Genomic DNA, 51,435 nt, shown 5'->3' on the forward strand with positions numbered 1-51,435 from the left:
GATGGCGCCGCCGGTGAAGGCGAGGCCAGCGGCGGTCAGGGCGGTCTTGCGGATCAGATCGGTACGCATGATGGCGTGCTCCTCTGCATCGGGGGTGTGCCCGCGCGGCACTCAACGGGGGTCAGTGCGACAGTGCGGGGAAGTTCGAGGGGTTGTTCTTGCCCGGTGACCCGCGGAGGGGGTCGGCGTCGGGACAGGCTCCAACCGTTCGCGGTGGCACATCATTCCGCCTACCGGGGGTCGGCCGTTGTCGTGCTCGGCCGTTCGGGGGTGTAACCGGGGCGGCCTGGCGGGTGTTCCCGGCGGCTGTCTCCGGCCGGAGGATCTGGCGGCGTTCCCGGCGGGGCCCGCACACCACGACCCCGACTGTTGCGGTGGTCTGCCAGGTATAACGACCCGGCCCGGCCCACGATTCCGCCGCCGGGGTGGCTCTGACCACCCGACGTGTCGCCACGAACCGGACAAAACACCCACCCGGCTCGGTCCAGTATCCGGACACGGCGGCCGAAGCGGGCTGATCGACTCGGGTTCCTGAAAGTCGCGGTGTCCGGGTGTCGGGGATACCCCGACTTCATGAAAGCCGAGTGGATCACGCCGCCGCGTGGCAGGTGGCGGTGCCTGCGCGGCAGCACGCGCGGTAGCTGCGGCGGTGAAGTGGTCCCGACGTGCCGGTGGGACAGCCCGAACTCGGCGGACTGCCCCGCCCGGACTGCCCCACCAGATACTCAGAAGCCGAGGACGCTCCGCCCGCCGACCACCGGAAGTCGCAGCTCACTGTCGTTCGGCGCGACCCGCAGCGTGGTGCCGCCCAGCGGCAGCAGTGTGTACTCCTGGTCGCTGGAGAAGACGACCACGCCGATCCGGTGCCCGGCGGGAAAGACGTAGTCCTTCGGTTCCATGGTCCACCGGTAGTCGTACAGCTTGCCCTGCCTGACCGGCTCGGTGCGGGCGGCGCTCTTGCGGTTCTGGGGGTCCATCCAGCCCCGGGTCACCACGGTCGGGGCGGCGGTCGACCCGGCCGGGCCGTAGTCGACCAGGTACGCGGTGAGGTTCGCGTCCGGCCGGTTGTCGATCGCCATCCGCAGTCGCATCTCCGGACGGCCGGAGATGCGCACGTCGCGCGTCAGCTCGGGGGAGCGGTAGGCGAGTCGGTTGGCGCTCGCCGCGTCCGGGTTGGCGACCAGCGTGTCCGGGTGGATCGTCCGGCCCTCGTCGACGAAGCTCTGCTCGACAGTGGCCTTCGGCGGCTTGCCGGTGGTGAGCGCGCCGGGTGCGGTGACGTCGTTGGCCGCGAAGCGCAGGCCGACCTCGCGTGCGGCCGGGTCGGGCCAGTTGGCGTACGTGGTGTAGGCCCGGTCCTCGCGCTGGAGCACCGCCGTCGGCTCGTCCATGATGCCGTTGCGCACGTTCCACAGCCAGAAGTCGAACCAGCGGTTCTCGGTCTGCTTGTAGGTCCACGTCTGGCCGCTCGGCAGGGTCACCGACGCGCTGCTGCCCGGGCCGCCGTGGCCGCCCTGGTGCAGCCAGATCTTGCGCGGCACGTCGCGCCTGGCGAGTTGGTCCCACCAGCCGGCGAAGTGCTCGGTCTTCACGTTCCAGTCGTTGAGGCCGTGCACGACGAACACGCTGGCCTTGACGTTCCGGGCGTCGAGGTAGTCGCGGTCGCGCCAGAAGTCCGAGTAGTCGCCGGTGACCCGGTCCTGCTTACGGGTGATCGTCGCGAGTTCGTCGGCGCAGGGCCCCTCGGCCCGTGCCTGCCCGGCGGTGTACTGGGCCAGGATGTCGAGGTCCTCGCCCTGGAACGTGCCGGGGGCGACCACCAGGCCATTGGCCCGGTAGTAGTCGTACCAGCTGCTGATCGCGGAGACCGGCACGATGGTCTTGAGCCCCTTGACCCCGGTGGTGGCCACCTGGTTGGGCAGCGTCCCGTTGTAGGAGACACCTGTCATGCCGACCGCACCGGTGGTCCAGCCGGCGGTGATCGGGGCGCCGTTCGCGTCGTATCCCTTCGCCCGGCCGTTGAGCCAGTCGATGACCGCCTTGGTGCCGAGCGTCTCGGCCTGGTCGCCGCTGGTCGGGCAGCCGTCCGAGTCGCCGGTGCCGACGCTCTGGCCGAGCACCACCGCGTACCCGCGGGGCACGTAGTAGTCGTCGAGTGAGCCGGGCAGGTTGGCCTTCGCCCGGGCGCGCTGGGCGCCCGCGTCGAGACCCAGACGCCCGGCCCGGTCGGTCCGGCCGTTCTGCGGCAGGTCGTCGACCAGGACGCTCGGGTACGGGACGTCACCCCAGGTGCCCTTGCGGTACGGGCTGTGCTCGAAGATGACAGGCACCTTGAAGCCCTGCGTGGCGGTCTCCCGGGGGCGGGAGATGTCGATCGCCACCCGGTCGGGTCGACCGTCGTGATCGGTGTCGACAGGGGTCTGCACGAACACCCGTTCCTCGATCGCGTCGGCGAGCGAGAACACCGGTTGGGTCATGCCGTCACTGACCACGATGCCGGTGGGCGTCGTGGGCGGGGCCGCGGTCGCCGTCGGGGCTGCGGTCAGGACCAGGGCGCCGGACACACCGACGCTCAGTAGTGCCAGATGGCGGGGTCGACGCACGCGCGTCTCCCTTCGGTTGGGCTGGTCGCCGGGTCTCGGCAGGGGCCAATCTCGAAGATCCATTCGTGGCCATGCTAGGTCCGGGCTCGGGTGCCGTCGATGCCTTCGGGCAGGGATGTGCCCTTTATTCACAATGTGCTGTTCTGGAGGAGGTGGACGGCAATCGAAACGTCATCGAACCGGGCCGGGCGGTGACACGCCGCGGAAATCCGGGCCACAGCAGCGGAAAAACCCGTCGTCGAACACCTCCGAAGAGCACACGATCATGCATATGATCTTGCGGGAAGCGCCCGAAGAGGCGCTTTCGTCCACATAAGACGAGGAGCACCATGCTCAGGAAAACACGGTGGTTGTTGGCCGTCGCCGTCACGGCCACGACACTGACCGCCCTACCGGGCGGCACCGCCACCGCTGGATCCAGCGGCATCGGCCGGACCGGCGCACCCGCCACCTCGGCCGACGGCAAGACGCACACCGTCACCCTGCTGACCGGTGACGTGGTGACCGTTCGCGGCACCGGCCCGGGATGCCCGCAGGCCACGGTCCGGCCGGCCGACGAGAACGCGATGATCCGCCAGACCTGCGGCCCCGACGGGCACCTGCACGTCATCCCCGCCCGCGTCGCGTCCCAGATCGGCTCGGTCCTCGACCCCGACCTCTTCGACGTCACCACGCTGATCGCCGACGGGTACGACGACGACAACTCCGCCGAGCTGCCGCTCATCGTGCAGCCCGCCACCGCCTCCGCCCGGGTCGCCGCGCTCGGTGCCGTCCTGCCGTTGCCCAGCATCGGCGCGGTGGCCGGCCGCGTACCCAAGAAGAGCCCGGCCACCGCGAAGCTGGCGACCAACTCGCTGACCGCCGGCGCGAAGAGGGTCTGGCTCGACCGCAGGGTCCGCGCCACCGCGCTGACCGGCGGCGCACCGCGCGGCGACCTCGACCGCAACCTCAGCCAGATCGCCGCACCGCAGGCCTGGAAGTCCGGCTACACCGGCGCCGGCGTCCGGGTCGCGGTGCTCGACACCGGTGCCGACTTCACCCACCCGGACCTGGCCGGCCGGGTCGCCGACCGGTCCGACTTCACCGCCGAGGGCGGTGACGCCGTCGACCACAACGGCCACGGTACGCACGTCGCCTCGACCATCGCCGGCACCGGCGCTGCCGCACACGGCCAGCGTCGCGGTGTCGCACCCGATGCGAAGCTGGTGATCGGCAAGGTTCTCGACGACCACGGCTCCGGCGCGGACTCCGGGATCATCGCCGGCATGGAGTGGGCCGCCGCCCGAGCCGATGTCATCAACATGAGCCTCGGCGGCAGCGAGGCCGACGACGGCACCGACCCGCTGTCGCTCGCCGTCGACGCGCTGAGCAAGTCCACAGGTGTCCTCTTCATCGTCGCCGCCGGCAACAACGGCGGGGCCATCTCCTCACCAGCCTCCGCCGCCAGCGCGCTGACCGTCGGCGCCGTGGACCGCGACGACCGGCTCGCCGACTTCTCCAGCCGTGGACCGCTTGTCACCAGCCACGTGGCCAAGCCCGAGCTTGTCGCACCCGGTGTCGACATCGTCGCCGCGCGGGCCGCCGGCACGAACCTCCAGGACCCGATCGACAGGTACTACGAGGCCATCAGCGGCACCTCGATGGCCAGCCCGCACGTGGCGGGCGCCGCCGCGCTGCTCGCCCAGCGGCACCCGGACTGGACCGGTACGCAGCTCAAGGCGGCCCTGGTCGGCGCCGCCGACCCGCTGACCGGCATCGACGCGTACGCCGTCGGTGCCGGCCGGCTCAACGCGGCCCGGGCCCTCGGCGGCCCGACCAGCAACCAGCCGGTGGTCAACCTCGGCACGTTCGCGTACCCGCAGTCCGGCACCAGCGAGACGAAGCTGAGCTGGACCGGCGCGGCCACCCCGGCGACGACGGTCCTCGACCTCGACGTGGCGATCGTCAACCACGACGGTCAGCGGGTGCCGCGCGGCGCGGCGTCGCTGTCGACGAACCGGGTGACTGTCAGGCGCGGCAGCACCGCCGAAGCGACAGTGCGGATCAACCGCGCGGCGCTGGCCGCCCGGCCCGGCTTCTACCTGGCCACCGTCACCGCCCGCACCGCCGGCCGCAAGCTCGTCTCGACGACCCCGGTGAGCTTCTACGTCGAGCAGCCCAGCTACGACCTGACGATCCACACGAAGCCGCTGCCCGGCCTCAGGGACGGCGCGGAGAGCTGGCTCAACCTCATGGTCACCAACCTCACCGACCCGGTGATCTACTACGGTGGCGCGGGCGGCACGCCCGGAGACACGTTCACGCTGCGCGTTCCGGCGGGCCGGTACTCGGTGCTCGGCGCCGCGATCGCCTACTACGTCGACAGCGACGTGCTGGAGACGACGCTCAACGGCGAGGCCGACCTGGACGTGCGCGGTCCGCGGAGCCTGACGTTCGACCCGGCGCGCGCCAAGCCGGTGACGGCCACTGTCGACGGAGTCGCCACCACACCCACCCGGACCGACCTCACCAACGTGCAGACCGCGGCGAACGGCCTGTCCTGGTGGCACCAGACCAGCGGGTACGGGACCGCGACCACCGTCCGCGCCACCGCGCTGGCGAAGCCGGGCGTCGGCTCCCGGCGCACCTGGGCGGCCGTCAACCTGAACTCGCCGGCCGGCACCGCCAAGCCGTACCGCTACAACCTGGTGCACGAGTACCCGAACGGCGTGGTGACCGACCCCGCCTTCCGGGTGACCAGGGCCGAGCAGGCCAAGCTGGCCCGGATCGACGAGCGCTTCCACCAGACGGATTCGCCGGAGATGTTCACCCAGCTGGTCCGTACCGGCATGACCCGCGACGGGGTGGCGGTGACCCAGACCCACGAGGGAAACCTGCCCCCGCAACGGACCGACTACCTCTCGCCCGACATCCTCTGGGCCGACCAGGGCGTCTACGGCGGGCTGGCGGCGGACGAGGCACCCCGCAGCTACCAGCCGGGCAGTCAGCAGACCAAGATCTGGGCCCGTCAGCCCCTGCACTCCGGCTGGTACGACGACCCGGCCGGCACCGGCTGGAGCTGCGCCACCCCGCCGTCGCGGACCCGGGGCAACCTGCACATCGATTTGGTGTCGCTGACCGACAAGCACCAGCGGGCCGACTGCCTGTACGGCGAGGCGATCGGCGTGAAGCGCAAACTGTCGCTGTACCGCGACGGCAGGCTCGTCGATGAGCGGTCCGGCCCGTTCGGCGACTTCAGCGTCCCGCAGTCGATGGCCGACTACCGGGTGACCCTCGACATCGACACGAGCCTGATCCTGCCGATCTCGACAAGGGTCAACACCTCGTGGACGTTCCGGTCCGCCGGCCCGGACGGGACCGGGAGCGTGGCGTTGCCGCTGCTCGCTGTCGACTACGCCCTGCCGATGGACCACAACAACCACCCGGTCGACGGCACCGCCGAGTTGACAGTTCGGCAGGCGCACGGTGTCAAGCCGCAGAGGGTGACGTCGTTCCAGGTCTGGACCTCGACGAATGACGGTGCCACCTGGGCGTCGGCCCGGGTCACCGCCAGCGGCGACGGCTACCGGGTCGCCCTGCCGAAGGCCACCGCCGGGCAGGCCGTCTCGCTGCGGGTGAAGGCCGCCGCGAACGGCGGTAGCGGCATCGACCAGACCATCATCCGGGCGTACAACGCCGGCTGACGGTCGACGCGGTGGTGCGGCCCGGCCCCGGTCGGACCGCACCACCGTTCTGTGTCGCGGTGTCCTGGCGAGTACGCGACGAGGGGCCCTGAGGGGTCACTGACCCTCCCAGACCGCCTTCGCGCCGGAGTCGCCGGTGCGGACCACGTAATAGACGACGATGCCGGCGGCCACCACCGACAGCACCCGCAACGCCACCGTCAGCGCCCGACCCGGTCGCCCGTCGTCGGTGGCGCTCGTCTCGGCGGCGCGCGGCGGGACGATCCGGACCAGTGCCAGCGCCACGACCGCCAACCCGACGGTCGCCCAGAACGTGATGTCGCCGAACTCCTGGTGCGCCTCGATCTTCGGGAGGAACTCGGGGGTTATCCGGTTGGCGGCACGCATGCGCTCGAAGAAGGCGTCCCCGGAGAGCTTCGCCAGCAGGGCGGCGACCGGCGCACCCACGGCGAGCAGCCCCAACACCCAGCGGGTGTGTGGCCGGATCGGCGCGACGAGCGCGTAGCCGACCGTCAGGAGGGCCAGCAGCGGAACGAACACCACGGCGGCGTGCAGCACCAGAGGGTGGGCGGGGAGGCCCATGAACTCCTCGAACATCGGCGTCTCCTCCGGAGGCATCGGGTGGACGTCGATCGTCCAGAGATGGACGGTAGCGGTTCAGCGGTCGCAGCGCAGGACGGCCAGGTCGACGGCGTCGGCCATCGCCCGCATGCCCCGGTCGTTCGGGTGGAGGTGATCCCCGCTGTCGAAGAGCGGCAGGAGCGCCCGCGGGTCGTCCGGGTTGCGGGTGACAGTGTCGAAGTCGACAACGGCGTCGAACACGCCGCTGTGCCTGATCCAGTCGTTGACGCCCTGGCGCACGGCCTCACCGGCGGCGTCGTACTCGGGCCAGCCCCGGTAGGGCATGACCGTGGAGCCGACGACGCACCGGCCCGCCGCGTGCGCCCGGTCGACCAACTGCCGGTAGCCGTCGGTCAGGGCGTCCACAGTGACGCCGGTGTGGGCCTTGATGTCGTTGATGCCCTCGTGCACGAAGACCGTGTCGACCCCGGGGTGGGAGAGCACGTCACTGTCGAACCGGCGCAGCGCGGCCGGCCCGGCCCCGCCGGCGAGCACCTTGTTGCCGGAGATGCCCTCGTTGGCCACCCCCTTCACCGGGCTGTCGGGGGCGGCCTGGAGTCGCCGGGACAGGTGGTCGGGCCACCGCCCGTTCGTGTCCGTGCGGAGGGCGAACCCGTCGGTGATGGAGTCGCCGAGGGTGACCACCGAGCTGATCGCCGTGGACGTCCGCACGCTGACGGCGTCCAACCAGTACCAGGACTTCAGCGTGTCGGTCCAGTTGGTCGCCGCCTCCTCGGCGGCGTGATCACCCGCTGCCGCGTACGAGGTCTGCAGGGCCAGGGGATGCCCACTCCTCATGCCCACCGCGCCGGTGACGTGGAGGCTGACGACGAGATCGCTCTCGGCGGCCAACTCGCCAGGCAGCGGGTCGCTGAGGATCATCTCGCCGGCCGGCACGGTGACCGAGGCCTGCCCGCCGAACGTCAGTGGGCGGTTGCTGCCCTGGACCAGCTCCGCACCCTGCCGCTGCAACCCCGCGTAGGCGCTGGTGAAGGTGACCGGGTGCTCCCCGAAGGCGTTGGTCAGCCGGATCCGCAGGGCGTCCCCACCGACGCTGGTACGGACGACGAGCCGGTAACTGCGCTCGACCGGCCCGGCGCCCAGCCGGTCGGCGCTCGCGGTCCAGGTGACCGCGAAGTGCCGTGGATCCGCGCTCACCGCCGGGGCCGGGTCGTGCGGCGTCGGCACCCGCGCCAGGGCCGCGGCCGGGTCGTGCCGCGCCCGCGCCATCTGCACCACCAGGGGTACGCAGAGCGCCGTGAGTAGCGCCGCGACGCTGGACGCAGTCACCCGACGCACGGACCAGGCCCCCATCAGAAATCTCGCACAGCTGACCCGACCACGGACGAGATTATGTCGTAGTCGGGCCGGCGCCGATGACCCCACCGGGCCCAACGCGTCGTCAGCGGCTATCGGGAGCGCGGCAGACAGTCCTTCTTGTACTTCAGGCCCGAGCCGCACCAGCAGGCGTCGTTGCGCTCCGGGGGCCAGGGGATCCGCGCGCTGGGTCGCGCCGACACCTCGGCCGCGTAGCCCGCCCGCACCGTCGCGTCGGTGGGGTCGCCGTCGGATCGACCGGCGAACGCGGTCAACCCGTCCACCGTGGCGCGGAACACGCCCAGCCCGGCCTGACCGGCACCCCGGAGCCGGACCAACTCCGTCTCCAGCCGGCCCCGGTGCGCGTCCCAGTCCGGCCCGTACACCTCGGCCAGGGTCAGGGCGTCCCCGGCGTCGTCCGGATCCTCCAGCCGGCCCCGCTCCGCCGCCTGGGCGAGATCGGCGGCGACACCGAGCGGGTCGGCCGTCCCGAGCGCCGAGCGGCGAAGTTCGGCCAGGTCAGCCTTGGTGAGTACGTCTCTGGTCGGCACGATCTCACGGTACGTCGGGGTGCTCGGAGTATGCGGGCAGATCACCTGTTACGCCGCTCGCGTTCCCGCGGCTACGACCAGGCTCCGGCCGCCGCGGCCCGGGCGGCGTAGGTGCCGAAGTCGAGCGGGTCCCGTCCGAGAACCCGACGAACCCCGTCGGCCGGCTCGGCGAGATGCCCCGCCCGCATCCCGGCGAACAGGGTGTTCAGCGCCGTGGCGGCCTCCTCCGGATACCCCTCGGCGAGCAGTTCGGCCCGGTACTGCTCCGGGGTGAGTTCCACGTAGCGCATCGAACGCCCGGACGCCGCCGCGATCGTCGCCACCGCCTCGGCGAAGGTGAGCGCGCGCGGACCGGACAGGTCGTACACCTGTTCGTGGTGACCGGGTGAGGTCAGCAGCGTCGCGGCCACGTCGGCGATGTCCTGGGCGTCGACGAACGGTTCCGGGGTGTCGCCCATCGGCAGGGCCAGCCGACCGTCGAGCAGTGGTTGGTGAAACAGGTCCTCGCTGAAGTTCTGACTGAAGTTGTTCGGCCGGATGATCGTCCACGTGACGCCGGACTTCCGCACCGCCTCCTCCGCGGCGACCATGCCGGGGGAGAAGTCACCGACCCGGTCGATCCCGCGACCGGACAGCGCCACGAAACGGCCGACACCCGCGTCGACCGCCTGCGCCACGAAGCCGGCGGCCAGCCCGGGGTCCTCCGGAGCCAGCAGGTAGACCGCCGACACCCCCGCCAGGGCCGGGCCCCAGGTGGCCTGCCGCGACCAGTCGAACCGCACCTCACCGGAGCGGGAGGCGGCCCGGACCCGCTGACCCGCCGCCCGCAGCGTCCGCACCAGCCGACGACCGGTCTTACCGGTCCCGGCCAGCACGAGGATCGAACCCGCGTCTGTCGTCATGACCACGAGTCAACTCGGCCGGTCGCGGACGGTACATGTGCCGTCGTACACCGCGCATGTCCGATCGTCCGCGCCCGTCCATCGGCGATCTATCGTCGATGTCATGGACCCGTTCGACAGTCTGCTGCGGGGCGTGCACGCCGACGGTGCGGCCTTCGGTCGGTCGGTGCTGACGCCGCCGTCGGCGCTGCGGTTCACCGACGGCGCCCCACTGACGCTCTGCGTCCCCATGCGCGGCGAGGGGTGGATCTCCCACCCCGACAGCGACAAACCCCGCCTGGTCCGGGTCGGGGAGGCCGCGACGGTACGCGGCCCGGCGCCGTTCGTCTTCTCCGCCGAGCCGCGGTCGAGCTTCGAGCCCGGGGAGTTGCGCGACGTTCGGCGCGGCCACACCGGCACGCCCGACCCGGCGGGCGGGGATCAGGCTGATCGCCTGGTGCTCCTGGTCGGGGTGTACCACGTGCGGGGCCTGGTGCCCCAGCGGCTGCTGAGCGCGCTACCGCCGGTGCTCGTCGTCCCGGACGACCAGGACTGCACCCCGCTCCGCGACTACCTGGACGCACAACTCGACGCGGGGCGGCCCGGCCGGCAGGTCGTACTGGACCGTCTCCTGGACTGGTTGTTGGTGTGCACGGTGCGGGACTGGTTCGACAGGCCGGAGGCCGAGGCTCCCGGCTGGTACCGCGCGTTGGGCGACGACACGGTCGGCCCGGCACTGCGCGCCATGCACGACGCGCCGGGCCGGCCGTGGACCCTGGCCAGCCTGGCCGCGCAGGCGGGAGTATCCCGATCCACACTGGCCAAACGGTTCACCGCGCTGGTCGGTGAACCGCCGCTGACCTACCTGACCGACTGGCGCATGACCCTGGCCGCCGACATGCTTGCCGAATCCACGGCGACGGTCGCCGCCGTGGCGCGACACCTGGGGTACGCGGACGCCTTCGGCTTCAGCGCGGCCTTCAAACGGGTGCACGGGATGAGCCCGAGCGCGGCCCGCCGCCGGTCGTCGAGTGGTCGCAAAACCAACTAACTACGGCCATCTGCCGTCAACCCATCGCCGATAGCGTCCGGTCGCCAGTTACCTGAACAAAGGCAGACGATGGGGGAGTCATGGGCACGGTGGATCGACGTACCTTCCTCAAGGCGATGGGCGTTCCCGCGATCGGCGCGGCGCTCCCGCTGGACCTCAGCAAGGCGCTCGCCATCCCGGCGAACAACCGGACCGGCTCGATCAAGGACGTCGAGCACGTCATCATCCTGATGCAGGAGAACCGCTCCTTCGACCACTACTTCGGCACCATGCGCGGCGTACGCGGCTTCGGCGACCCCCATCCGGCGACACTGCCGTCCGGCAGGGACGTGTGGCACCAGCCCAACGGGGCCGACGAGCTGCTGCCCTTCCGCCCCGAGGTGCAGGATCTCGGCCAGACCTTCCTGCCGGACCCGCCGCACGGCTGGAACGACGGGCACGCCGCCTGGAACGACGGCCGGTTCGACAGGTGGGTGCCGAACAAGGGCGTCACCGCGATGACCTACCACACCCGGCAGGACCTGCCCTACCACTACGCGCTCGCCGACGCGTTCACCGTCTGCGACAGCTACCACTGCTCGCTGATGGGGCCGACCGACCCGAACCGCTATCACATGTGGAGCGGCTGGGTCGGCAACGACGGCCGGGGCGGCGGCCCGGTCATCACCAACGCGGAGGCCGGCTACGACTGGTCCACCTACCCGGAGCGGCTGGAGCGCAACGGCATCTCCTGGAAGATCTACCAGGACGTCGGCACCGGCCTCACCGCCGCCGGCTCCTGGGGGTGGACGAACGACCCGTACATCGGCAACTACGGCGACAACTCGCTGCTGTACTTCCACAAGTACCAGAACGCGCAGCCCGGAACGCCCCTCGCGGATCGCGCCAAGACCGGCACCGAGATCCGCACCCAGGGTCGCGACCCGGAGGCGCTGCTTGCCGACTTCCGCGCCGACGTCGAGGCGGGACGCCTGCCGGAGGTCTCCTGGATCACCGCGCCCGAGGCGTACACCGAGCACCCGAACTGGGGTCCGGCGTTCGGCGCCTGGTACATCTCGCAGGTCATCGACATCCTCGCGGCCAACCCCGAGGTGTGGAGCAAGATGGCGCTGTTCATCACGTACGACGAGGAGGGTGGCTTCTTCGACCACGTGGTCCCGCCGACGCCCCCGCAGACCCGCGAGCACGGGCAGTCGACAGTCCCCACCACCAACGAGATCTTCCCCGGCGACGCCGACCACCCGGCCGGGCCGTACGGCCTCGGCATCCGGGTGCCGATGGTCATCGTCTCGCCGTGGACGCGCGGCGGCTACGTCAACTCGCAGGTCTTCGACCACACCTCACTGATCAAGTTCCTGGAGGCCCGGTTCGGGCACGGCCGGCCGGACCTGATCGAGCAGAACATCACCCCGTGGCGACGCGCCGTCGTCGGCGACCTGACCACGGCCTTCGACTTCCGGCACCCGAACCGGTCGCGCGAGGTCAGGTTGCCCGACACCGACGACTTCAAGCCCGAGGACCTCATCCGGCACCCCGACGAGGTTCCGGTGCCGCCGGCGGACCAGCGGCTGCCGAAGCAGGAGCACGGGGTACGCCCGGCGCGGCCGATCCCGTACAGCCTGCACGCCGACGGGCGCCTCGGCGACGGCGCGTACCGGATCGACTTCCGCAACTCCGGCGGAGTCGCCGCGGTCTTCCAGGTCCGCCAGGCCGGCAGCGCGGACGCCCCGCGCAGCTACACCGTCGAGCCGGGCAAGCACCTGACCGACACCTGGCCGGTCACCTCCGGGTACGACCTGTCGGTGCGCGGACCCAACGGGTTCTTCCGCCGGTTCACCGCCGGTCGCTCGCACCTCGACGTCACCCCCTCCTCCGACGGGCGCGACTACCAGCTCAGCCTCACGGTCAAGAACCGCGGGTCGAGGCGGGTCGAGGTGACAGTCCGGGACGCGTACAACTCCCGCCCGGTGAAGCTGTCCCTGCGCCCCGGCGAGACCGAGCGCGCGACGTGGGCGCTCACCCGCACCCACGGCTGGTACGACCTGACGGTGCACGTCACGGGCGACACCGACTTCGCGTACCGCTGCGCTGGTCATGTCGAGAACGGCAGGGACAGCATCAGCGACCCGGCCCTCGGCGGGCTCGTCTGAGCGTTCGTCCCGCCGACGTCCGAGAGCCGCGGATCAGCCCGGCGATGTGGTGATGAGCGTGATGACGCACAGGCATCTTGATGCCGCACAGTCATCATGCTCACCACCGCGTCCGATCCCTCAGACGTCACGTACCGTGGTCCTGACCGAGCATGGTCGAGGCGATCAGAACTCCTCGTACACCGCCGGGTCCTGGTCCGCGAGCCGCCCGTCCGGGCGGCCCAGCGCGGTGATGGCCTCGACCTGGGCGTCGGTGAGCGTGATGCCGAAGACGTCCAGGTTCTCGACCTGCCGCTGCGGGGAGGCGGCCTTGGGCAGCGGAATCACCTGACGGGCAACGTGCCAGGCGAGGATCGCCTGCGCCGGGCTGACCCCGTGCGCGGTCGCGATCTCCACGACCACCGGGTGCTCTTGCAGGTCGTTGCCACGCCCGAGCGGGCTCCAACCCTGCACCAGGATGCCGTGCTCCCGGTGGTAGGCGAGCGCGTCCTGCTGCGGAAAGTACGGGTGCACCTCGATCTGGTTGACCACCGGGGCCACCCCGGTCTCGGCCACCAGCCGCTCGATGTGCTCGGGCAGGAAGTTGGAGAGCCCGATGTGCCGCACCAGGCCACGCTCGCGGGCCTCGATCAGCGCCCGCCACGCCTGCACGTACAGGTCGGTCTTCGGGTTCGGCCAGTGGATCAGGTAGAGGTCGACCTGGTCGAGGCCGGTGCGGAACACACTCTCCTCGATGGTGGTCAACGCCTCGTCGTAGCGGTGGTGCCGCCCCGGCAACTTCGAGGTGACGACCAGCTCGTCCCGCACGTCGCCCGCCGAACGAGCGGCCCGACCGACAGCGCCCTCGTTCTCGTAGTTCACCGCCGAGTCGATCAACCGGTAGCCCGCCCGAATCGCCTGACCGATCGCGTCGACACCCGCCGAGCCGTTCAGTCGGTACGTGCCGAGCCCGATCGCCGGCAGAGTGGTCCCGTCAGCTGCCGTCAGGTGGGGAATCGTCATGATTGGGACCCTACCCGCACGACGTCAACATGATCATACGGCTCAACCGGAGCGGCATCTCATCACGCGTAGCGTCCAGACGCGATTGGCTGGACAGACCGAGCGCGTGGGGCGCTTGAGGGCCGCCACGGTGACGGGCTGATCGGACTCTTGGCCCGTCCCGGCGCATGCCTGACTCTCGCAGCACCAGCCGGGCGTCCCGGTGTCGGCCCGTGGTGCGGCGGGCGGCCCCGGACGGGCGGGGCGCTCTCCACCGGTCGGTCGACCGCTAGGCTGGCTCTCCACGGTCTCCCCACCTGGAGAAACGCCCATGTCCGACAGCGTCTTCGCGCAGTTCACCGCCGATGACGACCAGCTCAAGGTCGGGTTGCTCGTGCAGCCGGCGATCAACGCGGCCCTGGTGCACAACCGGGTGCCGCTGGTGCGTCACCTCACGCTCGTCAACCGAGGCGCGGTGCCGCTGACCGACGTCACACTGACGCTGGAACTGCGCGGCCCGGACGGGGTGCTGACCGAGCCGTGGACGCGTACCCTCGCCGCGCCGTTGCGGCCCGGGGCGAGCACGAGCTGGGACGACTTCCGCGACTTCACCCCCGACCGGGTTCTGCTGTACCGCACCGACGAGGCGTTCCCGGTCGACTACACCCTCTGGGTGCAGGCCCAGGAGCAGACACTGCGGCTGGTTGCCCCGTCGCGGGTGTTGGCGCACAACGAGTGGTTCAACAGCCCGGCCCTGTACGACAGCCTGGCGGCCTTCGTGCAGCCGAACACCCGGGCCGTGGAGGCGGTCCTGCGGTCGGCCGCCCAGCTCCTGCTCGAAAAGACCGGCTCCGGCTCGTTGCAGGGCTACCAGGAGGGTTCGGAACGGGCGGCGCTGATCGCCGGCGCCGTCTACGAGGCGCTGCGCCAACGTGAGATCACCTACCAGACCCTGCCGGCGTCCTTCGAGCACACCGGCCAGAAGGTACGCACGACAGCGGCGGTGCTGGATGGGCGGCTCGGCAACTGCCTCGACCTGTCCGTCACGTACGCCGCGTGTCTGGAGGCGGCGGGGCTGCACCCGCTCATCTTCGTCAGCGCGGGGCATGCCTTCGGCGGCTTCCTGCTGGAGGAGGAACGGCTGGGCTCGGCCGCGGTGACCGAGACCAACCTGCTGATCTCCATGGTGGACTCCGGCCGGGCCGTGCCGGTCGAGCTGACCCGCATCGGGCCGGGCGCGCAGTCGGCGACCTTCACCGAGGCGGTACGCGTCGGGCTCGGCCACTTCCGCGGCGACGGCGACCGCATGCAGGGCGTCGTCGACGTGCACCTGGCCCACCGCTCGGGGATTCGCCCGCTGCCGTCAGCCGACGAATTGATCGCCACACCGCTGCTCAAGGAAACGACCGCCGAGGCGACGCCACAGACAACAGCGTCCCTCGACCTGCCGCCCGGCGTCGCCGCCGCGAAGCTGCGTCAGCTCACCGACGAGGGCGAGGAGGTGCCGCAGCGGTCCGACGGGTCGCCGGCGCGCGTCCAGCAGTGGAAGAAGTCGCTGCTCGACCTGAGCCTGCGCAACCCGCTGCTCAACCTGCCCAAGCGGGGCCGTGGGCTGGATCTGCACGTGCCCGCCGGTGCGTTGGCCCTGCTCGACGACCTGATCCACGATGGCCGTCAGGTGCAGGTGATCCCGCAGGACGACATCAGTCACGTGCACGAGCTGGCCGGGGCGCGTCGGGCGCAGGACCTCGACGCCGAGATCCTGACCCGGGAGCTGCGCACCGACCGGCGGGTCTACGGCGCTGTCACCGACGCCCGCTACAAGACCGCGATGCGCGCGCTCCAGCGCGAGGCGCGCACGATGGAGCAGGAGACCGGCAGCAACTACCTCTACCTGACCATCGGTACCCTGGTCCACCCGAAGGCGACCGGGGGAGAGGCGTTCGCGCCACTGTTCCTCCTGCCGGTGCGTATCGAGGGCGGCACCGGTCGTCGCCCGTACGCGATGGTCATCGACGGCACCGAGATCGCCAGCCCGAACCACTGCCTGGTCGAGTGGTTGCGGGTCAAGCACAGCGTGCGGATCCCGGAGCTGGAGCGGCCGGTCCGCGACGAGCACGGCATCGACATCGCCAAGACCCTGGCGGCGATCAACACCGGGCTGCTCGACAACCGGCTCAACTACCGCATCGACGAGACCGCAAGCCTTCGGCTGTTGCAGTTCTCCACCTTCCAGATGTGGCGGGACCTCACCGACCACTGGCCCCGGTTCATGGAGAACCCGGTCGTCCGGCACCTGGTGGAGTCCTCCGGCGCCACGTTCGACGATCCCGCCCGGCCGGAGCACGACGTCGAGATCGCTGTCGACGAGGCAGACCTGCACCTGCCCATCCCCGCCGACGGGTCGCAGATGCAGGCCATCGTGCGCGCCGAGCGGGGCCACTCCTTCGTCCTGGAAGGCCCGCCGGGCACCGGCAAGTCCCAGACCATCACCAACATGATCGCCCGGGCGGTCGGCGCGGGTCGGTCGGTGTTGTTCGTCGCCGAGAAGCAGGCCGCCCTGGAGGTGGTGAAGCGCCGCCTCCGGCAGATCGGCCTCGGTCCGTTCGCGCTCGACCTGCACGGGCGCAAGCAGTCCCTCAACGCGATCCGCCAGCAGTTGCGCGACGCGCTCGACCAGCACGACCACGGCGGCGACGGCACGTGGACGGCCGTCGAGACGGCCTACCGGACGCGGCTCGCCCCGCTGACCGAGTACCCGGCCCAGGTGCACACCACAAACCCCGTCGGGATGTCGCTCTGGTCGGCCTACGAGCAGACCCTGGCGTACGCCGACGGCCCGGTCGCCCCGATCCCGGTGAGCTACCTGCACGCACCAGCCCCGGCACGCGCGCAGGTGGAGACGACCCTGCGGGAGTTCCCGGCGGCCGGACGGTCGGCTCGACTCCGGGCCGCGCACCCGTGGGCGCTCAGCGGCTGCCGTACCCTCGACGGGCTGCACGGTGCGGCGGTCACCGAGATCGCCGCCGAGCTCGAACGCCTCCGCGCCGATCTCGCCGCCCACCCGCAGCTTGTCGAGCTGCTGCGGACGCTGCCCGCCCCGGAGACGGTGAGTGAGCTACAGGCGGGCGCCTGGCTCGCCGTACGCGGACTGCTGCCGGACCGGCAGACCACCCTGCGCGCCAGCGACCGGCGGTGGGATGAGGCGGTGGCCCGGCTCCAGGCGGACCTGGTGGCGTTCCGGCAGGGTTTCGCCGATGAGCTGGGCACCTTCCGGCCGGACGTGTTCGCCCGTGCGGAGTTGGCCGCCTGGCACGCCGAGGCGCAGGAGGTGGCCAGGAGGCTGTTCGGCAAACGCAAGCGGTGGCAGGCCATCGTGGACCGGCTGGCCGTACACCTGGTTGCCGGTGCGACGCTCGACGCCGAGCGGGTGGAGGTGACCCTCGGTCGGCTTGTCGCGGCCCAGGCGCAGGCGGCTGCCCTCCACCAGCAGGTTGTCGCTGTCGGCGGGCTGCTGCTGTCGCGGTGGCAGCCCACCGACCCCCACGCACCGGAGCGGTTGACCGAGGCGGTCGAGGCGACCCGGGTCGGCCGGACGCTCCTGGCCCGGCACCCGCGGGCCTGGGAGCTGTTCCACGGCAGGTTCACCGACGTCGACGCGGGGTTGCTCGACCGGTTCGCCGCGCGGTGGCGGGCCTGGCGCGGGGTGCTGCGCTCCGGTGCGGCCGAGCTGGCCCTGTGGACCGCCGGTTCGCACTGGACCGACGCCTGGCAGCGCGACGGCGTGACCTGGCTGCACGAGTTGCGCGGCGAGGAGTTGTTTCCGCTGCGCCGCTGGGCGACAGTTCTGGCGCACGCCGACGTGCTCGCCTCCGCCGGTCTCACCGACTTTCGGGACCAGTTGCTGCGCGTCGAGGTGCCCGGTCACCTCGCCGAGGAGGTCTACCGGCGGGGCGTCGCCACGGCGTCCCTCGCCGAACGGGTACGGGCCGGCGGCCTACAGTACTTCGACCCGGAGTTGCACGACGACGAGATCAGCCAGTTCGAGGCGGCGGCCGGTGAGCTGCGGGCCGCGCTGCCGGCACAGCTACCGTCGGTGTTGGTGCGCCGCCGCCCCTTCAGCCCGACCGACCGGCGGGGCCGCTTCGCGGACTTCGCGGCGGAGCTGCGCCGCAAGCGGGGCGGACGGTCCTTCCGGGAGCTGTTCGCGCAGTACCCGGACGCGGTGCTGGCGCTGACCCCGTGTGTGCTGGTCAGCCCCGCGTCGGCGGCGAACTTCCTGGCGCCGGGCAGTCAGCGCTTCGACCTGGTCATCTTCGACGAGGCGTCGCAGATCCGGGTGGCCGAGGCGATCGGCGCGATGGGTCGGGGCAGCGCCGTGGTGGTGGTCGGTGACTCCCGGCAGATGCCGCCGAGCAGCATCATGCAGGCCAGCCACACCGTCGACGAGGTCGACGAGGGCGACGGCCCGGTGCTGGAGGATCTGGAGAGCATTCTCAGCGAGGCCGTCGAGTCGGGGCTGCCGCAACGGTGGCTGTCCTGGCACTACCGCAGCCACGACGAGTCACTCATCGCCTTCTCCAACCGCTACTACTACGACAACAAGCTCTCCAGCCTCCCGTCGCCCGGCGCCACCAGCTCCGCCGGCGTCACGTGGCGACGCGTCGACGGCCAGTACGACAGGGGCGGGTCCCGCACCAACGAGGTCGAGGCGCGGGCGATCCTCGCGGACATCACCCGGCGGCTGCACACCCCGGCCACCGCCACCCAGTCCGTTGGCGTCGTCACCTTCAACATCCAGCAGCGGGACCTCATCCTCAACCTGCTGGAGGAGAGCACCGACCCGATCATCCGCGAGCACCTCTCCGGTGCGGTGCCAGAGCCGATCTTTGTGAAGAACCTGGAGAACGTGCAGGGCGACGAGCGGGACGTCGTCCTGTTCTCGCTGGCCTTCTCCACCAACCCGGAGACCGGCCAGCTTCCGCTGAACTTCGGCCCGCTCAGCCAGGCCGGCGGCGAGCGGCGGCTCAACGTGGCCATCACCCGTGCCCGCCGTCAGGTCGTCCTCTACTCGTCCTTCGACCCGTCCGACATCGACCTGTCCCGCACGTCCGCGCTGGGCACCCAGCACCTGCGGGCGTACTGCGAGATGGCCGCCGCCGGCGCCGAGCGCCTGGGCGACCTCGCCACCGACCGCACCGAGCGGCGCAGTCGGATCCGCGAGGAGGTGGCCGCGGCCCTGCGCGAGCGCGGCCACGAGGTCCGCACCTCGCACGGCCTCTCCGACTTCACTGTGGACATCGCCGTACGCAGACCGGGCGCACCACTGTGGCAGGTGGCCGTCATGCTCGACGGCCCGGGCTGGAGCGCGCGCCCCACCGTGGCCGACCGGGACTCGGCGCCCGCGCTCCTCCGCTCGATCATGGGGTGGCCGGAGGTCGTGCGGTTCTGGTTGCCGGCGTGGATCCGCGACCGGTCGGCCCTGCTCGACCGGGTCGACGATGCGCTCACCCGGGCCGAGGCCCTCGCGACCGTCGAGCCGGACCTCGGCTCGTCGGCGGTCGCGGAGGACATCGACCTGCCACGGCCGCGCCCCGCCACGGACGCGGAACAGCCACTCTCGGCACTGGCCGCCGAGTTGCCGCAGCCGCGCCTCGCGGCGGACGAGGAACCCCTCCCCGGCGCGTCCGCGCCACCCGTCACCACGCTCGCCGCCGCGACCAGCGCGGGCCCGGTCACGGCGGCGTCGGCCGCCGACACCATCACCGCAAACCCATTCGTTCCGTACCTGCCGACCTCGCTCGGAGACCAGGCCGACCTTGACCTCCTGGCCACCGACCAGCGGGTACGTGAGCTGATGCGGACCGCGCTCCACGAGATCATCGAGGCGGAGGGGCCCATCGAGCAGCACCGGCTCGCACGCCTCGCCCTCGCGCGGTTCGGCTTCCTGCGCACCCGGGAGGACCGGCGTGTCGCCGCACTCGCGCTCGTCGACTCCCGGCGGCTGCACACGCATCCGACAGTGAGCCGGTACGCCTGGCCCGAGGACACCGACCCGCAGACGTACCGCGCGTACCGGGTCACTCAGGCGAGCAACGACCGGGCGTTCGAGGAGGTGCCGCCCGAGGAGGTGGCAAACGCTCTCGTGCACGCGCTGGAGGGCGTACCGGCCATGGACGAGGAGCGGCTGCTGCGCGCCGGCCTGGAACGGCTCGGTTACCGCCGACGCACCGAAAAGATCGACAAACTCCTCCGGTACGGGTTGCACGTCGCCGTGACCAGCGGTCGCCTCCGCGTCGACCAGAACGGCCGCCTCACCCCGGGTTGACGAGGACTCCCACCCGCGCCGTTACTGGGTGTGAGCTGGATCGGTCGCGGCAGAACAGGCGAGGTCTGGGCCGCCTCAACCGAGGTCGTGCTCGTCCGGCCGCGTGTTGAGGACCCAGGCGAGCGGCATGGTCGCCTGGGTGACGTACTGATCGCCACTCAGGCGGTGCATGGTGACGGTCTGCGCCGAGTCCTGATCGACCACCCAGTACTGGGGGATGCTGGCGGCGGCGTACTCGCTGCGCTTGGTCACTGTGTCGACACCCTCCGAGCCGGGCGAGACGATCTCGATCACGAGGAGCACATCGGCGACCGGTAGCCACACGCCATCTGCCTGAGCCTTGCTCCAGACGACCAGGTCCGGGATCCGTCCACCGGCACCGCCGTCACGGCCCGGTATGCGTAGCCCGACCGCTTGGGCGATGTGTTCCGCCGGGATGCCGCCGTGGGCGAGCCACACCATGAGCCGGGGCGCGATGATCGCGTGGTTGTAGCCCGGCGGCGGCATGATCGAGACGACTCCCTCGGGGCTGATTTCGTACCGGTGGTTCTCGTCTGCGGCCGTCATCGCCGTCAGGTCGTCGAGCGTCACGACCGGGGCATGTACCTGCCAACCGCCTCTGTGCTCATGAACGCATCGTAAGCTTTCACTCTTCGGCTCCGGCGGTGGTGGAACCGCGCGGCGAATGACTACCTGTCGTGGTGAATTACCTGGTCGGCCCGGAGTGTGACCATGGCGACGGTACGGCCATCGGCGTCAGCGAATTCGACTTCGTACGCAGTCGAGGGGCTACTGAAGATATGAACGACCGTCCCCACCGCCCCGGCAGGCAGTTGCTCTGCCGGCATGGCTTCTCGGAGTTCAACCACGTCGTACAGCTCCAACAGGTCATCCTTCCTTGGGCGGGAACGAGATGGTGACCATTCGAGGAGCAGATGCCCCGTTCTCCAGTATCCAGGCTGTGCGGACGGTGATCGTGCCACCGGGCCCGGTCAGGGGAAGGTCCACGGACCACCGCTGGCCGAATTCGTCCGCGTTGCCCAGCAAAGGCTTGCCGGCGAGTACGCCTTCGCGGATCTGCTGCATGACTACGTCCGCGTCGTCTGGGCCGAGGCCCGTGACGGAATTGATGACGCGGTACTTGTTTTTGCCGACAGGGTGGTCTGGGTTCATGGCGTAGCCGGTGATTTTCCTAGAGTCGATCTCGGCCTTAGTGAAGTCCGGTCGCCTGGAATCATCCGGAATCTTCGTCTGCCCGGGACCGTCGGGTCTCTGCGGGCTGGGTGGCTGTTGCTGGAGTCGCCCCAACGCCTGCTTGAGTTTCTCGATGAGGTCGCCGAGCCGACGCATCTCCGGAATGAGCCGCCGCAGGCTGGCCAGCAACCCGCGCAGCAGCCGCGCGATCCGCGCACCCCACGACGCGACAAGCGTCGAGACCTGCTCCACGACCAGCGGCGTGGCCAGCCCGCCGGTGATCAGGAGTTCGCCCGCGTACACGATGAGGCGGGACACGCAGGTGGCGATGGCGTCGCGGACCAGGAGCCGGACGGCGGCCACCAGGCCGGCGGCGCCTTCGGTGATCGCGGCCAGGGTGTCGGCGCCCTGGGCGAGGCCGGTGATGGCCTGTTGTTGTTCGGCGGCCCAGGCGCGGTAGGCGGGGCCGGCGCTGCCGCCCCAGCCTGCGACGTCGGTGCGGACGGCGCGGGCCAGTTCGGCGGCGTCGTCGCGGAGGGACGCGGCGACGTTGCGCCAGGTCTGGGCGTGTGCGGTGATCTGCGCGGGGTCGCCGGCGAGCCAGTCCAGTGCCTCGCTGAGCGGCTTGACGTGTTCGATGAGCCAGGCGATTCCGTACTGGAGCAGGGCGCCGGCCGGGTCGGAGACGAAGGCGAGAGCGTCCAGGCCAGCGCTCACGACGCCGAGGCTGCCGTCGATCCAACTGCCGTTGCGGACGCCCTGCGCGATGAGTTCGATGTCCTCGCAGATCCACAGACCCGCCCAGGCGTTGGGAGGGGTGTCCGCGGCGGCGGCGACGAGTGGATTGGACGTCACCAGCGCTGTCGCGCCTCATCGAGCCGCTGCTGCCGCACCCCGTCGAGCAGTTGCCTGGCGTGGGCGTCCGAGTGTCGGTAGCGGTCAGCGCTGGTCCGCAGCCTCCCGGCGGTGTCCCGCACGGACCCGGCGGCGGAGCCGATGCCGTCGACAAGGGTTCGCTGTAGGCCGTCGAGCAGCGCCGGCATCATCGCGGCGAGTTGCCCGTAGGCGTCGACGCCCAACCGGACGTGCTGGCCTGCCTGCTGGGCGGTGTCGAGGCTGCTGGCACTGCGATCGAGACGTGCGGCGTGGGCGGTGAGGTCGTCCGGGTCGACCTCGATGCCGTCACCGGCGGGCATCGTCTGATCTCTGGTCGGGGAGAAGCCGGCCGCGGTACGAGTCGATGATCGCCTGGGCGCTCGCGTTGTCGCCGAATGACTCCGTGGCTGCGTCGCTGACCTGTCGGAGCAGGTCGGCGCGTGCGGCGGTGGTGGTCTCCACGATCTGCCGCGCGGTGTGCGCCGCGGGTTGTTGCCGGATGAGCTCGTCGAGGCGCAGGTCGATGAGCAGGCCAGTGGAGTCGACGGTGACGTGGACAGTCCGAGTGGCGTTGCGGGCGGTGCCGGTCAGATCCCGCATCGTCGCCGACAGGGTCCTGGCGCGTGCCGCCCGCGCGGCCAGCGATGATTCCCACTCGTCAAGTCGGCCTTCGGCCGCGTCGAGCGCCGCGTCGTCCGCCCACATGTCGACCCTCCCCAGGAACCGGCGACATCACCGGCACGCTACCAACCAGTGGCGCTGCGTGCGTACCCCAAGGCTGACCGCACCCCTCCGCGCGATCTCGCACTTACTGTCGCGACAATGCCGCAGAATCCCGCATCTCGGCGACAGGAAGTGCAAGATCGACCCGGTGGGCACGGCGTACGCGAAACCGAACCACGTGCCGATCGGCTCGACGAGGATTGTCCCGTGACGAGCAGCAACCCACTGCGGGGGTGGAGCAGCCGGACCGCCTGGGAGGGGCGGTTCAACGCTCCGCTGCGCGCGTTTCTGCGTACCGAGACCGGCGGCGCCCGCGTGGTGCTCGTCGCCGCGGTGGTGGCTCTCGCGTGGGCGAACCTGCACGTCCGGTCGTACGAGTCGGTCTGGAGCACGTCGTTCTCGGTCCAGCTTGGTGGCTGGCTGGTGTCGTACGACCTGCGAACCTGGGTCAACAGCGGCCTCATGACCTTCTTCTTCCTGGTGGCCGGGCTGGAGTTGCGCCGCGAGTTCGACATCGGCGAGCTGCGGGAGCGGCGTCGACTGGCGTTGCCGATGCTGGCCGGCTTCGGCGGCATGCTCCTGCCGATCGGGATCTACCTCGCGATCAACGCCGGGCGTGGCACCGCCGCGGGCTGGGGGGCGGTGATGGCCACGGACACGGCGCTGGCGCTCGGTGCGCTGGCCGTCTTCGGGCCGCGCTTCTCCGATCGGCTGCGGGGTTTCCTGCTGACCGTCTCCGTCGTGGACGACGTGCTGGCGATCGCGGTGTTGGCGATCGCCTACCCGAAGCATCCTTCGCCGATGGCGCTGCTCGTCGCGGTGGGCATCTTCGCCCTCGTCCTGCTGGTGCGGGGCTGCGGTGTGCGATTCGGGCCGGTCTACGCGCTGCTGGGCGTGGCGGCCTGGGTCGCCGTCTCGAAATCCGGTGTCGACCCGGTCGCGGTGGGTCTGGTGATGGGGCTGCTGGCCTACGCCTACGCCCCCGGTCGCGGCGACCTGCGGCGGGCGAGCGACCAGTTCCGCCTCTTCCGGGAACAACCCACCCCGCAGCTCGCCCGGATGGCCCGGGCCGGGCTCACCTCGGCGGTGTCGCCGAACGACCGGCTGCAGGCTATCTACCACCCGTGGGCGAGCTACGTGGTCGTGCCGCTCTTCGCACTGGCGAACGCCGGCATCGTCGTCGACGGTGAGCTGCTGGCCCGGGCCGTGACCTCCCCGGTCACGCTCGGCGTCGTGGTCGCGTACGTCGTCGGCAAGCCGGTGGGGATCGTGACCACCTCGTGGCTGGTGGCCCGGCTGAGCGGCAACAGGTTCCGGCCGCCGGTGGGCTGGCTCGCCGTCGCGGGGGTCGGCGCGGTCTCCGGCATCGGGTTCACCGTCGCCCTCCTGATCGCCACCCACGCCCTCAGCGGTCCCGCCCTGGACGAGGCGAAACTCGGCATCCTCGTCGCGACACTCGGCGCGTCCCTCGTCACCTGGCTGGTGTTCCGCGCGGCCGGGCGGATGTCGCCGGCACGGCGTACCCGGGCGTTGCTGGGCGTCACCGAGGGGATCGTCGACCTGATGTTGCCGGTCGACGAGCGGCGCGACCACATGCGCGGGCCGGTCGAGGCGCCGGTGACGGTCGTGGAGTACGGCGACTTCGAGTGTCCCTACTGTGGGCAGGCCGAGCCGGTGGTCCGGGAACTGCTCGCCGACTTCGCCAACGTCCGGTACGTCTGGCGGCACCTGCCGCTCACCGACGTCCACTCTCATGCCCAACTCGCCGCCGAGGCCGCCGAGGCGGCGGGGGCGCAGGGCGCGTTCTGGGAGATGCACGACCTGCTGCTCGCCCACCAGGACGCCCTCGACCCCACCGAGGTGCTCGGCTACGCCGAGCAGCTGGGCCTGGACCTCGATGAGTTCCGGGAGCACATGGTGAAGCGGATGGGCGTCGACCGGGTCGCCGAGGACGTGGACTCCGCCGACCTCAGCGGCGTCACCGGCACCCCGACGTTCTTCATCAACGGCAGGCGGCACCACGGCGCGTACGACATGACGGCGCTCTCGGCGGCGGTGAAGGGGGCGTTCGCCAGCGCGAAGCTCCGACCCGAGTACCACCCTCGGGGTCCCGGGCGAACGGGCGGACTGTCGGGCTGACCGCCCGACAGTCCGCCCGCTCAGCCGGCGGGGAGAGCGGCGAGCTGCCTGGCGCGACGGCCCGCGATGGCCACGACGACCGCCAGGAACAGTGCGATCAGGAAGAAGACGTCCGCGCCGGTGAAGGCCGCGTGGAAGCCGGCGGTCGGGTCGGCCGTCGCACTGGCACGGGTGTACGCGATGGTCAGGATCGCGATGCCGAGCGAGCCGCCGAGTTGGTGGGCGACGTTGACCAGCCCGGACGCGGCGCCGGCGTCCTTTGGTTCGACACCGGCGACGCCGCCCTGGGTCATCAGGATGATCGCTATGCCCTGGCCGATTCCGATCACCAGCAGCGGCAGCAGTACGTCCGGGAAGTAGCTGGAGTCGGCAGAGATCCGGGACAGCCACGCCATGCCGACCAGCGCGATGGCGAGGGACGCCACCAGCAGGATGGGCCGGCCGAGCCGGTTCTGCAGGGGCCGGATGACGTAGACCATGGCGAAGAACATGCCGGTGATGGGCACGTACGCGAAGCCGGTCTGTAGGGCGCTGAGGTGCAGCACCTCCTGGAGATACTGGCTGAGGAAGTAGAAGGTGGAGAAGGTCGCGCCGACGATGAGGATCCGTCCGGCGTACGCGCCGGAGCGCTCCATGCTGCGGAAGAGCCGCAGCGGGGTGATGGGTTGCGGCGCCCGGTGCTCGATCAGGACGAAGGCGATCAGGAGGGCGGCGCCGAGGCCCAGCGAGACCACGGTGGTGGGCGCACTCCAACCGGCCGCGGCGGCCTGGATGAAGCCGTACACGAGGGCTGTCATGCCGGCGGTGGAGGTCAGCGCGCCGCCGAGGTCGAAGGTGCCCCGGCGGCGTTCGGTCTCGACCAGGAACCGCGGGGCGAGCAGCGTGATGGCGATGCCGATCGGGACGTTGACGAGCATTCCCCAGCGCCAGGACAGCAGGTCGGTGAAGACTCCACCGATCACGATCCCGACGCTGCCGCCGGCGCCGATGACCGCGCTGTAGAGGGCGATCACCTTGGCGCGGACCCCCGGCTCGGGGTGGTCGGCGACCAGCAGAGCGAGCGTGGAGGGCACCGCGAGCGCGGCGGCGAGCCCCTGCGCGACGCGGGCGGTGATCAACCAGCCGCCGTTCTGCGCGAGACCGGCGGCGAGGGACGCCGCGGTGAACAGGACGATCCCCATGACGAAGACGCGGCGGCGGCCGAGGAGGTCGCCGGCCCGGGCGCCGAGCAGGAGCAGGCCGCCGAAGGCCAGGACGTAGGCGTTCTGCACCCAGGAGAGCCCGGACTGGGTGAAACCGAACTGGCGCTGCACGTGCGGCAGCGCGGTCGTGATGATCGAGGTGTCAAGCGTCATCATCAGCTGTGAGCCGAGGATGAGCGACAGGGCCATCCCGCGGCGGGAGGCGGGAGTCGGGGACATGGTCTGCCTTCTTTCGGGCTAGACTGATAGGCAGCCTCCGGATAAGTGGAGGCGACTTATCACTATAGTGATAGGTGACCTCCGCTTGCTAACGCTGGGAGACATTGGCACCGTGACGACCCTCACCCACCTGCGCGTGGCCCGCCCGCACCGGGCGGATGCGGCGCGCAACTACGACGCGATCCTCGCGGCGGCCCGTGTCGCCTTTGCTGAGCAGGGCGCGGACGCTCCCCTTGAGGAGGTCGCCCGGCGCGCGGGCGTGGGCATCGCGACGCTCTACCGCAACTTCCCGACGCGCGAGGTGCTGATCGAGAACGTCTACGTCAGCGAGGTCGAGGCGGTGTGCGAGGCGGCCGAGGATGTCGGGTCTCTCGCCCCCCGCGACGCCCTGGACGCGTGGCTGCGACGCTTCGTGGAGTACATCGGAGCGAAGCGGCCACTGGCCGCCGGCCTCAACCGGGAGTCCGCCGCGTACCAGGAGTGCCGGCGGGCGCTCTACGCGGCGGGCGGGCCGCTGCTGGAGCGCGCGCAGCGGGCGCGGGAGGTGCGCGCCGACGTGACGATCGACGACGTGATGCGGCTCGCCAGCGCCATCGCCTCCGGGCACTTCCCCCGCGCCGAGCAGCGCGATCATGTCCTCACGGTCGCACTGGACGGGTTGAGCGCGCAGCCGGAGTGAGTGCGGTCATCGCCCACGCGTCGATGTCCGAAGTGGAACAGATGCGGAACGTGTTCGTGGGATCACGATGGACTTGGGGTCTTGACTGTTGTGAAACATGCCGCCACGATCTGACAACGTTGTCACAGCTCCTCGTCTGACAACGTTGTCATGTCTGGAGGCACGATGTCCGAGCAACCGCCCCTGTCGCGGCGTACCTTCCTCTCCGCCGGAGCCACGCTGCTGGCCTCCGTCGGGGTGACCGCCGTCCTACCGGACGGCGTCGCGGCCGCCGCGCCGACGACGCCGGCTGCCCCGCCGCCGACCACCGACCTCGCCCGGTACCGCCCGGTGGCGGTCTCCTCCACCGACTACGCGCCGACGCCCGGCACCTTCGCCGTGGATGGTCTGCCGCAGGTCGGCGTCCGGGGCAGTGGCTGGCGGGCCGCCACCGGCGATCCGCAGTGGATCTCGGTGGACCTACAGGCCCCGTGCCGGATCGAGGCCGTCACCCTGGTCTTCGAGGCCACGCTGACCGACGGACCGTTCGACGGTAACTACACCGACACCGATGGCGATGAGATCCTCTCCAGCGCGGCGACGGCGTACCGGATCGAGGTCTCCACCGACGGCCGCGACTGGCGGTCGGTGTACGAGACCGCCGAGGGCCAGGGCGGCGTGCAGGCCATCACGCTGCCGGAGCCGGTCACCGCGCGATGGATCCGGATGACGGCCACCAAGCGCGCGAACAGCAACCCGGTGGGCCTCAACGGCTTCCAGGTGTACGGCGTACCCCTGGCGGGCCGGCCGAAGGCCGAGGGCTGGACCAGCTGGGAGGGCGGCAACACCGGCCCCACCCCGGAGCTGCGGGTCGCCGCCGACGGCACGGTGCCCCTGGAATCGGGCTGGTCGCTGACGATTGACGACTTCGCGGGCACCGCCAACGGCGCCGAACTCTCCCGTCCCGGCGTCGACGTGCGGTCCTGGCTGCCGGCGACGGTGCCCGGCACCGTGCTGGGCACCCTGGTCGAGCAGGGCCACCTGCCCGACCCGGTGGCCGGCTTCAACAACATGCGCATCCCGGAGGCGCTGTCGCGGCACACCTGGTGGTACCGGCGCGCGCTGCGGTTACCGCGCGACCTGGACACCTCGCCCGGCCGACGGGTCTGGCTGGAGTTCGACGGGATCAACCACGAGGCGACCGCGTGGGTCAACGGCGTGCGGGTCGGCGGCGTCAAGCACCCGTTCGCGCGGGCGGCCTTCGACATCACCGACGCGCTGGCCGGTCACCGTGGCGAGCACGTCCTCGCCGTCCGGGTCACCCCGATGCCGCACCCGGGCACCCCCGGCGACAAGGGCACCGACGGTCGTACCTTCCTCCAGTCGGCCCACCACTACCTCGACGCGCCCACCTACCTGGCGGTGTCCGGGTGGGACTGGATGCCCGCCGTCCGCGACCGGGTCACCGGCCTGTGGGACCACGTCCGCCTGCGCAGCACCGGTGCCGTGGTGATCGGCGATCCACACGTGCAGACCACGCTGCCCGACCTGCCGGCCACCGACACCGCCGAGGTCACCATCCGGGTGCCGGTCCGCAACGCGGCGGCCACCGCCACCACCGTCACAGTCCGCGCGGAGTTCCAGAAGGTACGCGTCGAGTCCACCGTCACCGTCCCCGCCGGCGGCAGCACCACCGTCACCTTCGCACCGGAGCGCTTCGGCGCGCTGCGCCTGCGTAAGCCCCGACTGTGGTGGCCCAACGGCTACGGCGAGCCCCACCTGTACGACCTCACGCTCACCGCCACCGTCAAGCGCTCGGTCAGTGACCGGCGTCGGCTCCGCTTCGGCATCCGCCAGTTCGGCTACGACTGGCACCAGCCGATCGTGATCTCGCCGCCCGGCAAGCCCGCGCTGGAGTTCGTCGACGGCGCGGCCACCCAGACTGTCACGTTCGCCCGGCAGCACGCCCGGCACGTGCGCATCCAGGCCGGTCAGCGCGCGACCGGTTGGGGCATCTCGATGTTCGCGCTGTCGGTGTCCGATGGCAGCGGCCCGGATCTGGCTCTGCGCCGCGACGCCACCGCGTCGTCGTCGGAGAGCGACACCAACGGGCCCGACCGGGCCGTGGACGGCGACGCGGCGACCCGCTGGGCCTCGCGGGCCGAGGACGACCAGTGGATCCAGGTCGACCTCGGGGCGGCCGTCGACTTCGACCGGGTCACCATCGTGTGGGAGCAGGCGTACGCGCTGGACTACCGTGTCCAGGTCTCCGCCGACGGCGACGCGTGGAGTGACGTGACGTCGGTCAGCAACGACACCCCGCTCGGCAGCCGCGCCACCCAGGTCGAGGCGTTCGCCAGCCAGACCGCCCAGCACCTGCGCATCCAGACCGGCGCGCGGGTGACCTCGTGGGGCGTGTCCATGTGGGCGCTGTCGGTGCAGCGGCAGGCCGAACCGGACGTCGACCTTGCTCTGCACGCGAGCGCCACCGCCTCGTCGTCCGACAGCGACTCGAACGGCCCCGACCGGGCCGTCGACGGCAACCCCCGCACCCGGTGGTCCTCGACGTTCGAGGACAACCAGTGGATCCAGGTGGACCTCGGCAAGCCGGTCAGCTTCGACCAGGTCACGATCGTCTGGGAGCAGGCGTACGCCCGCGACTTCGTCATCCAGGTCTCGACCGACGGGCAGCGGTGGACCGACGTGAAGTCGGTGAGCAACGCCGTCACCCAGCTCAAGATCAGCGTGAACGGTGTGCCGGTGTTCGCGCGGGGCGGCAACTGGGGCTGGGACGAACTGCTGCGCCGGGTGCTGCCCGACCGGCTGGCCGACACGGTCGAGATGCACCGCGACATGAACTTCACGATGATCCGCAACTGGCTGGGCAGCAGCAACCGGGAGGAGCTGTACCAGGCCTGCGACGAGCAGGGCATCCTGGTCTGGAACGACTTCTGGCAGGCCGGCGCGTTCCTGCCCAACCCGCCCGGTTACGTGGACATCGCCGCCGACACGATCCGGCGCTTCCGCCACCACCCCAGCATCGTGGTGTGGTGCGGCGCCAACGAGGGTGACCCGCCGCCGATCGTGGACGCCGGGCTGAAGCAGGCCGCCGCCACCGAGCACCCGGAGATCCTCTACATCCCCAACTCCGCCGGCGGCGTCGTCAGCGGCCACGGCCCGTACCACTGGGTGGAGCCGGCGACGTACAACAACAGGAACACCTACGACACCGGCGCGTTCGGTTTCCACACCGAGATCGGCATGCCGGTGGTGTCGGTGGTCGAGAGCATGCGCAACCTCGTCGGCGACGCGCCGCAGTGGCCGATCGGCGAGGTCTGGAATTACCACGACTGGTCGACGATCGGTAACCAGCGCGTCGGGACGTACCAGGCCGCGATCGACGCGCGGCTGGGTGAGTCCGGCTCGCTGGACGAGTTCGCCGCGCGGGCGCAGTTCGTCAACTACGAGAGCCACCGCGCCATGTTCGAGGCGTGGAACGCCAACCTGTGGCAGGACGCCACCGGGCTGCTGCTGTGGATGTCGCACCCGGCCTGGCACAGCACGGTCTGGCAGACCTACGACTACGACCTCGACGTCAACGGCGCCTACTACGGCGCCCGCAAGGGGTGCGAGCCCCTGCACGTGCAGGCTGACCCGGGCACCTGGCAGGTGCGGGTGGTCAACCACACGGCCGCGGCGCTCACCGGCGTCACCGTCACCGCCCGCCGGTACGACCTGAGTGGCCGCTCGCTGGGCTCGCCCCAGCGTCAGCGGGTGGACGTCGCCCGGTCGGCCACGACGCCGGTCTTCAGGCTCGCCGCGCCGGACGCGGGCGGGCTGCACCTGGTCCGGCTGGAGCTGCGGGACAGCCGTGACCGGCTGCTCACCGAGAACACCTACTGGCGCTACGACAAGGCCGAGCAGATGCGGGCGCTCAACGACCTGCCGAGCACCCGACTGTCGACGTCGTCGAGCACTGTCCGTGTCGTGGACGGGCGGAACACCGTCACCACGACGGTCCGCAACCAGGGCCGGGCGGTCGCCGCACTGGTCCGGTTGGCCGTCCGCGACAAACGCGGTGACCGGGTTCTCCCGGCCCGCTACGACGACAACTACTTCTGGCTGCTGCCGGGGGAGACCCGTCAGGTGGGGATCTCCTGGCCCGCGCGGCCGGGCCTGGCCCGCCAGGTCACGGTGACCGCGCAGGCGTACAACTCCTAGGAGCACGCGGGGGGAGCGGCACCGTGCGCGCCGCTTCCCCCGTGGCCCGGCCGGCGCGGCGCGCGCCACCGTGCCACCTGAGGAGGGGTTTTGGGGCTGTTGCCGCACCCGCGCGCGGCACCAGGATCCATGCTGCACGGGGGACAGGAGCCGCGATTGCCCGCAGCAGGGGCGTCCGAGCCCGAAGGGACCGAGCATGTCCAACGCCAGCGGTGCCGATGGCGCAACGACACTGTCGGGTTCCGCGTCCGGCGCGGTGCGTGTCGCCTTCGCCTTCTGGATCACCCTGGTGGGCACCACGGTGCCGACCCCGCTCTACCCGCTCTACGAGATGGAGTTCGGCTTCTCCTCGTTGACGGTGACGGTGGTCTACGCGCTGTACGCGCTGGGCGTGGTCGTCGGGTTGCTGGTCTTCGGCCGGCTCTCCGACCAGGTCGGCCGCCGCCCGGTCATCCTCGTCGCGCTGCTGCTCTCCGTCGCCGCGGACGCCGTCTTCCTGGCCGCCGTGGACCTGGCGATGATCATCGTGGGTCGGATCCTCGCCGGCTTCTCCGCCGCGCTGATCATCGGTGCGGCGACGGCGGCGCTGGCAGAGTTGATCGACCCGCGGCATCCGAAGCGGGCGGCCACGGTGTCGATCTTCGCGAACCTGGGCGGCCTCGCCACCGGCACCCTGCTGTCCGGGATCGTGTCGGACGTGGCACCCGACCCGCTCCGGCTGCCCTGGCTGATCGTGCTGGTCCTGGCCGTGGCCGCGATCGTCGCCCTGCGCGGGGTGCCGGAGACGGTGCGGGAGCGCTCGCCGGTGACGCTGCGGGTGCAACGGTTGCACGTCCCGGCGACCATTCGTGGCGCCTTCGTCCGCTCGGCGATCACCGCCGGCGCCGGCTTCGCCGCGCTTGGCGTACTCACGTCGGTGACCGGGCTGTTCCTCGGCATGGTCCTGCACGAGACCTCGCACACCCTGGCCGCGCTCGTGGTGTTCGTGGCGTTCGCCGGGGCCGCGCTCGGTCAGCTGCTGACCCGGGTCCTGTCCTCGCGCGCCGCGCTGGCCAGCGCCAGCGTCGGTCTCATCGTGGGGGCGGGTCTGCTCGCGCTCAGCATGTGGATGGCCCTGCTGGCGACGCTGCTGGCCAGCGCGGCGATCATCGGGGTGGCGTCCGGGGTGGCCGTCGGCGACGGCATCGCGACCATCACGACGAAGACCGAACCGCAGCATCGGGCCGAGGCGGTGTCCACCTTCTTCGCGATCCTGTTCGCCATGCTCGGCGTGCCCGCCGTCGGGGTCGGTCTGCTGATCCGGGGCATCGGCCTGCGCCCCGCCGGCGAGATCTTCGGCGCGGTGGTGGCGGTGCTCGCCCTTGTCGTCCTGCTCAGTCTGGTCCGAGGCGACCGGGCCCGGCCCGCGAGCTGAGCACTGGCCGGCAGATCTTGCGTCCGCGCCGCGGATGCGGGTGAGGTGGTGTCATGACCTTCACCACCCGACCCACGTTGCGGGGCACCTTCGGCATGGTCTCCTCCACGCACTGGCTCGCCAGCCAGTCGGCAATGGGCATCCTGGAACGCGGCGGCAACGCCTTCGACGCGGCGGTCACCGCCGGGTTCGTCCTGCACGTCGTCGAGCCGCACCTCAACGGGCCGGGCGGTGAGGTGCCGGCCATCGTGGCCACCGCGGCGGACCCCGGGCCGAAGGTGCTGTGCGGGCAGGGCCCCGCGCCGGCCGGCGCCACCATCGCGCACTTCCGGTCCCTCGGGATGGACCTCATCCCGGGTGCCGGGCCGCTCGCGGCGGCCGTGCCCGGTGCCGTGGACGCCTGGCTCCTGCTGCTGCGCGAGCACGGCACACGCACCCTCGCCGAGGTGCTGGAGCCGGCGATCGGCTACGCCGGCGCCGGCCACCCGGTGGTGGGTCAGGTCGGCGCCACGGTGGCGGCCGTCCGGTCGCTGTTCGAGGACCACTGGCCGACCTCCGCCGCGCTCTGGCTGCGCGGCGGCCGGCCACCGGCGCCGGGGGAGCTGGTCACCAACCCGGCGTACGCGGACACCCTGCGCCGGCTCGTCGAGGCGGGCCAGGCGGCCGGCGCCGACCGGGAGGCGCAGATCGAGGCCGCGCGTCGCGCCTGGAGTACCGGGTTCGTGGCCGAGGCGATCGACACGTTCAGCCGGCAGCCGTTCCAGGACTCCAGCGGACGGCCACACGCCGGGCTGGTCACCGGCGACGACCTGGCGGCGTACTCGGCGACCTGGGAGGCGCCCGCCACCCTCGACTGGCACGGCTACTCGGTGGCGAAGACCGGGTTCTGGGGCCAGGGTCCGGTGCTGCTGGAGTCGTTGGCCACCCTGGACGCGCTCGACGATCCCGGCGCCTGTGACCCGGACACCGCGGCGGGAGTGCACGCCCAGGTCGAGGCGCTCAAGCTCGCCTTCGCCGACCGGGAGGCCTGGTACGGCGACGGCGTCGACGTGCCCGGCACGGCGCTGCTCTCCCGGGAGTACGCGCGCGAACGGGCGGCCCTGATCGGCGACCGCGCGTCGGCGCAGGTGCGGCCGGGGCGTCCCGACGGGGCGTGGCCCCGCCTGCCGGCCCAGGCCCGACCCGGTGGCGTGCCGCGTACGCACGCGACGGACCCGGCGACGGGGGAGCCGACAGTGCGCGCGGACGGGGTGACCCGTGGCGACACCTGCCACGTGGACGTGGTCGACCGCTGGGGCAACATGATCTCCGCGACGCCCAGCGGTGGCTGGTTGCAGAGTTCGCCGACCATTGCCGACCTCGGCTTTCCGCTGGGCAGCAGGTTGCAGATGTGCTGGCTTCAGGAGGGGCTCGCCTCGTCGTTGGCGCCGGGCCGCCGGCCGCGTACGACGCTGAGCCCGACGATGGTGCACCGCGACGGGGAGCCGGTGCTGGCCTGCGGGACACCCGGCGGCGACCAGCAGGACCAGTGGCAGCTGCCGTTCCTGCTGCGGCATCTCGTCGCCGGTCAGCCACTACAGGAGGCGATCGACGCGCCGGCCTGGCACACACTCAGCCTGCCGGGGTCGTTCTATCCGCGCGAGATGGAGCCCGGCGTCCTGGTGGTGGAGGACCGGCTCGACGAGGGCGTGCGGTCGGCCCTGCGGGCGTACGGGCACGAGGTGCGGGTCACCGACGGGTGGAGCCTGGGTCGGCTGTGCGCGGTGACCCGTGATCCGACGACGGGCGTGCTGGCCGCCGGTGCCAACCCCCGGGGGATGCAGGGCTACGCGTGCGGCCGTTAGGGCGGGCCGTCAGACGCCGCGCGCGAACAGGGCGAGGCGTACCCGGTTGGGGCTGTCGGTCTTGGTCATCAGGCTGGTGATGTGGGTCTTGACCGTGGTGACACCGATGTGCAGCCGGTCGCCGATCTCGGTGTTGGACAGTCCCTCGGCGACCAGGTCCAGTACGTCGCGTTCGCGGGCGGTCAGACCCTGCACCAGCCGTGGTGTCTCGGGTCGGGCGTGCACCGCGCGCTGGACGAGACGCCGCAGCACCTCCGGGCTGAACGGGCTGTCGCCGACGGCGGCCCGGCGGATGCCGTCGAGCAGCTCGGTCGGGGGCGCGTCCTTGAGGAGGAACCCGCAGGCCCCGGCGGTCAGGGCGGGGTAGAGGTGGTCGTCGTCGCCGAACGTGGTGAGCACCAGGATGCGGGTGGTGGGGCGGTCGGCGAGGATCCGACTGGTCGCGGTGATCCCGTCGACACCGGGCATGCGCAGGTCCATGACGACGACGTCGGGCAGGAGCCGCCCGGCCAGCGGGATCGCCTCGCGGCCGCTGTCGGCCTCGCCGACGACCTCGATGTCGGGTTGGGCGTCGCAGAGCATCCGCAGACCGGCCCGGATGAGGTGCTGGTCGTCGACCAGCAGCACCCGGATCACACCGGCTCCGGCGCCGGCGCACCGGCGGGGGCCGAGCGGTCGCGGGGCACCGGGCGGGCGGACGGCTCGGCGGCGGGGGCCGGGAGTACGGTGCGCACCCGCCATCCCGTCGGTGTTGGGCCGGCCTCCAGTCGACCGCCGAGGACCTCGACGCGCTCGCGCATTCCGGTGATGCCGTGCCCGCCACCGGTCGGCACGCCCGCCGGCGCCCCACCGGGCCCGTTGTCGGCGACCTCCCAGTGCACGGCATCGTCGCGGACGGCGACCACGAGGTGTGCGAGCGTGGACGTCCCCGCGTGTTTGGCCACGTTGGTCAGCGCCTCCTGGGTCAGCCGCAGCACCGCCATGCCGCGGACCGCGTCGAGCGAACCGATCGCCGGATCGAGGTCGGCCTCCACTGTGACACCGGCCTGGCGGGCCCTGTCGATGGAGGCGCCGATCGCCGCCGGCAGCGCGGAGGGTTCGATCGCGGTCAGCGCCGCGTCACCGCGTACCCCGTCGGGGTCGCGCAGCACCGCGACCAGCCGGCGCAGCTCCGCCAGGGCCGCGGTGCCGGTGCCGTGCACGTCGTCGAACACCTCGCCCACCCGGGGGTCCAGGTCGGTGAGCACGTGCTGGGCCACACCGACCCGCAGGACCATCGACGCCACGTGGTGCGCGACGACGTCGTGCAGCTCGCGGGCGATGGCGGCGCGTTCGTCGGCGCGTGCCGCGCGGTTCTCCGACTCGTGCTGGCGCTGCTCGGCCACGGCCCGCTCGACGGCCTGTCGACTCAACTCCCGGTTGGTGCGGATGACCAGGCCGAGCAGCACCGGCACGCCGACCTCCAGGGCCAGCCCGACGACGGCGGGGCCGACCTGGTCGGCCGGGGCGCCGATCGAGTCGCCCAGGCCGACAACGACCAGCAACGCGGCGGACAGCCAGATGGCCCGGGGGCGGTGTGCCCGCATGGTGACCTCGAGCAGCGCCCAACTGGCACCAACCTGGTTGATCGTGAAGTCCTCGACCAGGCTGAGCGCGACCGCCAGCAGGGCGGTCTGGATCACCAGGTTGACCACCGGTCGACGGTGTGCCGCCAGCGCCACCGCGAACGCGAGCACCGCGAGGATCCACTGTGTCGTGCTGGTGGGGTGGCCGTGGGGGACGAGGAGCAGGAAACCCAGCCCGCTGAAATCGAGCAGAATCATCCGCACGAGCGTGTCCCGCTTGTCGAACAGTCGCCCCAGCCATCCCACGGTCGTCAGCCTAGGTGCTGGGAGCAGGTGGTGCCGGCCGCCGCCAGCGGTGCCGGACCGCGAGGTACGCGGCCAGGCCCAGCGGTCCGAGCATGATGGTCAGCAGCAGCACCGGAGCCATCACCAGCGCCGGCACCCCCCGTTCCCTGCTGTCCAACCACGCCCAGCGCCCGACGAACAGATCGAACGCGATCATGTGTGCCCAGCCCGCCGCCGCCCCGGTGGACGTGCCGAGCAGGTCACGCACCCCGTCCACGGTCGGCGACCGCACGGCGGTCAGCACGTCGCCGAACGCCGGGATCACCAGCAGGGCGTAGATCACCACGACCGGCAGCACGATCAGCGGCGAGGAGATGATCCGGGCGGTCCACGACCAGCGCGGCAGCAGGATCATCAGCGCCCAGAACGGCGCGGCCACGGTGAACGTCAGGGAGAACAGCGTCTCGGTCATGCGGCCAACGCCAGTTCCGGGCGGCGTCGGCGGGCCAGCACCAGCCCGCTGGCGGCAGCCGTCGCGACCACCAGGGCCGCGACCGCGACCAGCGTGCCGGCGTCCGGGCGCAGCAGCGGCTGTCCGCGCAGCGCCTGCCAGGTCAACAGCACGATGAGTACGCCGTACGCGCTGCCCCCGACGACCAGCAGGCGGACGCGGGTGCGGGCGTCCAACCGGGTGGCGAACCGGCTCAGCAGGATCGCCAGGATCGGCAGCGCCTGGAGGGCGTGCAACCCCACGAAGTGCCCGATCCGCAGGTCACCACCCGTGGTGCTCCAGCCGACGATCGGCAACCCCGGCCCGCCGTCGGGCACGCCCACGCTGTGCGCCCCGCCGATCCCCTCGATCCCCGGGTCCTGCATCGGCAGCACCATCGGCACCGCCGCGAGCATGCCCAGCAGGGACAGGCCGAGCCCCCAACCGACGGCGGTCGCGGCGGCCCGGTCGGGGATCCGCTGGATCAGGACCACGACCCCGATGACGAGGTGCGCGAAGAACAGGAACATGATCGCCAGGCCCGTCAACGCGGTCAACAGGGTGTTCAGGGGAGTGCTGACATTGTAGTGACTGGTCTCCCCGCGGAGCATCTGACCGACGATCCAGGCGTTCTCGACGACCGCCACCGCCACGATGACGACGGCCGCCCTCTCGACGGCCCGGCTGCGTCGGGGCAGCAGGGAGAGCATCCAGGCGAGCGTCGCGCCGTACAGCACGAAGGACACCCCGAACTTGAACGGCTTGAGCCAGACCGGCGCCCCGGTGAGGACGCGCGAGTCGGCGAAGACGCCGGCCGCGGCGATGACGGTGAGCACCGCCATCACGGAGACCAGGACCATCAGTGGGCGGTTCCAGTGCGTCGCCCGACGCAGCACGGTAGTCATGCCTGTAGATGCTCGTGGCCGGTCCCGTGGAAAGCGTCCGACCACGAGCCCCGGTTGCGGCCGGCGGTCGGAGCGGGCCTCCTCCCTGGGTAGGAGATGGGGGCGGACGTCTGCTGGTTCCACGGAACGGCACGAAATTACCGCTTTAGGGTAAGGATGCACATCACGACTACATGCTCCGATAGCTTTCGAAGCAGAGGAAAACTCATATTCCTCCCTTCGTGTGCGTAAGGAGTCAGTGATGAAGCGCAGCGTTGCGCTCGCGGCAGCCCTCCTGGCGGGTCTGAGCAGCGTCGGTTCGAACCCCGGAACGGCTCTCGCCGACGGTGGCGGCCCCGGATACCACGACGACCGCAAGGGGGGTGACAACCACCACGGCGACGAGGGCGCGGTCTTCGTCCAGACCAACAAGGCCGAAGGCAACACCATCAAGGTGTACGACCGCGACGAGGACGGCCGTCTCACCAAGGCGGGTGAGTACGAGACCGGCGGGCTCGGCGGCTTCACCATCGGCGCGCCGCTGGACGCGCTGGCCTCGCAGGGTTCCCTGATCTACCACAAGGGGCTGCTCTTCGCCGTCAACGCCGGCAGCAACACCGTGACCGTCTTCGGTGTCGAGGGCACCAAACTGCACAAGCTCCAGGTCATCTGGTCCGGTGGCCTGCTGCCGGTCAGCATCGCGGCCCGTGGCGACCTCGTCTACGTCCTCAACGCCGGTGGCGAGGGCTCGGTGCAGGGCTTCGAGCTGCGCAAGGGACACCTGTCGCGGATCGAGGACGCCAACCGCTCGCTCGGGCTGCACAACGGCAACCCGCCCGCGTTCGGCACCGCCCCGGCCCAGGTCAAGATCGACCCGGACAGCGAGTTCGTCCTGGTGTCGACAAAGGGCAACAACGTCATGTTCAGCTACGAGATCGGCCGCCACGGTGAGCTGGCCCGCGACCCCGCCGTCAGCGACGCGGGAAACACCCCGTTCGGCTTCACCTTCGACTCCGAGGACTCGCTGCTGGTCACCGAGTCGGGTGCCAACGCGGTCAGCCGGTTCGAGTTGGAGGACGACGGCACGCTCGACCAGGTCGGGCCGTCGGTGCCCAACGGCCAGCAGGCGCCGTGCTGGATCCAGCGCGTCGGCGACTACTTCTTCGTCGCCAACGCGGGCAGCTCCACCATCAGCTCCTACCGGGTCGACGACGACGGCAAGCTCGAAATCGTCAAGAACGTCGCCGCCGACACCAACGGCGGGTCGATCGACATGACCACCAGCGACGGCTTCCTGTACGTGCAGAACGCCACCGCCGGCAACGTGCAGGGCTACGAGGTGAACGACGACGGCTCGCTGAGGCTCGTCACCACGGTGGAGGGCCTGCCGAAGTTCGAGAACGGCATCGGCATGGAGGGCATCGCCGCCTCCTGAGACGCCGCAGCCCGCTGGTCCCGGTCGCTCGCCGACCGGGACCAGCTCTCGACGATCAACCGGCCCTCCCAGGGGCACGTCCCTCCGCAGCACCCGGCGAGGTCACGTTCAGAATGAACCGATCGGTCATATTTTCCGTGATGACGGTCAGGGGCACCCACCAGAGTCGCGGAGGCACGATGTCAACGGTTCGAACCGGTCCGGCCATCGGACTGCTCGTGCAGATCGCGGTGCTGGCGGCGCTCGCCGGGACCGTCGGTCTCGGTGCCGCGGGGTGGGTGGCCGGCCTGGCGTACGGGGTCGGCCTGTGCGTCCTGCTCGGCCGGGGGTTGTCCCGGTCGGGTGCGCGGGGCCTGAGCCCGGCCGACCGGGTGACCCTGAGCCGGGCCATCCTTGTCGGCGGAGTGACGGCCCTGGCCGCTGACGCGCTCACCCGGCCGGCGCCGATCGCGGTGCTTGTCACCCTGACCGCCGTCGCGTTGGCTCTCGACGCGGTGGACGGGTACACGGCCCGGCGCACCGGGACCACCAGCGAGCTGGGCGCGCGCTTCGACATGGAGATCGACTCCTTCCTGGTGCTGGTGCTCTGCCTGCACGTCGCTCCGGCGGTGGGTGGCTGGGTGCTCGCGATCGGCGCGATGCGCTACGTCTTCGTCGCCGCGAGCTGGGTGCTGGGCTGGATGCGCGGGTCCCTGCCGCCGCGCTACTGGCGCAAGGTCGTCGCGGCGATCCAGGGCGTGGCGCTGATGGTGGCCATGGGAGACGCGCTACCCGGGCCGCTGACGACCCTTGTGCTGGTGGCGTCGCTGGCGCTGCTGATCGAGTCGTTCGGCCGTGACGTCACGTGGCTGTGGCAGACCCGGCACCGTCGCCACACCCCGCTCCACGGCACCCCGGCCGTGCCGGCCACGATGGTCCACCTGACCAGCCACCGTCCGACGGCCGCCGTGGCCCGCGGCGGGGTCGCCCGCGTCTGACCCGCCGGTACGCCGCACTCCGCAGTGACAATGGAAGGATGCCCGGGTTGTCGCTCTTGACGCGAGTACGTGAGCTGCCGAGCCAGAGGCGAGCGGCGAGGAGGGACGGACCACCGGGTGGTGCCGCCGACGACGGCACCACAGGCGTGGGCCGAGCGAGGCGCTCCATCGCCGCACGGCTGACGACAGTGCTTGCGGCACTGCTCGTGTTGTTCGTCCTCACCATGCCGTACGACTTCGGCCGCCTCACCCCTGCGGCGTTCGTGCGGATCCCGCTGGAGGCGCTGCTGGTCGTGGCCCTCCTGCTCGCCCTGCCGTCGCGCTGGAGCCGGCTGGTGGCCACCCTCGCCGGCGTGGCCCTCGGCCTGCTCGGCCTGCTGAAGCTGCTCGACCTGGGGTTCTCCGCCGCGCTCAGCCGCGCGTTCGACCCGGTGCTCGACTGGGCGCTGCTCGACGAGGGGTTCGCCTTCCTCAGCGAGTCCTACGGTCGGCCCGCCGCCATCGGCGCCGCGAGCGTCCTGGCGGTGGTGGTCGTGGGCCTGCCCATCCTTGTCACGTTGTCGGTGCGACGACTGCGGCGGCTGGTGATCGGGCACCGCACCGGGACGACCCGGCTCGTGGCCGCGCTTGTGGTCCTCTGGGTGGCCTGCGCCGCGTTCAACGTGCGGGTGGTGTCGGGTGTACCCGTCGCCGACACGTCCGCGACCACCCTGGCCAACGGCCACGGCTTCCAGGTGCGCGTGCGCCTCGACGACCGGGAGACGTTCGGCGCCCTGATCGAGGACGACAGGTTCGGCGACACACCGGGTGACAGGTTGTTGACCGCGCTGCGGGGCAAGGACGTGGTAATCGCCTTCGTGGAGAGCTACGGCCGGGACGCCGTCGAGGATCCGGAGTTCGCGCCGCAGGTCGGTGCGGTCCTCGACGGCGGCACCAGCCGGCTGGCCGCGGCGGGGTTCGCCGCGCGGAGCGGCTTCCTCACCTCGCCGACGTTCGGTGGTGGCAGTTGGCTCGCGCACGACACACTGCTCTCCGGTCTCTGGATCGACAACGACCAGCGGCACCGCACCCTGCTGGCGAGTGACCGGATGACCCTCAACGGCGCCTTCCGGCGGGCGAACTGGCAGACCGTGGGGGTCATGCCCGCCGTCACCAGGGCGTGGCCCGAGGGCTCCTTCTTCGGCTACGACCGGTTCTACAACGCCAAGACGCTCGCGTACCGTGGCCCGAAGTTCAGCTTCGGCACCCCGCCCGACCAGTACACCCTGGCCAGCTGGCAGCGTCTGGAGCAGGCGAGGCACGACAGCAACCCGGTGATGACGGAGTTGGCGCTGGTGTCGAGTCACGCGCCCTGGACGCCCGTCCCGCCGTTCGTCGACTGGGCCACTGTGGGCGACGGATCGGTCTTCCGCGCCGCCGCCGGTGGGACGTCGGACGACCGACGACGAAGCACCACCCAGATCCGGGCGGACTACCGGCACTCCATCGAGTACACGATGGGCTCGCTCATCTCCTACGTGCAGACCTACGGCGACGATGATCTCGTGTTCATCGTGCTCGGTGACCACCAGCCCGCCGCGGTCGTCACCGGCGAGAACGCCAGCCGTGACGTCCCGATCTCGATCATCACGCGGGACCGGGCCGTGTTGGACCGGATCTCCGGGTGGGGCTGGCAGGACGGGCTGAGACCCGGGCCACAGGCACCGGTCTGGCGGATGGACGCCTTCCGGGACCGTTTCCTGACCGCCTTCGGACCGTAAACCCGGCCACCTCTCTCACGGACTGGACCCACACCGATGACGGCTACCACCGACACCAGGATCGCCGCGCTCCGGACCGATCCGGGGATGTCCCCGCTGCACCGGTCGCTGGACGTCTACTACGGCGACCCCGACCGGGACGCACGGATGGACGCCTTCTACGCCCGGTTCGTGACGAGTGGGGATCTCGTCTTCGACATCGGCTCCCATGTGGGTGACCACATCGGCAGCTTCCGTCGCCTCGGAGCCCGGGTCATCGCCGTGGAGCCGCAGCCGCTGTGCCTGCGCGCCCTGCGGGCGATCTACGCCGACGACGACCAGGTGACGCTTGTCGAAGCGGCGTGTGGCGCGCGCCCCGGGCGCACCCGGTTGCACGTCAACTCCACCAACCCCACAGTGTCGACCGCCTCGCCCGACTTCGTGCGGGCGGCGAAGGGCGCCGGTGGGTGGGAGGGCGAGGTGTGGGATGCCGACATCGAGGTCCCGGTGGTCACCGTCGACGCGCTTGTCGACGAGTACGGCGTGCCGACCTTCGCCAAGATCGACGTGGAGGGTTTCGAGGACGAGGTGCTGGCCGGCCTGAGCCGGTCGCTGCCCGCGCTCTCCTTCGAGTTCACCACGATCGCGCGCGCGGTTGCCGATCGGTGTCTCGATCGGCTGACCACGCTCGGTTTCGACGGCTTCGACCTCGCGCTGGGCGACGACAAGTCGATGACCTTCGAGAGGTGGCTGGCCGCGAGTGACATGGCGGCACACCTGCGCGACCTGCCGCACCTGGCGAATTCCGGCGACGTGTACTGCGTGACCGATCGGCACCAGACGGGAGCCGAGGCGGACCCCGCCGCCGGCTGAGCATCCAACCCAGGCGGGATCCGAACTGGGGACTGCCGCGCCAGCGGCGAGTTGCTCGGCCGGCGACGGCGGCCGGTGCTGGGCTGACCCCCTCGTACCGCCTCCTTTGCTCTGCACCCGCCGGTGCACCAGGCACGGTCCGTGACTGGCGCGTCGGCGGGTGCAGAGCAAAGGATGTCTGGGCAACCCGGCCACCGGGACCAGCGGCACCCTTCGACGCACCGGATCGCACACCCTCCGTGGACCGCACCCGACGCTCGGCGCCTGCTGGTGTCGTGACGGTGCTCGCTATGTTGTAGCCATGAGAATGGGTGCGGCTTCGGCGTACGTGGTCCGGCGGAGCCGGCTCCGGACCGGACTGACGTTGGCGCTGTACAGCCTGTTGCCGGTCACGGCCATCGTGATCGGCCTACAGGACCTGTCCGTCCGCTACCTGTTCGTCATCCTCGGGGTGCTGTTCGAGGTAATCTTCCTCGCCACTGGACGTCGTCGCGTGCTGAGCGCGATGCGGCGGGAGTTGCTCTTCGCGATTGACGAGCAGGGCGTCTACCTGGGACCTGATGACTTCGGCCGGCCGGCGATGCGCGAACCATGGTCCAATATCGACGCCATCGTCTACTTCCAGGGTCGAGTGTGGACCACAAGTAATCTGCCACCCACGAGCCGTCACGTCGGCCTCGTCCAGGGCAACAGAATCGTCCACTCCCGGGGGAGGGGCGGCTGGTGGTTGAACGTCAGGCGAGCCTCCGTGGCCGCCGCCCGGTTCGGCGGGGGGACGCCGGTGCTCAAGGCGCCGTTCTACGGCCAGATCTCGCGCGAGTGGTTCCACACCATCCCCTTGCCACCTAATTGGCTCGCCGCCCACGCCAGACCCGGGACAAGGCACTGACCAGAGGACGCCCGGCGCCCGCGCGACGCCGTCCGGACCTCAGTCGAGCACTCCGGCCCGGTGGGCGAGGATCGCCGCCTGGACCCGGTTGGTCAGGCCCAGCTTGGCCAGGATCCGGCTGATGTGGGTCTTCACCGTCGCCTCGCTCATGTAGAGCGTGGCCGCGATCGCGGTGTTGGACAGGCCGCCGCCGACGGCGACCAGGACTTCTCGTTCCCTCTCCGTGAGCACCGCGAGTCGCTGTTCGGCGTTGCTGCGCTGATCGGATGCCGGACCGGAGAACTGCCGAAGCAGTCTGCGGGTGACCCGCGGGGAGATCATCGCGTCGCCGCGCGCAGCGCTTCGCACCGCGTTGAGCATGTCCTCGGCGGGGGCATCCTTCAGCAGGAAGCCGACGGCGCCGTACCGCAGCGCGGTGTGCACGTACTCATCGAGATCGAAGGTGGTGAGCACGACGACGTGTGGCGGCCGGTCGAGCCGGGCGATCCGCTCGGTCGCCGTCAGCCCGTCGACCCGTGGCATGCGGATGTCCATGAGGACGACATCGGGTCGGAGCGTCCGTGCCAGCTCGACCGCCTCGCCCCCGTCGGACGCCTCTCCGACCACCGTGATGTCCGGGGCCGCATCGAGAATGGTGCGCAGTGTCGAGCGCACCAACCACTCGTCGTCGACGATCAACGTCTTAGTCGGTGCCGTCATGGTCCGTCCCGGGTGCGATAGGTACCTCGACGACCAGGCGGAATCCCCCATCGTCGGTGGGGCCAGAGGTGAGTTTCCCGCCGATCAGGTGGACGCGTTCGGCGAGGCCGAGGAGCCCGTGGCCGCCGACCGGCAGAGGCGGGGCCGGGGCGGGCCGCCCGCGACCGTTGCTGATTGTCACCCGAAGCGACTGCCGTGTCTGGCGGACACGTATCCGGGTTCGGGCGCCCGGCGCGTGCTTGTGCACGTTGGTCAGGGACTCCTGCGCGATGCGGTAGACAGCGTGCTCGACGAGCAGCGGTAGGCGTACCCCTGTCTCGTTCTCCACGTCCAGGGTGACCGGTACGCCGAGCCGACGGGATTCCTCGACCAGCGCGTCCAGCTCCGCCAGGCCGGGCTGCGGGGCGAGCGGCACCTCGTCATCGCCGCGCAGGATTCCCACCAGGGCGCGCAGCTCGGCGAGTGCCTCACGGCCGATCGCGCCGATCTGCCGTCCCCGGGTCACCGCGTCCCCACCCCTGGCCGACTCCAGGGCGGTGGCCTGGAGCACGATCAGCGCCACCCGGTGGGCGACGACGTCGTGCATGTCGCGGGCGATGTGGGCCCGTTCGTCGCTGCGGGCCTGGGCCACACGCTGGTGCTGTTCGCGTTCGAGCCGCTCGGCCCGCTCCCGCATCCGTTCGACAAGCTCGCGCCGGGTGCCGACGTAGAGGCCGAGGAGCGCCGGGGCGACGCACACCGCGACGGTGACCGGGATCGCGCCATCGGCACCGGCGTACCACCAGATCGGGGTGCCGACCAGGACCACCGAGACCAGGAGGCTGACGGCGACCTTCGGCCACGCCGTGGTGCGCTCGGCCAGCGTGTAGAGCGCGAGCATGACGGTCAGCTGGGCCGACACGAGAACGCTCGCCGCCAGAGAGCCGGCCAGCAGGACGGCCGGCGCCCGTCGCCGCCGCCAGGTCAGCAGCCCGACCGCGAGGCCGAGGGGGATGCCGAGCCAGAGCGGGGGTACGCGGGGGCCGAAGCCGGCGAGGGTGGGGCCGAAGAAGTCCACCCCGAACTCCCCGGTCGCCACGCACAGCGCCATGGCGCACGCCGCCACCGCGTCGATCACCGGGCGGTGGCGGAACCAGCCCACCACCTGGTCCAGGAGACGCGACGTCATGATGTGCCAGCGTAGGACCGACGGACAGGCGTAGGCGTCGGTCGAAAGTTGTACGACGCCCCCGCTGATCATCGCCGATAGACTGATTCGATCTGTCGGATCCTCCGACGCCCCGTGCTGCCCGCCGCGGCGAGGGTGGGGGCATGGCCAGACCACGTCTCAATCCGCGACCAACGCAGCTCGTCTTCGGTGTCCTCGCCGTCGCCGCGGGTGCCCTGATCGCGCTGCGCCCCGACCCGCCGCACCCGTTCTTCACTACCGCGGGGACGTACGGCTACGCGCTTGCCGCGGTGCTGTCGTTCGGCGGCTGGTTCGCGCTCGGGAGCCCCGTGCTCGCCGCCCGCACCCGGCGGGTGCTGATCGTCTTCCACCTGCTCTTCGTGCCGGCGCAGTTCCTGTTCCTGCTCGCCCATTCCCTGCCGTGGCTCGGCATGGCGTTGTCCTCGGCGATCGTGGCCGGGCTGAAGCCGCGCTTCCCCCGGCTGGGGCGGACGGCGCGGAAGGTGTGGCTGACGCTGCACGTCGGCATCGGGGTCGGCTGGCTGGGCGTCTCGACGGGCATGCTGTTGCTGGCGGTCACCGGGGTCACGGCCGGCAGCCACGAGTTACAGCACGGGGCCTACCTGCTGCTGAGCAAGTTCGACATCTTCCTGGCGATTCCGAGCGCCTTCCTGACGATCGTCATCGGTGTCGTGGTTTCGCTCGGCACCCCGTGGGGTCTGCTCAGGCACAGGTGGGTGTTGGCCAAGCTGGTCATCGCGCTCGCCCTACCGTTCCTCGCGGGCGTCGAGGGCCCCTGGATCGAGGAGCTGGAGAACCGCAGCGCACCCGGCCTGATCGAGACCGGCACCACCGGAATGCTGCTGTTCGGCGCCATGGGGCTGTTCACCGCCCTGCTGTGGACCGCGACGATCCTCTCCGTCTTCAAGCCCGGCGGGCGTACCCGATGGGGTCGCCCTGCTCGTCGCGAGGCGTCGCGGCCTCACCTCGACCGAGCGCGGGGCTAGTGTTCGTAACCTGGATCCGCCAGACTGCGCGGTATGCGTGATCGTTGGCGACGGTGGGCGTGGGCCGGGGTGCTCGTCGTCGGACTCATCCTCTACCTGGCGGTGCTGCGGACCCTGGTCAGCACCAAGAATCCGAACTTCGTCCCGGCGCTGATCCTGCTCGGGGCGACGCTGGTGCCGCTGACGTTCCTGACGTTCGCGCAGGCCCGCACCGGGCGGTGGCAGGTGCCGGCGGCGGCGCTGGTGACGTCGGCCTTCTTCGGCGGGGTGATCGGCACGGTGGTCGCCGGCACACTGGAGTACGACACCCTGCGCGGCCTCGGCACCCTGCCCATGCTGTTCGTGGCACTGATCGAGGAGTCGGCGAAGCTGATCGTCCCGGTGGTGCTGCTGTTCACTGTGGTGGCCCAGCATCGTCGTCGGGTGCCCTCCGACGGGCTGATCATCGGCATCGCCGCCGGCATGGGTTTCGCCGCACTGGAGACGATGGGTTACGCCTTCAGCGCGCTGCTGAGTTCGCAGGGCAACATCGGCGCGGTGGAGCAGACGCTCTTCATCCGGGGTCTGACGGCGCCCGCCGGTCACACCGCCTGGACCGGGCTGACCGCCGGTGCGCTGTGGGCGTTGCTGGCGAGTCCGAGCGTCGGTCGGCTCTTCGGATTCCTCGGCACGTTCCTGGGTGTCGTCGTCCTGCACACCCTGTGGGACACGTTCTCCGGCTCACTGGTCTTCGTCGTGTTGGCGATCATCAGCATCGGCTGGCTGCTCTGGGAACTGCGCCGCTACCGGGCCTTCGGCGACCAGCACGTGGGCCGACTGCAACCGAGCTGACCAGCGCCGTCCTCCATGCCTTCCCCGGCCCGCACGAAGGGCCGGGGAAGGCATGACTTTGTGATCCCGCTGCGACCGGGCCGGCACCTCATCTAACGTCAGAGTGTTCATATTTGGCGGGATTGGTCGGGAAGGTGCGGCGATGGGGGTGCGGACCTGGATCGAGGGCTGGCCGGTCTACCGCCAGCTCACCGGCACCGACCCGCTCGGGCGGGGGACGGCGGCCGAGTCCGACGGGTCCCGGGCGCTCACCGCCCGCACCGACACCGCCGACTCGATGGCCCGGTCCGTCTGCCCGTACTGCGCCGTCGGCTGCGGCCAACGGGTGTACGTCAAGGACGGCCAGGTCAGCCAGATCGAGGGCGACCCGGACAGCCCGATCTCGCGGGGTCGGCTCTGCCCGAAGGGCTCGGCCAGCAGGAGCCTGGTGACCAGCCCGCTGCGGCAGACCACGGTCCGCTACCGCCGGCCGTACGGCACCGAGTGGGAGGACCTCGACCTCGACACGGCGATGAACATGATCGCCGATCGGGTCCTGGCCGCCCGGGAGGAGACCTGGGAGGACGTCGACGCCGAGGGGCGACCGCTGAACCGGACGCTGGGTTTCTCCAGTCTGGGTGGGGCGACGCTGGACAACGAGGAGAACTACCTCATCAAGAAGTTGTTCACCGCGATGGGGGCGCTCCAGATCGAGAACCAGGCCCGTATTTGACACTCCGCCACCGTCCCCGGTCTGGGGACCAGCTTCGGTCGCGGCGGCGCCACCCAGTTCCAGCAGGACCTGTCGAACTCCGACGTGATCGTCATCCAGGGCTCGAACATGGCTGAGGCGCACCCGGTGGGCTTCCAGTGGGTGATGGAGGCCAAGCGTCGTGGCGCGAAGGTGTTCCACGTCGACCCCCGCTTCACCCGCACCAGCGCGCTTGCCGACTCGTACCTGCCGATCCGGGCGGGCACCGACATCGCCCTGCTCGGTGGGGTGATCCGCTACATCCTCGACAACGAGCTGGATTTCCGGGAGTACGTCGTCGCGTACACCAACGCCGCGACGATCGTGACCGACGAGTTCGCCGACACCGAGGACATGCACGGGCTCTTCTCCGGCTTCAACGACGACAACGCCACCTACGACCAGGCCAGTTGGCGGTACCAGGGCCACAGTCAGACCCAGACGACCCGCGACAGCGAGACCCAGCGGGAAACCGCGGCCGGGTTGGAGAACGAGTCGCACGGCGCGCCGGTGGACGGGCAGACCGAGCGGGACGAGACGTTGCGGCATCCGCGCTGCGTCTACCAGATCCTCAAGCGGCACTACTCCCGCTACACGCCGGAGATGGTGGAACGGGTCTGCGGCATCCCGCAGGACAAGTTCCTCGAACTGGCCCAGGCGTGGACGGAGAACTCCGGCCGCGACCGCACCGGCATGCTCGTCTACTCCGTCGGGTGGACCCAGCACAGCGTGGGTGTGCAGTACATCCGCACCGGCGCGATCATCCAACTGCTGCTGGGCAACGTGGGTCGCCCGGGTGGCGGGGTGATGGCCCTGCGCGGGCACGCCAGCATCCAGGGCTCCACCGACATCCCGACGCTGTTCAACCTGCTGCCCGGCTACCTGCCGATGCCGCACCACGCCAATCACCCGACCCTGGCGAAGTGGGTGGACAGCATCGCGCACCCGGGGCAGAAGGGCTTCTGGGGCAACGCCCGCACCTACGGGGTCAACCTGCTCAAGGCGTACTGGGGTGACGCCGCCACCGCCGAGAACGACTACTGCTACGGCTACCTGCCGCGGATGACCGGTGACCACGGCACGTACCAGCAGGTGCTCGACATGATCGACGGGAAGATCAAGGGGTACTTCCTGTTGGGTCAGAACCCGGCGGTCGGCTCCGCGCACGGCCGCGCGCAGCGCCTGGGCATGGCCAACCTGGACTGGCTGGTGGTCCGCGACCTGTTCGAGATCGAGAGCGCCACGTTCTGGAAGAACGCCCCGGAGATCGAGACCGGCGAGATCGTGCCGGGGGAGTGCCGCACCGAGGTGTTCTTCCTGCCGGCCGCCTCGCACGTGGAGAAGGAGGGCACGTTCACCCAGACGCAGCGGTTGTTGCAGTGGCGGGAGAAGGCCGTCGAGCCGCCGGGCGACGCCCGCTCCGAGCTGTGGTTCTTCTACCACCTCGGGCGGATCGTCCGGGAACGGCTGGCGTCGTCGACCCGGCCGCGCGATCGGGCGCTGCTCGACCTCACCTGGGACTACCCCACCCACGGTCCGCACGCGGAGCCGAGCGCCGAGGCGGTGCTGCGCGAGATCAACGGGTACGACGTGGCGACCGGCCGGCCACTGTCGTCGTTCACCGAGATGAAGGCCGACGGCTCCACCGCCGGTGGCTGCTGGATCTACACCGGTGTGTACGCCGACGGTGTCAACCAGGCCGCCCGCCGCAAACCCGGCGCCCAGCAGTCCCTGGTGGCCCCGGAGTGGGGGTGGGCGTGGCCGGCGAACCGGCGGATCCTCTACAACCGTGCCTCGGCCGACCCGGACGGCAACCCGTGGTCCGAGCGCAAGCGCTACGTGTGGTGGGACGCGGAGAAGGCCGAGTGGACCGGCTACGACGTGCCGGACTTCGAGAAGACCAAACCGCCGTCGTACCGGCCGGAGCGCGACGCCTCGGGCGTGGCGGGCATCGCCGGCGACGACCCGTTCATCCTCCAGGGCGACGGCAAGGGCTGGCTGTACGCGCCGACCGGCGTGCTCGACGGGCCGCTGCCCACGCACTACGAGCCGGTGGAGTCGCCGGTGCGTAACCCGCTCTACCGGCAGCAGGCCAACCCGACCCGCAAGGTCTACACGCACCCGATCAACACGCTCAACCCGAGCCCACCGGAGGAACACAGTCAGGTGTTCCCGTACGTGTTCACGGTCAGCCGGCTCACCGAGCACCACACCGCCGGCGCGATGAGCCGGACCGTGTCGCCGCTGGCCGAGTTGCAACCGGAGATGTTCGTCGAGGTGTCGCCGGAGTTGGCGGTCGAACGCGGGCTCACCCACCTGGGTTGGGCACACCTGGTGACCGCCCGCGCGGCCATCGAGGCGAAGGTGTTGGTGACCGACAGGCTGACCCCGCTGCGGGTGGACGGTCGGATCATCCACCAGGTGTGGTTGCCGTACCACTTCGGGTTCGAGGGTCTGGTGACCGGCGACTCGGCCAACGACCTGTTCGGCATCAGCCTGGACCCGAACGTGCTGATCCAGGAGAGCAAGGTCGGCACCTGCGACATCAAGCCGGGGCGCCGCCCCCGTGGGCTGAAGCTCCAGGAACTCGTCGTCGACTACCGCCGGCGGTCCGGGGATCTCAGCCCGCACTACCCACCGCAGGTCACGACCGACTCCGCCGATGGCGGCCCGGACCAGGAGGCCTGACCCATGCCCCACCCCAACGCCCTGTACGGGCCACTGGATCCGGCGCCGGACGCCGGTTACGAGGACGCCCCGCCGCGGATGGGGTTCTTCACCGACACCAGCGTGTGCATCGGCTGTAAGGCCTGTGAGGTCGCCTGCAAGGAGTGGAACGGCGTCCCGGAGAGCGGCCTGGACCTGCTCGGCATGTCGTACGACAACACCGGCGCGTTGACCGCGAACTCGTGGCGGCACGTCGCGTTCGTCGAGCAGCCCCGCCGGGCCGGCCTGGCGAGCCCGGCGTTCGCGCACAACCCGGACGGGCCGGCGGTCAGCCCGGCGACGGCGACGCTCGGCGCGCTGACAAGCGTCGACACCGGAACCAACCCGGGTCTGCCCACCGGTTCGCCCGCTGCGGCGGCCCGCATGTCGGCCGGCAGCGCACCGGAGTTCCTGGGGATGCCGGGTGCGCAGCCGCCGGGGCGGGGTACCGGTGTCGAGGAGCGCACGGATTTCCGGTGGTTGATGATGTCGGACGTCTGT

33 protein-coding genes and 3 pseudogenes are annotated in these 51,435 nt (G+C 71.0%); 18 read left to right on the top strand and 18 right to left on the bottom strand.

Translation table 11 applies throughout. The features are described from left to right. Positions 1 to 725 precede the first annotated feature (725 nt). Positions 726 to 2,603 (bottom strand): Xaa-Pro dipeptidyl-peptidase, encoded by a 1,878-nt coding sequence (locus AB0A95_RS29760; RefSeq protein ID WP_357559042.1) that lies wholly within the window; start codon positions 2,601 to 2,603, stop codon positions 726 to 728. 329 nt (positions 2,604 to 2,932) lie between these two features. On the opposite strand from AB0A95_RS29760, the gene AB0A95_RS29765 reads away from it, so the two are divergent. After that, positions 2,933 to 6,286, top strand: coding sequence for a S8 family serine peptidase (locus AB0A95_RS29765; protein ID WP_357559043.1), 3,354 nt, complete (start codon positions 2,933 to 2,935; stop codon positions 6,284 to 6,286). A 96-nt stretch (positions 6,287 to 6,382) separates the two neighbouring features. Here AB0A95_RS29765 and AB0A95_RS29770 read toward each other — a convergent pair whose 3' ends face one another. The 4 genes from AB0A95_RS29770 to AB0A95_RS29785 all read right to left on the bottom strand — a co-directional run bounded on the left by AB0A95_RS29770 (position 6,383) and on the right by AB0A95_RS29785 (position 9,677). Further along, complete coding sequence (locus tag AB0A95_RS29770) at positions 6,383 to 6,883, bottom strand: DUF2231 domain-containing protein (RefSeq protein WP_357559044.1); 501 nt, start codon at positions 6,881 to 6,883, stop codon at positions 6,383 to 6,385. Positions 6,884 to 6,943: 60 nt separating this feature from the next. Beyond that, positions 6,944 to 8,197: an SGNH/GDSL hydrolase family protein gene (locus AB0A95_RS29775; RefSeq protein ID WP_357559045.1), complete on the bottom strand. Its 1,254-nt coding sequence runs from the start codon at positions 8,195 to 8,197 to the stop codon at positions 6,944 to 6,946. A gap of 119 nt (positions 8,198 to 8,316) precedes the next feature. Continuing rightward, positions 8,317 to 8,775 carry an SEC-C domain-containing protein gene (locus AB0A95_RS29780; protein ID WP_357559046.1) on the bottom strand — a complete coding sequence of 153 codons (459 nt, stop codon included), beginning with the start codon at positions 8,773 to 8,775 and terminating at the stop codon, positions 8,317 to 8,319. Between the two features lie 71 nt (positions 8,776 to 8,846). Further along, positions 8,847 to 9,677: an NAD(P)H-binding protein gene (locus AB0A95_RS29785; protein ID WP_357559047.1), complete on the bottom strand. Its 831-nt coding sequence runs from the start codon at positions 9,675 to 9,677 to the stop codon at positions 8,847 to 8,849. A gap of 103 nt (positions 9,678 to 9,780) precedes the next feature. Between AB0A95_RS29785 and AB0A95_RS29790 the strand changes: the two genes are divergently transcribed. Then, complete coding sequence (locus AB0A95_RS29790; protein ID WP_357559048.1) at positions 9,781 to 10,707, top strand: AraC family transcriptional regulator; 927 nt, start codon at positions 9,781 to 9,783, stop codon at positions 10,705 to 10,707. A gap of 80 nt (positions 10,708 to 10,787) precedes the next feature. Continuing rightward, the gene (locus AB0A95_RS29795) at positions 10,788 to 12,857 is read left to right on the top strand and encodes a phosphocholine-specific phospholipase C (protein WP_357559049.1); all 2,070 of its coding nucleotides are present in this window, start codon (positions 10,788 to 10,790) and stop codon (positions 12,855 to 12,857) included. A 165-nt stretch (positions 12,858 to 13,022) separates the two neighbouring features. Here AB0A95_RS29795 and AB0A95_RS29800 read toward each other — a convergent pair whose 3' ends face one another. Continuing rightward, the gene (locus AB0A95_RS29800; protein ID WP_357559050.1) at positions 13,023 to 13,859 is read right to left on the bottom strand and encodes an aldo/keto reductase; all 837 of its coding nucleotides are present in this window, start codon (positions 13,857 to 13,859) and stop codon (positions 13,023 to 13,025) included. 310 nt (positions 13,860 to 14,169) lie between these two features. Here AB0A95_RS29800 and AB0A95_RS29805 point away from each other — a divergent pair, with 310 nt between their 5' ends. After that, positions 14,170 to 20,166 carry a DUF4011 domain-containing protein gene (locus tag AB0A95_RS29805; RefSeq protein WP_357559051.1) on the top strand — a complete coding sequence of 1,999 codons (5,997 nt, stop codon included), beginning with the start codon at positions 14,170 to 14,172 and terminating at the stop codon, positions 20,164 to 20,166. Positions 20,167 to 20,241: 75 nt separating this feature from the next. Here AB0A95_RS29805 and AB0A95_RS29810 read toward each other — a convergent pair whose 3' ends face one another. From AB0A95_RS29810 to AB0A95_RS29830, 5 genes are all read right to left on the bottom strand, one after another. Further along, positions 20,242 to 20,757 (bottom strand): Uma2 family endonuclease, encoded by a 516-nt coding sequence (locus AB0A95_RS29810; RefSeq protein WP_357559052.1) that lies wholly within the window; start codon positions 20,755 to 20,757, stop codon positions 20,242 to 20,244. A 98-nt stretch (positions 20,758 to 20,855) separates the two neighbouring features. Further along, entirely contained in the window at positions 20,856 to 21,050 is a 195-nt protein-coding gene (locus AB0A95_RS29815; RefSeq protein ID WP_357559053.1) for a DUF4926 domain-containing protein, read from the bottom strand. A 4-nt stretch (positions 21,051 to 21,054) separates the two neighbouring features. After that, entirely contained in the window at positions 21,055 to 22,215 is a 1,161-nt protein-coding gene (locus AB0A95_RS29820; RefSeq protein WP_357559054.1) for a WXG100 family type VII secretion target, read from the bottom strand. Beyond that, positions 22,212 to 22,556 carry a type VII secretion target gene (locus tag AB0A95_RS29825; RefSeq protein ID WP_357559055.1) on the bottom strand — a complete coding sequence of 115 codons (345 nt, stop codon included), beginning with the start codon at positions 22,554 to 22,556 and terminating at the stop codon, positions 22,212 to 22,214. The genes AB0A95_RS29820 and AB0A95_RS29825 overlap by 4 nt, the downstream gene beginning before the upstream one ends. Beyond that, the gene (locus AB0A95_RS29830) at positions 22,543 to 22,941 is read right to left on the bottom strand and encodes a YbaB/EbfC family DNA-binding protein (protein ID WP_357559056.1); all 399 of its coding nucleotides are present in this window, start codon (positions 22,939 to 22,941) and stop codon (positions 22,543 to 22,545) included. Before AB0A95_RS29830 ends, AB0A95_RS29825 begins: the two co-directional genes overlap by 14 nt. Before the next feature lie 225 nt (positions 22,942 to 23,166). Here AB0A95_RS29830 and AB0A95_RS29835 point away from each other — a divergent pair. Then, positions 23,167 to 25,053 (top strand): annotated as a pseudogene (locus AB0A95_RS29835) (Na+/H+ antiporter NhaA); the annotation flags it as partial. Positions 25,054 to 25,118: 65 nt separating this feature from the next. Here the strand turns inward: AB0A95_RS29835 and AB0A95_RS29840 are convergent. Next, the gene (locus tag AB0A95_RS29840) at positions 25,119 to 26,519 is read right to left on the bottom strand and encodes an MFS transporter (protein WP_357559057.1); all 1,401 of its coding nucleotides are present in this window, start codon (positions 26,517 to 26,519) and stop codon (positions 25,119 to 25,121) included. 112 nt (positions 26,520 to 26,631) lie between these two features. On the opposite strand from AB0A95_RS29840, the gene AB0A95_RS29845 reads away from it, so the two are divergent. The 4 genes from AB0A95_RS29845 to AB0A95_RS29860 all read left to right on the top strand — a co-directional run bounded on the left by AB0A95_RS29845 (position 26,632) and on the right by AB0A95_RS29860 (position 34,656). Continuing rightward, the gene (locus AB0A95_RS29845) at positions 26,632 to 27,198 is read left to right on the top strand and encodes a helix-turn-helix domain-containing protein (RefSeq protein ID WP_357559058.1); all 567 of its coding nucleotides are present in this window, start codon (positions 26,632 to 26,634) and stop codon (positions 27,196 to 27,198) included. Positions 27,199 to 27,363: 165 nt separating this feature from the next. Next, positions 27,364 to 31,398, top strand: coding sequence for a discoidin domain-containing protein (locus AB0A95_RS29850; RefSeq protein WP_357559059.1), 4,035 nt, complete (start codon positions 27,364 to 27,366; stop codon positions 31,396 to 31,398). Between the two features lie 196 nt (positions 31,399 to 31,594). Beyond that, positions 31,595 to 32,812 (top strand): MFS transporter, encoded by a 1,218-nt coding sequence (locus tag AB0A95_RS29855; RefSeq protein ID WP_357559060.1) that lies wholly within the window; start codon positions 31,595 to 31,597, stop codon positions 32,810 to 32,812. A gap of 53 nt (positions 32,813 to 32,865) precedes the next feature. Beyond that, complete coding sequence (locus AB0A95_RS29860; protein WP_357559061.1) at positions 32,866 to 34,656, top strand: gamma-glutamyltransferase family protein; 1,791 nt, start codon at positions 32,866 to 32,868, stop codon at positions 34,654 to 34,656. A 9-nt stretch (positions 34,657 to 34,665) separates the two neighbouring features. Here AB0A95_RS29860 and AB0A95_RS29865 read toward each other — a convergent pair whose 3' ends face one another. Genes AB0A95_RS29865 through AB0A95_RS29880 form a run of 4 tightly spaced genes read right to left on the bottom strand, consistent with a single transcriptional unit; the run spans position 34,666 to position 37,901 of the window. Further along, positions 34,666 to 35,292 (bottom strand): response regulator transcription factor, encoded by a 627-nt coding sequence (locus AB0A95_RS29865; RefSeq protein ID WP_357559062.1) that lies wholly within the window; start codon positions 35,290 to 35,292, stop codon positions 34,666 to 34,668. Beyond that, on the bottom strand, positions 35,289 to 36,527 hold the full coding sequence (locus tag AB0A95_RS29870) for a histidine kinase (protein ID WP_357559063.1): 1,239 nt from the start codon (positions 36,525 to 36,527) through the stop codon (positions 35,289 to 35,291). Before AB0A95_RS29870 ends, AB0A95_RS29865 begins: the two co-directional genes overlap by 4 nt. A 10-nt stretch (positions 36,528 to 36,537) precedes the next feature. Next, on the bottom strand, positions 36,538 to 36,978 hold the full coding sequence (locus AB0A95_RS29875) for an ABA4-like family protein (protein WP_357559064.1): 441 nt from the start codon (positions 36,976 to 36,978) through the stop codon (positions 36,538 to 36,540). After that, complete coding sequence (locus tag AB0A95_RS29880) at positions 36,975 to 37,901, bottom strand: hypothetical protein (RefSeq protein ID WP_357559065.1); 927 nt, start codon at positions 37,899 to 37,901, stop codon at positions 36,975 to 36,977. Before AB0A95_RS29880 ends, AB0A95_RS29875 begins: the two co-directional genes overlap by 4 nt. A 241-nt stretch (positions 37,902 to 38,142) precedes the next feature. Here AB0A95_RS29880 and AB0A95_RS29885 point away from each other — a divergent pair, with 241 nt between their 5' ends. The 5 genes and pseudogenes from AB0A95_RS29885 to AB0A95_RS29905 all read left to right on the top strand — a co-directional run bounded on the left by AB0A95_RS29885 (position 38,143) and on the right by AB0A95_RS29905 (position 43,793). Continuing rightward, positions 38,143 to 39,315, top strand: a complete 1,173-nt coding sequence (locus AB0A95_RS29885; RefSeq protein ID WP_357559066.1) for a beta-propeller fold lactonase family protein — start codon at positions 38,143 to 38,145, stop codon at positions 39,313 to 39,315. A 179-nt stretch (positions 39,316 to 39,494) separates the two neighbouring features. Next, positions 39,495 to 40,178, top strand: a pseudogene (locus tag AB0A95_RS29890) (CDP-alcohol phosphatidyltransferase family protein); the annotation flags it as partial. A 152-nt stretch (positions 40,179 to 40,330) separates the two neighbouring features. Further along, entirely contained in the window at positions 40,331 to 42,052 is a 1,722-nt protein-coding gene (locus AB0A95_RS29895; RefSeq protein ID WP_357559067.1) for a sulfatase, read from the top strand. A gap of 36 nt (positions 42,053 to 42,088) precedes the next feature. Next, positions 42,089 to 42,904 carry an FkbM family methyltransferase gene (locus AB0A95_RS29900; RefSeq protein WP_357559068.1) on the top strand — a complete coding sequence of 272 codons (816 nt, stop codon included), beginning with the start codon at positions 42,089 to 42,091 and terminating at the stop codon, positions 42,902 to 42,904. Positions 42,905 to 43,205: 301 nt separating this feature from the next. After that, positions 43,206 to 43,793, top strand: a complete 588-nt coding sequence (locus AB0A95_RS29905; protein ID WP_357559069.1) for a hypothetical protein — start codon at positions 43,206 to 43,208, stop codon at positions 43,791 to 43,793. Between the two features lie 39 nt (positions 43,794 to 43,832). Here AB0A95_RS29905 and AB0A95_RS29910 read toward each other — a convergent pair whose 3' ends face one another. Both AB0A95_RS29910 and AB0A95_RS29915 read right to left on the bottom strand, forming a co-directional pair. After that, the gene (locus AB0A95_RS29910; protein ID WP_357559070.1) at positions 43,833 to 44,492 is read right to left on the bottom strand and encodes a response regulator transcription factor; all 660 of its coding nucleotides are present in this window, start codon (positions 44,490 to 44,492) and stop codon (positions 43,833 to 43,835) included. Beyond that, a complete protein-coding gene (locus AB0A95_RS29915) occupies positions 44,476 to 45,660 on the bottom strand; it encodes a histidine kinase (RefSeq protein ID WP_357559071.1) in 1,185 nt (394 codons plus the stop codon). The genes AB0A95_RS29910 and AB0A95_RS29915 overlap by 17 nt, the downstream gene beginning before the upstream one ends. 143 nt (positions 45,661 to 45,803) lie before the next feature. On the opposite strand from AB0A95_RS29915, the gene AB0A95_RS29920 reads away from it, so the two are divergent. The 4 genes and pseudogenes from AB0A95_RS29920 to AB0A95_RS29935 all read left to right on the top strand — a co-directional run. Continuing rightward, on the top strand, positions 45,804 to 46,667 hold the full coding sequence (locus AB0A95_RS29920; RefSeq protein ID WP_357559072.1) for a hypothetical protein: 864 nt from the start codon (positions 45,804 to 45,806) through the stop codon (positions 46,665 to 46,667). A gap of 33 nt (positions 46,668 to 46,700) precedes the next feature. Next, on the top strand, positions 46,701 to 47,498 hold the full coding sequence (locus AB0A95_RS29925) for a PrsW family glutamic-type intramembrane protease (protein WP_357559073.1): 798 nt from the start codon (positions 46,701 to 46,703) through the stop codon (positions 47,496 to 47,498). A 142-nt stretch (positions 47,499 to 47,640) separates the two neighbouring features. Then, complete coding sequence (gene fdh, locus AB0A95_RS29930; RefSeq protein ID WP_357559074.1) at positions 47,641 to 50,916, top strand: formate dehydrogenase; 3,276 nt, start codon at positions 47,641 to 47,643, stop codon at positions 50,914 to 50,916. 3 nt (positions 50,917 to 50,919) lie between these two features. Continuing rightward, positions 50,920 to 51,435, top strand: a pseudogene (locus tag AB0A95_RS29935) (4Fe-4S ferredoxin); the annotation flags it as partial.

Origin of the sequence: Micromonospora sp. NPDC049230 (assembly GCF_040647875.1) — a bacterium.
GTDB lineage: Bacteria > Actinomycetota > Actinomycetes > Mycobacteriales > Micromonosporaceae > Micromonospora.

Bases quoted from the DNA above. Each gene is read 5' to 3' on its own strand.
- AB0A95_RS29770 (WP_357559044.1), bottom strand. From the start codon at position 6,883: ATGTTCGAGGAGTTCATGGGCCTCCCCGCCCACCCTCTGGTGCTGCAC.
- AB0A95_RS29910 (WP_357559070.1), bottom strand. From the start codon at position 44,492: ATGACGGCACCGACTAAGACGTTGATCGTCGACGACGAGTGGTTGGTG.
- AB0A95_RS29860 (WP_357559061.1), top strand. From the start codon at position 32,866: ATGACCTTCACCACCCGACCCACGTTGCGGGGCACCTTCGGCATGGTC.
- AB0A95_RS29920 (WP_357559072.1), top strand. From the start codon at position 45,804: ATGGCCAGACCACGTCTCAATCCGCGACCAACGCAGCTCGTCTTCGGT.
- AB0A95_RS29765 (WP_357559043.1), top strand. From the start codon at position 2,933: ATGCTCAGGAAAACACGGTGGTTGTTGGCCGTCGCCGTCACGGCCACG.
- AB0A95_RS29805 (WP_357559051.1), top strand. From the start codon at position 14,170: ATGTCCGACAGCGTCTTCGCGCAGTTCACCGCCGATGACGACCAGCTC.
- AB0A95_RS29875 (WP_357559064.1), bottom strand. From the start codon at position 36,978: ATGACCGAGACGCTGTTCTCCCTGACGTTCACCGTGGCCGCGCCGTTC.
- AB0A95_RS29915 (WP_357559071.1), bottom strand. From the start codon at position 45,660: ATGACGTCGCGTCTCCTGGACCAGGTGGTGGGCTGGTTCCGCCACCGC.
- AB0A95_RS29830 (WP_357559056.1), bottom strand. From the start codon at position 22,941: ATGTGGGCGGACGACGCGGCGCTCGACGCGGCCGAAGGCCGACTTGAC.
- AB0A95_RS29880 (WP_357559065.1), bottom strand. From the start codon at position 37,901: ATGACTACCGTGCTGCGTCGGGCGACGCACTGGAACCGCCCACTGATG.
- AB0A95_RS29825 (WP_357559055.1), bottom strand. From the start codon at position 22,556: ATGCCCGCCGGTGACGGCATCGAGGTCGACCCGGACGACCTCACCGCC.
- AB0A95_RS29850 (WP_357559059.1), top strand. From the start codon at position 27,364: ATGTCCGAGCAACCGCCCCTGTCGCGGCGTACCTTCCTCTCCGCCGGA.
- AB0A95_RS29900 (WP_357559068.1), top strand. From the start codon at position 42,089: ATGACGGCTACCACCGACACCAGGATCGCCGCGCTCCGGACCGATCCG.
- AB0A95_RS29790 (WP_357559048.1), top strand. From the start codon at position 9,781: ATGGACCCGTTCGACAGTCTGCTGCGGGGCGTGCACGCCGACGGTGCG.
- AB0A95_RS29905 (WP_357559069.1), top strand. From the start codon at position 43,206: ATGAGAATGGGTGCGGCTTCGGCGTACGTGGTCCGGCGGAGCCGGCTC.
- AB0A95_RS29840 (WP_357559057.1), bottom strand. From the start codon at position 26,519: ATGTCCCCGACTCCCGCCTCCCGCCGCGGGATGGCCCTGTCGCTCATC.
- AB0A95_RS29895 (WP_357559067.1), top strand. From the start codon at position 40,331: ATGCCCGGGTTGTCGCTCTTGACGCGAGTACGTGAGCTGCCGAGCCAG.
- AB0A95_RS29855 (WP_357559060.1), top strand. From the start codon at position 31,595: ATGTCCAACGCCAGCGGTGCCGATGGCGCAACGACACTGTCGGGTTCC.
- AB0A95_RS29885 (WP_357559066.1), top strand. From the start codon at position 38,143: ATGAAGCGCAGCGTTGCGCTCGCGGCAGCCCTCCTGGCGGGTCTGAGC.
- AB0A95_RS29785 (WP_357559047.1), bottom strand. From the start codon at position 9,677: ATGACGACAGACGCGGGTTCGATCCTCGTGCTGGCCGGGACCGGTAAG.
- AB0A95_RS29925 (WP_357559073.1), top strand. From the start codon at position 46,701: ATGCGTGATCGTTGGCGACGGTGGGCGTGGGCCGGGGTGCTCGTCGTC.
- AB0A95_RS29795 (WP_357559049.1), top strand. From the start codon at position 10,788: ATGGGCACGGTGGATCGACGTACCTTCCTCAAGGCGATGGGCGTTCCC.
- AB0A95_RS29800 (WP_357559050.1), bottom strand. From the start codon at position 13,859: ATGACGATTCCCCACCTGACGGCAGCTGACGGGACCACTCTGCCGGCG.